Below are 57,671 nucleotides of genomic sequence, written 5' to 3'. Positions count from 1 at the left end.
CCAATTGGCTGTATCAGGTTGAGTATTAACTTGTATTGCATTAATAAAGCCTGCTTTCTCAAAAGCTATGTTCCATGATTCCACGCCCTTTTTAATTATATCTCTAAATTCTATAGGAGTTGTGTTTTCAATCCACCAGGTAATTGGAGTAATAGGTGCTGATAAATTTTTATCTGGATGCTTTTTTTTCAAATCCCACCTATGAATCATATCACGGTAATTAATTTGATCAATACTCGTCATATTATTTGTTTGGGTATGAAAATAACCTACGCGTGGATCATCATATCTAGGTTCAAAACCACTCTCGGGCAGCTCTATTAAGCTATGTTGGATTCTAATAGAAACAATACGAGAATCAGTAACAGCACGACTACCATATTTTGAAGGGTATTTGGTTTCATATACATAATCTACAATCACATCAGTATTACTTGGATAATTATTGAACTTATGATATCTTGTTTTTGATTTACTAAGACTCCCTAGTTTAAAACCCTTATAACCAGGTGAATATGAAGATTTTACCTGTTGAAAAGCTTCAGTTAAAAAAATATTATCTGCATTAATTAAGACACTTGAACTATCAGTATTTAAAGCAATAATTTCTTCACTTATTATAATCGGCTCATTGATATTTGCATCTGATGCTCTACTTAATGGACTTTCTGGATCAAAATAATAAGAATAATTTTCTATTATAAAATCAATTTTATTAAAATACTTTTTTATCGTAATAATTTTTGAGCCCCTAAATCTGCCTCTAACATTACGAGAATCACCAACACCATCCTCTATATAGCTAAAGTATATGAATTCTTTATTAAATTGCAATGTGTCTATTTCAATGAATGATTTTGCATTATCCTTATCTTGATATATTTTAAATAAACCATCATACTCAATGCAGTTCTTTGTTGTTTCAAGAATAGTTTTTTTTGAAGTACTTTTTGGTGGTTTTTGCTGGTCTTTATTTTTTGATTTAGTGGATGAAAATTGAGCAAAGAGAGGGTTAAATAATAGAAAGATGAATGAGAAAATAATAATTTTAACTTTGTACATATTAGATGCTTTACATATTAGTTAATTTCGAATTTAACTAATTAAATTATAAATAAATATTATTAAAATGGATTTCTTACCAAACAGACTATTAGAATACTGTCAAAACATGACTTCTAACGACGAATTACTAGACGAATTAGAGAGAGAAACAAATTATAAGATTTTAATGCCTAGAATGTTGAGTGGCAAATTAATAGGTCAAACACTAAGGTTAATTAGTGGTTTAAAAAAACCTAAATACATACTTGAAATTGGAACATATACAGGTTATTCTGCCATATGCTTAGCAAGTGGTTTAACTCATGATGGTGAGCTACATACAATTGAAATAAATCAAGAATTGGAAAATTTTTCCAGAAAATATTTTAAAAAATCGGGGCTAGAAAACAAAATAAAGCTACACACAGGCAATGCATTGGAAATAATTCCAAATTTGCAATTTAAATATGATTTAGTATTTATTGATGCAGACAAAAAAAATTATTGTAAATACTTCGATTTAGCAATGAAAAAATTAACAAGCGGGGGGTGTATTATCATTGACAATGTTCTTTGGAGTGGGAAAGTTATAAACAAGTCAAATGAAAAAGATATTGAAACAAACGAAATAAAAAAATTGAACCTTATGATACAAAATGATTCTAGAGTACGAAATACTCTCCTTCCAATTCGAGATGGAATTATGATTTGTGAACTACTGTAATTTTTTAATAAATAAATACAAAACACCACAGCACATTGAAATACTAAATACAATATTTAGAAATGCGTAAGCAATATGTCCATCTCTTAATAAATTTAAGGTTTCATAACTAAAAGTAGAAAAAGTACTTAATCCACCACAAAATCCGACAAATAAAAATAAACTCCATTCCTTATTAAGATCTAAATAACTAATAAAAAAAATAGCGATTCCATAAATTATACAACTAATTAAATTAACTAGAAATGTTGCTAAAGGGAAAGTAAATTGTAGAAAATTTAAGGAGATTAAATATCTTAATACACAGCCTAATCCACCCCCTAAGAAAATATAAAACAATTTCATTTGTTAATTTTGATATAATGAAAAAAATTGGAAATAAAATGAGCGATAATTAAACCTAAAATAGCACCAAAAAATACATCCAGTGGGAAATGCTTACCTAAATAAATCCTACTATAACATACTAACAGTAGCCAAATTATTAATCCATATTTCAAAAACTTATTTTTTTGATTTAACTGAAGTAAAAAAAATGAAACAATTGCCGTAGAATTTGCAGCATGTCCAGATACAAAACTATACATGCCACCTTTTTCAACAACAATCCTACTTAGATGAGAAATTTCAGGATCCCAACATGGCCTTAAGCGCATAAATATATTTTTAAAACAATGAAGATGAATTAAATCAGTAATACCAAAACACACTAAAAGAAAAAAAATAGTATATATAAATTTATTGCTGTCTTGACGGTAAAGATAAAATAAAATTATAGGAGCAATTATAAGGAACATCCATGTTTTATTTGAAATAAACACCCAGAAAGAATCCCACTTTTCAGATCCTAAATTATTTAAAAAAATAAATAACTGCTTATCCAATGAAATTATATTTTCAATCATTGTTTTTAATTAAAATTTTCCAAACATCATCTTTTAAATGACTAATACCTTGGTTATTTAAAGAAGATATAAAGAGATGTTTAATACTAATAGAATCTGAAATATTTTCTTTGATATTATCATTAATTAAGTCTGACTTTGTTATTATCAATAATCTCTTTTTATCTAATAAATCTGGGTTATATTTTTTTAATTCTTGAATTAAAATATTATATGCTGCCATAATATTTTCACTATTAGCGGGAATCATAAATAACAAGCATGTATTCCTTTCAATATGTCTTAAAAAACGATGACCTAACCCCTTGCCTTCACTAGCGCCCTTAATGATTCCAGGTATATCGGCCATTACAAATGATTTCATATCATGATATTTAACAATACCAAGGTTTGGAGTTAATGTAGTGAATTCATAGTCAGCAATTTTAGGTTTTGCTGCGCTAATGACAGACAATAAAGTGGATTTTCCTGCATTGGGAAAGCCAACTAATCCCACATCGGCTAAAACTTTTAACTCCAAAATTGTTGATGCCTCTAATCCAATTTTTCCAGGTTGTGCATAACGAGGGCTTTGTCTTACAGAATTTTTAAAATGCACGTTACCTCTTCCGCCTAAACCACCTTTTAACAAAACATATTCTTCTTTATCTTCAGTAATCTCAAATATGTACTTATTTGTTTCAGCATCTTTAACAATTGTTCCTATTGGTACATCAATATAAACATCTTTTCCACTAGAACCCGTACTAGTATTCTTACTTCCGTCACCACCATGACCCGCTTTTATATGTTTTGTAAACTTTAAATGCAACAAAGTCCATAAATTTCTATTCCCTCTAATAATTACATGACCACCCCGTCCACCATCACCTCCATCAGGACCTCCTTTTGGCTGAATCCTAGATCTAAAAAAATGAGCAGACCCTTTACCTCCGCTACCTGATTTGCAGTAAATCTTTACATAGTCAACAAAATTATTTTTTAAATTTCTCACTTGGAAAAAACTAATAATTTGATATTATTGAATTGATATCATCTAATATAAGATTAACTTCTCTTTCACCATTAATTGCATAAAATGAATGATTTAATTTCTTTATGTAATAATCCTTTAGAATAGATGTTTGTTTGTTATAAACTTGAATACGATTTAAAATTATGTCTTTATTTTGATCGTCTTTTCTACCACTATTAACACCCCTTTTTAGAAGTCTTTTAACAAGTTCACCTTCCGATACTTCAAGAGATAAGACAATATCTAAATTCATATTTTTACGTTCAAACAATTTATCAAGCTCTTGAGCCTGGGGGACTGTTCTAGGAAAACCATCAAAAATAAATCCTTTTGAATTTGGAAACCTTTCTAACTCACTAGAAAGTAAATCAACAGTAACCTTATCAGGAACTAATTGACCATTGTCCATATATTCAGATGCCAATTTGCCAAGATCTGTAGAGTTCTTAATATTTCTTCGAAATACATCTCCTGTAGAAATATGATCTAATGAGTTTTTACTCATCAAGAGATCTGCTTGAGTACCTTTACCAGAACCTGGAGGTCCAAATAAAATTATATTTTTCATTGTATTTTTTTTAATTAATCTTTTTATAAATGTTTTTTAATTTTCTACCAGCCTGATTATAATCCATTCCATGTCCAACAACAAATTCTTCTCCAACTTTAAAACCAATGTGTTTAGGTTTAGTTTTATATTGATACTTTGATTCTTTAAATAATAAAGTTACACATTCTATACTTAGTGCACCATGATTAAGGAATTCATTACTTAAGAAGTTTAGTGTTAATCCAGTATCTACAATATCTTCAATAATAAGGACATTCCTATTTTGAATCTTAGTATACGAAATATGATCTATGGAAACTTTGCCCTTGCTTTTTAAACCATCGTATGAATTTACCTTGACTGAAACAATATCAATATTAGGGTCTAAATAACTTAGTAATTCTTTAGCAAAAATCATTGCACCTTTTAATACAATAATAAAAACAGGCCAATCACCATGATATTGATTTTTTATTCTTTGCGAAAGTTCAAAAGTTTTTTTTTGTATAGACTTTTTTGGAATAAAAATTTCAAAATCTAATCCGCCTAGCTGAATTTTTTTCATTGATGATTTAAAATTATAAATAAATGAATTAAACTCACTATTTTTTTTACACAAAAAGATTAAATTTGATTTAAAATAAATTATTTTAATATAAATAAATATGAAACCACTAGTAAGCATAATAATGGGAAGCACATCTGATTGGCCAGTAATGAAAAAGGCAGCAGTATTTTTTAACGAAATGGAAATCCCATTTGAAGTAAATGCACTATCAGCGCATAGAACTCCAGAAGAGGTTGAAAAGTTTGCAAAAAATGCATCAAAAAACGGAATAAAAGTAATTATAGCTGGAGCTGGAATGGCTGCACATTTGCCAGGTGTAGTTGCAGCAATGACTCCAATCCCAGTAATTGGAGTGCCTATAAAAGCTTCATTAGATGGCTTAGATTCATTATTAGCAATTGTACAAATGCCTCCCGGAATACCAGTGGCTACAGTAGCTATAAATGGCTCCTTAAATGCTGGAATATTGTGCGCACAAATGCTTGCCACAGGCAATTCAGAACTTTTTGCAAAAACTGAAGAATATAAAGAAGATCTAAAAAAGAAGATTGTAAAAGCAAATCAAGAGCTTAAACAAGAAAAATTTAAATTTAAAACAAATTAACTCAGTCCTGCTTTAAAAAGCTTGATAGCAATTGCTAGTAAAATTATTCCAAATACACGTCTTAAAATATTAATACCTGAAGTTCCTAAGACTTTTTCAATTTTATTAGTAGTTTTTAAAACCAAAAAAACGAACAATAAATTTAAGATAATTCCTGTGGTGATTTCACTATATGAAAAACTTTCGATTGCTCTTAAAGATAAAATTGTTGTAAGAGTACCTGCACCAGCTATTAAGGGGAATGCAACTGGCACTATTGTGCCAGAATTATCATTTTCATTAGACTTGAACAATTCAATATTCAGAATCATTTCAAGAGCTAATAAGAAGATCACAATTGCGCCTGCCATTGAAAATGACTGCACATCAATTCCAATTAAGTGAAGTAAATTTTCTCCAATAAACAAAAAAGCCATCATTATAAAAAAAGAAACTACTGTTGCCTTAAAAGAATTAATATGACCTGTTTTCTGTCTAAGACTGATTATAAGAGGTAACGCCCCTAAAATATCAACAACTGCAAATAAAGTTAATGTTATAGTTAAAATTTCACTTAAATTCATTTGTATACATATTTATTAATTAATAATTACTCCAAATTTAGATAAATCATTGTAAAAATCAGGATAAGATTTATTTATAACATCAGGATTATTAATTCTTAACCTATATCCTAGTAAAGCTAATGGGGAAAAACAAAGTGCGATTCGATGATCATTATGAGTATCTATATCAATTACATTTTTTGTAATACATAGCTTTTTAGGTTTCATAATTATTTTGTTATTATTTTCAACCTCTACAGAACATTGAAACTTAGATAACTCTAAACATAATGAATTAATTCTATCACTTTCTTTGTAGGGAAGTGTATCTAATCCTAAGGCATTTAATTTTATATTGAGGCCGAGACAAGCTATAAAAGCTGTTAATGCAAAATCAGGATTATTTATAAAATTCCATTCGAGCTTTTCAGGTAAAATAGAACTTTTTGACTTACTAAGAACAACTGAATTGTTAAAAAATTTAGAATTAACACCAAGAAATTTAAAAAAGGAAATTAAATTACTATCTGGCTGCATACTATTTTTATATAAAATAGAAATAGATACTGTATTTAAATTAGAAAATAAAAAAGCTAAATATAAATAAGATGCAGAAGTCCAATCTGACTCAATAAAACCATATGGCTTTGAGTATTTAGATTGCGGAACAATTATAGTGTTATTATTTTGTTCAATTTTTATACCACATTTTATCATCATTGTAAGCGTCATATTTATATATGACTGAGAAAGCATGCTTTTTTTTATATAAAATTTAACTCCACCTTTTAAATATGGCGAAATGAGTAATAGTGATGAAAAAAATTGACTAGTATACGCAAACTTGATGTTTATTTCTCCACCTTTAATTTCTGCAGAATTTATTAAAATCTTATTACGGTTTTTAATAATTTTTGCTCCTAAAGAATTTAAATAACTAATTAACATATTAATTGGTCTATTAAATAAATACTCATCACCCGTAATTATTACTGATTTTTTACTCAAAGCATAAAATGAGATTAAAAACCTCAATGATGTGCCTGAATTGATTACATTTTTAATTTCATCCTTTGAGTTGAGACAGTTCTTTAAAATATTTGTGTCATCGGATTTAGATAAATTTTGCTCGTTATTAATACTACTAATCAAATTATTAATAATCAATGATCGTTGACTTATACTTTTGGAGCCTGAAAGCTTAAAGTTAATATCACTATCAATAACTCGTGAAAAAATTAAAACTATACTGGACATAAATATCTATAATAATTTAAGGATGAAAAGATCAAATCATCAGACACTGAACAATTTACAACAGATTTGCCAATATCTTGAATTAATGTAAAATTATAGTTATTATCGACATTCTTTTTGTCTTTTTTAATGAATTCTAATAAAAGATTATTATCAATTAATTTTATGTCTCGATATTTAAAATATTTAAATATTACTTTCACAATACCATCTAAAATATTTGGTGAAAATGAAAAAATCTTATGGGATATATACGACTCACAAATTAAACCAATAAATAAAGCATGACCATGAGTGATATCTATATTTTTGACTAGAAAAATACTTTCTATAGCATGCGAAATCGAGTGTCCAAAATTTAATTTCCTTCTTTCATTATTGTCAAAATAATCTCTCTTCACAATATCAACTTTTATCCTTATGCATTTTGATATAATTGCAGGTAAATTAACTTTATTAATATTCTTCAACTGAATATTTTCCCACAATAGTTTATCATAAATTAATCCATATTTTAATATTTCAGCGTATGCAGATATTAATTCAAAATCAGAAAGTGAATTAGTAAAAGGAAAATGTATAAAAATTGCATTGGGAATACTAAAGAGGCCTATCTGATTCTTGTAATGATCAAAATTTACAGCTACTTTTCCACCTATTGCAGCATCTACCTGAGACATTAAAGTAGTAGGTATATTAATAAAATTAATTCCCCTCTTAATTATAGAAGCAACAAACCCCCCTAAATCAGAAACAACGCCACCACCTAAATTAATCATCAAACTTTTCCTATCGACGTTTTTACTTAACAATAAATTACATACCGACTTTACACTATTAATTGTTTTAGCAGATTCACCATTTTCTAACTCAAGAATATGAGCACTATTTAATACTGAAACATGTGTTAACAAAATTGGCAAACAATACTTCTTAGAATTTTTATCTAATAAAATAAATACCTTCGTAGGATTAATCTTCTTAATTACATCTAATAAGCATGATATAGATTTATTATTTATAATAATTGTACACTGATCAAGTTTAATTTTATTAATCATTTAATTATAAAGAATAAGGTGTTTTTAAAATAAAAAATACTAAATTAAATTTCGGATATGGTATTTAGCAATAAATATATAGATTACAAGACAAAATCAAAAAGAGAACTGTATGAAACTTTAATTCTTTTTGAATTATTATCTAGACCTTATCTCGTTTATTTTGGGAAATACATGCTCAAATTTGCTCTTCAAATTAAATTACCAATTTTAGGTATTATTAAAAAAACTATTTTTAAACACTTTTGTGGGGGGGAAGATATTATCGAGTCTAAAAAAAAAATCAAAGAGCTAGGTAAGAGTAATATAAAAACCATCCTTGATTATTCTGTAGAGGGTCAACAGAATTCTAAAAATCTTGAAAAAGTATATCATGAAATAATTAATAATCTTAATCTATCTAAAAACAATAATTTAATCCCGTTTTGTGTATTTAAAGTCACCGGAATAACACGATTCAAATTATTAAAAAAATTAAGCAAAAACACCCCGTTAAATGAGCTTGAAAATAAAGAATTGCAAACTCTTAAAAATAGACTCCATAAAATTTGTTCCAAAGCTCAAACCGTAAATAAACCTGTATTAATTGATGCAGAAGAAAGTTGGATTCAAAAAGCAATTGACGAACTAGTTGAGCAATTAATGATGCAATTCAATCAAAAAAGTGTACTTGTTTACAACACTCTTCAATTTTACAGATGGGATAGAATCAAATATATGAAAGAGCTACATAAAAGAGCTAAAAATCAAAATTTTAAAATAGGAATTAAGATTGTTAGAGGAGCATATATGGAAAAAGAAAGATTTAGATCCAACAAAAAAAAATACAAATCGCCTATTCATAAAAATAAGTTAGCTTGTGACAATGACTTTGATAATGCAAGTAAATACTGCCTGCAAAATATCAAGGACATATCAATATGTTTTGGCACTCATAATGAACAAAGCACGCAAAATATAATTGAATTAATGAAAGAATATAATATTGAAAACAATGATAACAGAATCTTCTTTTCACAACTATTAGGAATGAGTGATAACATTAGCTTTTACTTAGCTCACTTTAATTATAATGTGGCAAAATATGTACCGTACGGACCTGTTAAATATGTGATACCTTATCTTATTAGAAGAGCTGAAGAAAATTCATCTATTGGCAGTCAAACACATGATGAAATCAAAAGACTAAAGGAAGCAATTAACAATATCTAATTACAATTTTTACAAATAGAATCTTCAATAATCAAATTGACAACACTAATAGAGTCATGACAATTTATAATCTCAAAATTTATTAAATTATTCTCTAGAAAATAATTCTTACAAACTTTATTTCTAATTTGACTTTTTTTAAAATCCACTTTAGAATGACTAATATATTGACGTAATAATAATGAATCAATTTTATAGCAAACCATTTTACATTTTACATATTCAGAAATGTGAAGATTATTTTTAAGAATATGACTAACCACTCTAGCATTAGGTAGATAATTAAAACTAATTGGCTTTTCACGAAAGCTTAATGAAAACCAGAGAATAAATACACCTAATAATACTCCTGACACATAAAAAATTAATCTATAATAAAAACCCACAATTATAATGCTTGATATGGCAAGTTAAACCAGTCAGATATACCTTTATTAACTAACTGACCATTAATAATATAGGCTCCCTGACCAATATTTGGATTATTATAAATGATTTGATTAACTCCACCATGATCACCAATTTGTAGTAATAATGATGCAAAAATATTACTTAATGAAAAAGAGGCCGTTCTTGCTACTCTAGATGGAATATTTGGCACACAATAATGAATTACACCATGCTTAATAAAAGTAGGTGATTTATGTGATGTAACTTCAGATGTTTCTATACAACCTCCCCTATCAATACTTACATCAATAACTACTGATCCTGGTTTCATTAACTTAACCATATCTTCAGAAATTACGCAGGGTGTACGACCACTTTTTGTGCGAATAGCACCAATCACTACATCAGCACGTCTAACTGCTTTTTCCAATGCTTTTGGATTTATCATGTTAGTATCAACTCGAGTATTTAATTTATCTTGAATTCTTCTTAATTTATATAAAGAATTATCAAAAATCTTAACAGAAGCCCCTAAACCAATTGTAGATCTTGCAGCAAATTCACCGACAGTACCGGCACCTAAAATAACAATATCTGTAGTACTAACTCCAGCAACACCGCCCATTAATAGACCTTTACCATTATTTAAATTACTTAAACATTCTGCTGCAATTAAAACAGACGCATTACCTGCAATTTCACTCATGGAACGAACAACAGGGAAAATCCCATCTTCATCCTGAATATAATCATAAGCAATTGCTGTAATTTTTTTCTCCATTAATTGAATGAAAAAATCTGGTTTTTGAATTTTTAATTGCAATGCCGAAATTAAAGTTTGATTTTGTTTCATCAACTTAATTTCATCATTTGTAGGTGGGGATACCTTTAAAATAATATCAGCTTGATAAACTTCCTTAGCTGTATTCACAATCCTTGCTCCACAATCGCTATAATCTTTATCTGTAAAATTAATTATTTGACCGACTCCACTCTGAACAATAACACTATGATTATTAAGTGTTAGTAAATTAACTGCATCAGGTACCAAACCAATTCTCTTTTCTTGTAATAATACTTCTTTGGGTATACCAATAGTTAATTTTTTATTTTTAGATTTTAATTCAATCACTTCTTCTTGAGGAAGGGTAAAACCAGCTTCGGAGAATGATAAGAAATTATTTCCCATAATATGTTATTTTATATATAATAATTCGCGAGTATTATTTGTTGATGTTAATCTAATTTGATGATATTTAGAAGGCAATATGGATTTAACTAAATCGGGCCATTCAATAAAGCAATAAAAACCTGAATTAAAATAAGAATCTACTCCAAGCATTATAGCTTCTTTTAAAGTGTTCAATCTGTAAAAATCAAAATGAAAACATTTGTCACCATTTACAAGCCAGTACTCATTAACAATTGAAAACGTAGGACTTGAAACAGAATCGACAATTTTTAATTGATTACACATATGTTTAACTAATGTTGTTTTTCCAGCACCTAACTCACCTTCAATCACAAAGATACGATTATCTGACAAGGTTAACAATTCTAATGCAACAGACGATAACTTGTCTAAATTAGATATGTCATAACACCTTTGCATTATCGTTTAGGTTTTAAAGAGACAATGGGTATGATCATTTCCTCCATTGAGACACCACCATGTTGATATGTATTAATATAGTGATGTGCATAATGATTATAATTATTAGGGTAAACAAAGTATTTATTTGGTGCAGCAAAAATATATGAAGCGCTAACATTAGATTTAGGCAACATAACAGATTCAGGATCATCCACATGGAACACATCCTTCTTTTCAAATTTAATTTTTCTACCTGTTTTATAACGTAGATTACTAGATATACTTTTCTCTCCAACAACCTTACTAGGTTCCATCACATTCATTGTCCCATGATCAGATGTAATTATAATATTCACGTCATGATTAGAAAGCTTTTTTAACATTTCAAAAAGAGGAGAGTTTTTAAACCATGTCAAAGTTAAATCGCGATATGCTTTTTCATTATTAGCTAGTTCTTTAATCATTTTCATATCTGTTTTTGCATGTGATAAAATATCTACAAAGTTATATATAATAACATTTAACGATTTGGTAAGGAACTCATTTAGTCTATTAACCATTTTTTGACCATGCTCAAGGTTAAAAACTTTATTAAATGATATATTTTGAGAACATGATAATTGCTTTAATTGTTCCATTAATAGATCTTTTTCATATAAATTTTTTCCACCTTCATCATTATCATCTAACCACATATTAGGATATTTTTGTTTAATTTCAGCAGGCATTAAACCAGAAAAAATTGCATTTCGAGCATACTGAGTTGCAGTAGGTAAAATACTACAATATGTATCTTCATTAATGGAAAAATAAGAAGATAATAAAGGCTCTATTAACCTCCACTGATCTAATCTAAGATTATCTATAAGTAAAAAAAATGTACAAGTCTTATCTGTAGTTAAAGATGAAATATATTTTTTAAAAATATTATTTGACATAACTACATTATGCGAATTATTATCTTTAACAAATTCATGGTAATTATTTTTGATATATTTAAAAAAAGAATTATTTGCTTCTTTTTTTTGGTTCAATAAAATATCAAGCATATTGTTGTCATCTAATGAATCAAGTTGCAACTCCCAATAAATTATTTTTTTATAAATCTTCACCCAATCATCAAATGAATGAATACTACTAATCATATCACCAATAGATAAAAACTCTTTACGATAATCGGAATTAGTTTTATTAGTGACAAGTTCAGAAAATTTTAGATGCTTTTTAATTGACAAAAGTATTTGATGAGGGTTTACAGGCTTAATTAAGTAATCTGATATCTTAGAACCTATTGCATCTTCCATAATATGCTCTTGTTCACTTTTTGTAATCATAATGACAGGCGAATTAGTAATTTCCTTTAATTTAGAAAGCGTATCTAAACCACTTAATCCAGGCATATTTTCATCTAAAAAAATTAAATCATAGTGATTTTCAACAACCATCTGTATTGCATCATAGCCATTAGAAATTGTATTGACGGAAAAACCCTTATCTTTGAGAAATAATAAGTGTGATTTTAATGAATCTACTTCATCATCAATCCATAAAATAGTACAAGAATCCATATTTGTATGTTTTTGTTTTTTAAATTTATATTATAAAAATCAAATAAATGTCATATCCTAAAAATAAAATCATTAATGATCCAATTTATGGATTTATTAATATTCCTTTTGATTTAATTTGGCAGCTCATAGAACATCCATTTTTTCAAAGACTAAGAAGAATTTCGCAACTTGGTTTATCATCATTAGTTTACCCTGGAGCAAATCACAGCCGTTTTCATCATGCTATTGGTGCAATGCACCTCATGAATCAAGCTATAAATACATTAAAAACCAAAGGACATTCTATTACTAAACAAGAACATGAGGCAAGTTTAGTCGCTATATTATTACACGATATTGGTCATGGACCATTTTCTCATGCATTAGAAAAGTCTATAGTAAACAATTTGTCCCATGAAACAATTTCTTTACTATTCATGCAAAGACTAAACGAGATCTTTGATCAAAAATTATCAATGGCAATTGATATTTTTCAAAAAAAACATAAAAAAACATATCTAAATCAGTTAATATCAAGTCAACTTGATGTTGATAGACTAGACTACTTAAACAGAGATAGTTTTTATTCTGGTGTTAATGAAGGAATAATAAATTCTGATAGAATAATTAGTACATTAAATGTTTATAATCAAGAACTAGTTGTTGATTATAAAGGTTTATATTCAATTGAAAAATTTATTATAGCTAGAAAATTAATGTACTGGCAAGTTTACTTACATAAAACTGTATTATCTGCTGAATATACATTAATGCAAGTATTAAAAAGAGCAAAAGAATTAACACAAAATGGTTTTAACATTTATTCTACCCCTAATTTTAAAGTATTTCTTAATGAGAAGAATGCTATCAATCTAATTTTTTTTAATAAACATAAATTACTTGACAAGTTTGCATTAATTGATGACTCAGACCTTCTAACATGTCTAAAAAGCTGGACTCATTCCGAAGACCAAGTATTGAAAATCTTATCTAATTCAATTATTAATAGAAAGCTATTAAAAATTAAAACTTTTGAGAAAAAAAATATTAAAAAGGAGATTCGAAGACTACAAAGTATAGCTATGAAAAAATTTAAATTAACACTCAACGATACTAGCTATTTAATTTTTCCAATAAGCATTAATAATCAAACATATAATTTTGTAAATAATGAAATCAAATTTTTAAAAAAGAATAACGTTATTGTTAATCTATCGGAGATTAAAAATGAAATTAATATGAATTCTAAGAATTCCAGAATTACTAAACATTATATTTGTTATCCAAAAGAACTTTAGTTTTTTGAAAAAAATTAAATAAATAATGAAAATAACTGCATCAGAAATATGTAAAATTATCAAAGGAGAGCTTATTGGAGATCCTGAAATTATTATATCATCTTTTTCAAATATAGAAAGTTCAAAAAAAGGCGATGTTACATTCTTATCTGACATTAAATACAAAAAACACTTACAATCTAATAAAGCATCTTTAATAATTGTTCCAAAGATAGAAATCTCAACTGCTAATACTATTATAAAAACTGATAATCCTGCACAAAAATTTGCAGAAATCATAAATAAATTTTCACCAAAAAAACAATACTATGATAAAATTGCATCTTCTGCGATTATACACTCAAAATCTAAGATTGGTTCAAAAGTAATAATTGGAGATAATGTTATAATTATGGAAAATGTTTCTATAGAAGATCATTGTACTATTCATCCAAATACTATTATATATCCAAATTGTCATATTGGTAAAGACACAGAAATTGGTCCAAATGTTACTATATATGATAGTTCAGAAATTGGCGACCATTGTACAATTCATGCAGGTGCAATAATAGGTGCAGATGGATTTGGATTCATTCCAAATAAAAAAAATAGGTTTTCTAAAATGCCCCAAATTGGGCAAGTTATCATAAAAAATTTCGTAGAAATTGGAGCTAATACAACCATTGATAGAGGCTCACTTGACAATACTATCATACAAGATGGCGTTAAATTAGATAACCTTATACAGGTTGGTCATAATGTAACAATTGGATCCAACACTGTTATCGCAGCACAAACTGGTATTGCAGGGTCAACAAAAATTGGCAACAATTGTATGATTGGAGGTCAAGTTGCTATAGCTGATCATTTACAAATTGGCAAAAATGTGAAGATAGCAGGTAAATCAGGTGTTATAAAAAACATACCTGATGGAAAAACAATACAGGGACCACTTGCTTTTGATATAAAAGATTTTCAAAAAGCATATGTATGCTTTAAAAAATTGCCCAAAATAATTAATCAACTTAAAAAATAATATTGCAAAAAACAATAAAAAATAGTATCTCAATTTCAGGGGAAGGACTTCACACAGGACGATTTACTAATGTATGTTTTATGCCCGCTCACGAAAATACAGGAATTATATTTCAAAGAGTAGATCTAAAAGGTAAACCACAAATATCTGCATCAATTAAAAATATTCATAAAACAAAAAGACGAACTGTTTTAAAAGAAAATAATGCTACTATTGAAACTGTAGAACATTTGTTAGCAACATTATTTGCATTATCAATAACTAATTTGTTGATTAAAGTGGATGGCCCTGAGATTCCTATTTTAGACGGCAGTGCAAAATTAATAATTAAAAAAATTGAACAAGCAGGAATTATAGATCAAAATGTAAAAAGAAAAATTATTAAGCCAAGTAATTATTTTAAGATTGAGGATGGAGATTCTAAAATTGAATTTTTTCCACAAAACACACTTGAAATAAATGTCAAAATTGACTACAACTCAAAAATATTAAAACCTCAACAAGCAAGTTTAAGAAATTTAAAAGATTTTAAACTAGAAATAGCACCAGCAAGAACATTTTGTTTTTTACATGAAATATCGCAATTAGTAAATTTAAATCTAATTAAAGGTGGTAATATTGATAATGCAATTGTTTTTGTTGAACAAGATACATCTATAGACCAGTTAGGTGAATTTTCTAAACTATTGCCTCAAAAAACAAAGAAAATAAATCAAGGCATTTTAAATGAAAAAAAACTCCTTTATGAAAATGAACAAGCAAAACATAAATTACTAGACTTAATTGGTGACATGGCACTCGCAGGATATGAAATAAAAGGTAAGATAATTGCCAATAAACCTGGCCATAAAATTAATGTACTTTTTACACAAAAATTATTTTCTCAAATTCATAACAATATGAATCAAAACAATATACGGCCATTAATGAAAATTAATGATATAAAAAAAATTCTTCCACATAGAGAGCCCTTTTTATTTATTGATGAAATCATAGAACTTTCAGACAATTCGGTTACTGGAATCAAATATGTTAAATCTAACGAATATTATTTTAAAGGACATTTTCCTGGTGCACCAGTTATGCCGGGAGTCTTACAAATTGAAGCTATGGCTCAAACTGGTGGTATTTTAGCATTGAATAGTGTAGAAGACCCCGAAAACTATCTTACATATTTTATGAAAATTGATAAAGTTAAATTTAAACAAAAAGTAGAACCAAATTGTATATTAATGTTTAAATTAAACCTATTATCTCCAATAAGGAGAGGAATTTGCCATATGGAAGCAAAAGCATATGTTAACGACCAAGTAGTTACAGAAGCGGAATTAATGGCAAAAATTGTAAAAGAAAAAGATGACTAAACTTACAGACATTAGTACAAAAGCAAAAATTGGAAAGAACCTTTCTATAGATTCTTTTTCTACTATACATGATAATGTAACTATTGGTGATAACTGTTGGATTGGATCTAATGTTACAATATTTCCAGGGGCACAAATAGGATCCAATGTTAAAATATTTCCAGGGGCAGTAATCTCAGCTATTCCACAAGACCTAAAATTTAAAGGGGAAAAAACAACTACTGTAATAGGAAATAATACTACTATAAGAGAATGTGTAACAATTAACAGAGGAACAAATTATAATAATTCTACTATAGTTGGTGATAACTGTTTTTTAATGGCTTATTCCCATGTTGCTCATGATTGCATAATCAAAAACAATGTCATTATTGCAAATGGGGTAGCGATTGCTGGTCATGTTGAAATTGATGAACATGCTATCATTGGTGGATTATCGGCAATTCAACAATTTAGTAAAATAGGAAAATTCAGTATGGTTTCAGGGGGTTCATTAGTCAGAAAAAATGTTCCTCCATATATTAAAGTAGCAAAAGAACCACTCAGATATATAGGTGTAAATAAAATTGGGTTAACTAGAAATAAATTTAACCAAGAATCTATTAAAATTATCAATAAATGTTATAGGGTGATTTTTCAAGAAGGAAATAATATTTCACAAGCAATTGAATTAATAGAAAAAAATAAAGAAAATTCAAAAGAGAAAGAAGAAATTGTTAAATTCATTAAAAATTCCAAAACCGGAATAGTTAAAGGCTTTTATTAATATGGCAACAACAGCAGATTTTAAAAACGGATTATGTATCAAACATAATGGAGATTTATGGAAAATTGAATCCTTTCAACATGTCAAACCTGGTAAGGGACCAGCATTTGTGAGAACAAAAATTAGGAACCTTAATACATCTAGAGTTCTTGAAAATACATTTACTGCTGGTGTAAAAATAGAAATAGTAAGAATCGAAAATAGATCCTATCAATTTCTTTATCAAGAAGGTGCTGAAACATTCCACTTTATGAATCAAAAAGACTTTGAGCAAATTGCAATTCAAAAAGATTTAATAAATGCTCCACAATACTTAAAAGAAGGAAGTACTGTTGAAATCATGTTTCATGCAGAACAAGAAAAACCACTTTCTTGTACACTACCATTAAATGTAAATTTAAAAATAGAATTTACTGAGCCTGGCGAAAAGGGGAATACAGCTACTAATGCTCTAAAACCTGCAACAACAGAAACAGGAGCAGAAGTAAGAGTCCCTCTATTTATTAATCAAGGAGATATTGTTAAAATCGACACAAACTCTGGAAATTATTTAGAAAGAGTTAAACAATAAGCTATTGTATAACTAAAAAATCTCTTGCAAATTTATTACCCTGATTTATTTCAAGTACATAGAATCCAGATGCAAGATTTGACTTAAAAATCTTATCAAAACTTTCATCAGTTGAATTATAATATATTAACCTTCCAGAAGGTTCAAAAATCTTAATTACAGTTTTGAAAAAATTAGAAGTTTCAAAAGAAATAATAGAATGGTCAGAAAAAGGATTTGGATAAATTGAGTAACTAAATAGGTCTTCTTCATCCAAACCTATACCATCACATGCATCACCAGTACCTCCAGGATTATCAAAATCTTCTTGAGCAGGATTTGCGTCCTCAGGGCAGTTATCAAACATATTGCAAACTCCATCACCGTCTAAATCTCCAATTATAAGTTGACCAAAAGAAGGATTATAACTTCCGTCATCTAAGAATTCTACCTCATCAATATAATCAGCACAATAACCTAAACAATCATATGCCCCCCCCAAAGAAATACTCGGGTAATTACCACAATCATTTAAATAACAATACTCACAAGAACCATCATCAATATCAGCCCAAAAATCATAATTACATGCAGCATATCCTGGATAAAGAGAGTTATATGGGTCTCCATTAATTTCTGATAAATATCCATTATCCGTACAACCCTCTTGACCTCCATCTCCTCCAGATGAATTGTTATCACAATTATTACCAATGCCATCTCCGTCAGAGTCAGTTTGCAAGGGATTAGAGAAAAGTGAATAATCAAAATCATCTATGCAATCTTGAATACCATCCGACCCTAAATCACCTGTTAAATTATTATAATTATCTTCAATAAGGTAGTTAGGAGAAGTTAAATTAGGAAAACAATTATCAAGGGAAGAAAAACTAATTTCTGGACAATCCTGGCTTATTAAATTATAATTTAAATCGTAGCAATGAACAGGTGCCCAATCACATGCTCCATCATCATCACAGTCATATAAGCATTGACCCTGACAATCTAAATAAGATTGACCGAAAATATCTTCCGGGTATTCACATGGATTTTGAAATTCTTCCATTGAAAATTGATTTACATTTGCAAATGGCATATAATTACATGCAGCTAAACCTGGTATTCTTGACCACTGATGATTCCCATCATCTAAACAACCATAATAAATACATAAACCATCATCTATTTCTGCCTCGGAGTCGTAGTTGTCAGCTGGAAACCCAGGATTAGGTGACCAATCCTGAAACCCATCATCCATACATCCTTCAGCTGGTGTACAAGCATCACAATCATTGTTAATATTATCTAGACAAGTTGCCGCATAACTTGAGTCATTGGCCTCTTGTTCACAAGGTTGCTGAGCAACTGCCCAAGAATATGATAAATTAGCAAAATATGCTTCAGATCCAGTTTGCCAATCCCAATATGCTTGGTTGTTTAAATTTAATGAATCAAAACTCCAGTATCCCTCAATTTTTCCTGAATTATTATTATTAATTAATTCATCTAGTATGTTCAAAGTATTATTATTTAATCCTAGTACACCATTAGGTGTGTCATCATCATCATTTAAGATATTATCATTATCAATATCATCATCATTATCATTGCAGTTAGAAACACATTGTAAACCTTGATACTCACCGTCACCATCAATATCATCATCTTCACTATTTATTATACCATCGCCATCAATATCATTGTATAATCTTGCTTTAATTTCATAATTAGATAAAGCTCTACTCCAAATTCGAACTTCGTCAATTTTACCAGGCCAAGAAGTACCAATTTGATTGTCATTACTAGCTCCAATCTTATTAAAAGAAGAATTATTTATTAAGTTAAAAATTGGTGCCGGAGAATATAAGCCAGTACTAGATTGTTGTACCATAAAACCATCAATATAGATTTTTGTAGAATTTGAGCAAAAAACAACAGTGACATGTTTTCTTGCAGTACAAGAATTATCTGCATACCAATCATATGTGTCCAGATTTAGAAGAGTACCTTCAGGAGGCACCATATAAATTGCATTGGTTGAATTTTGATCATAACAATCTCCTTCTGAACAATTTAATGGAAAATCTGCTCCTTCGTAATAAGCTTGTAAACCTTTAACTCCATTTCTCCATCTTATTACATATCGGGAATTATTTGAAGAGCCTAAATCTACTAAGTATGACCACTCAGATGATGATCCATTTTCTAATTGATCTGTGCTCATCCAAAAAGAAATAGTTACTCCCGTAGCATCTTCAAAACCTAAATCATCTAAATATAAACCATCATTCATATTTGAAAAATCAACACTTGAATAATAATTACAAGAACCATCATCCTCTGTTGCAGAATTGGAAAAATTATGCGCTAAATTATCTGTGCACCCTTCAACTTCATCTATATCTAAAACACCATCACCATCATCGTCAGGGTCGCAATCCTCAATTTCATATCCATCAATATTTCCTATTCCGTCATTATCAAAATCTAGTTGATCAGGATTAAAGAATTCAGAACAATTATCAATTACATCACACACATCATCACCATCGATGTCAATACATGTTCCATCACAAAAATATCCAATAGGTGCATATTCACATGCTTCTGGATTAGAAACATTCGCTTCAGAATTAAAATTACATGCCAGCTCATCAATACAATCAATAACTACTGGTATACATGAGCCATCATCAGTGTTAGCTAAAATATCAAAATTAAAAGCAGTATCATCGGTACATCCTAATACTACTGGATTTATACAAGAACCATCATCCTCAGTTGCAAACTGATCAAACTCTAAGTATGATGCATCTGTACAGCCATATATCTCCATTAAATCACAAACTCCATCACTATCCAAATCAACACAGGAACCATCACAATTAAAACCAAATACTGGATATTCACAGGAATATATAACATCAATGATTATTTCACTAGAAATTAATACTGAAATTTGATTGGTATTATATGAGTTGGGTAAAGAAACTGCATAATCAATTGCATCAGCAAGATTTGCTGAAAGAGTATAAAGACTAATTGAAGCATCATTAGTTCTTTTAACAAAAAAATAAATTGTCTCATCTGGTATAAAACCATCAATTTCTAAGGTGAGAGGATCATCGCCAAAAACATCAATTACAGTATTAACACCTTGATATGTTGTAAGTCCTGCGCAGTAATAGCCGCCATCATCTAACAAGACAAAAGCACCAATTTGATCATTAATTTCAAAATTATTTGGCAAATTACTAATGATTCCAATATTCATACTAAGACCTGTATTTACAGGCTCTTCGAAAATAGGAGGTTGAAAAGAAGGATTATAATTACACGAATTAACATCTGGGCATCCAGAATTTTGAGCATAAAAAGAAATATAAATCAAACTAAAAACAAGAGATAAAAAATTTTTCATACCAAATTAATTTTGAACTAATGTTAAAAGTAAGAAAAATTGTTATCAAAATTATTAGTAAAGTGCTTTTTTGTTGTAAGCTAAATCAATAGAAACAACTATTGCAATAACAGCCCATATAGCTACAGAGGCCTTATCAGTATCTAAAAAGTTATTAAAAAAACCATGAATAAAATAACTCATTAGTGAAGTGAATATTGCTAATAACCAACGTTGAATATCAGGATCATTAATTTTATTAAAGAGTACAATTGTTCTAACCAGTATAACTCCAATAAGAGATAAAAACAATATCAGACCAATTACACCTGATTCACTCAAAGCACTTAAGTATTCACTATGTGCATTACCAGCATCTCCATAATTAGAACTAATAATTGTTTTATCACGAGAAAACTGAAAAGGAGCATAATGGAATTGATATGTACCTGGGCCCCATCCAAAAAGAGGTTTTTCCTTAAACATTTCTATAGCACATTTCCAACGATTTATTCTTTCCATATTAGATGCGTCAGTTGATATATTAGAAAGAGAAGTAAAATGTTCAATTAAATTATCTGAACTATCTTGTCTGTTATTTGATAAATGACCCAAAATAGTACTTTGAAAAAAAAATATAAAAGAAAATAAAACTAAAACTAAAGAAGCTAATGATTTTATTGAAAGTTTCAATTTCACAAGAATCGCCATAAAAGAAGCACATAGTAAACTAATCCATGCTGCTCTTGAAAATGATAAAATTAATCCTACGAAAAATATAAACAATAATATAAAAAGAAAACTTTGAACTAGTTTATTTTTATTATTTGATAAAAAAACTGCAATTAATAGAGGAATAAAAAAAGCAATCATTGCGCCATATGAAGTATGGTCGTTAAAAAACGGAGACATCATGTAGTGTGCTGACTGCTTGTCAAAAAAATACAAGTAATGTTTGAAAGTAGTGTATAAAATTACTATACTAAATGGTATCACATAAAGAAGAGTGAATTTAGAAAAATTTTTTTTTTCTTTTAAAAAAAACAACCCCAAAAGGAAAATAGGCAATATATACCATAATCTAGTTATAAATAATTTAAATGAAGTTGCAGGGATTGATGACGTAATACATGTTATAAGCATCCAAATCAAATAAAGTACTAATACAACGACAGTAGGATTATTAAAAATCTTTTTATATAAACTAAAACGATATATTAAATGCAGCATTACTAATAACATCAAGCCTAATAGTAAAGGTTCCGTAGGAAATGCCATTTCAAGCCCATTAAAATCAATACCCATATCTTTTAAGGACATGGAGAATGGAGTAAAAAAAATGACCGAATAAAATAAGAATCTAATGTGCCAAATAGCTAAGTAAAATAAAATTAAAATAAAAGGAGAAATCCATAAAATATAGTTTTCAATTGACAGAAAATATGTTAAACACAATAAAAATATTGATGAAACAAAAAAAGTTATTTTTTTATTAATATTATGACTTAACATCCTTCGGAGCAGTTACAATGTCTAAGACAGCAATTGATATAATAAATAATGTGATAACTGAAATTAAAGAACAAAAAACTATTAACCATCTTACAGGACTAGCCTTTTTATCTGCTGGATAAGCTCTATTTATGATAAACTTATTTTCAAGACTGTAATAAGTATCAACTTCTACCCTCTCTGATTCAAACTCTATCAAAGATAATTCATTTTCAATATTACGACTTTTTCTAAGTAGCATATCATGTAAACCTGCGTATTTAGCTAATTGGTTAAGTTCTTTCTTAATCCTACTCGCTCCTGACAAATTATTAGTAGACAATGCAATAGCATATTGTTCCGTTAAACGTTCGACTTGAGGAGTAGTACCAATAACACCATTTGATCTACAATATTGTAAGGAGTCCTGAATTAAATTCCTTTTTGTGTAGAGCAAAGCCTTTCTTTTATCTAAAACCGCTAGTGCTTGAAGTGCCCTATTTTTACGAATATTATTAACTACAACATCAATTAGAATTAAAAATTCATTCGCAATATTTGCAGCTATTTCAGGATCTTTGTCAAATACTATAATTTCTATAGAATTAAACTTTGTTTTTTTAAAACTAATTAGATCTTGATACATTTTAAATATATTTGTAATTGGATAATCTGAATCCATGTCTATATCATAGTGTTGAAACAAATCAAAACGATGAATGATAGAATCTCTTATTGGGTCTGAATTAAGAATTTGCAATAAATGCTCAGCTTCTTCTTCTTCGCCAAATTCTAAAACATCTTTTCTGTAAGGATTATGTTCAACCAATAATGCTTGTGAAATAGAATTTGTTGTAGTTGGGTAAATTACTACAGATGATTTAAATTTAGGTTCGATATGATATAGAGAAACATATGCACTTAAAAAAAAAGTTAAGACTAAAACAATAAAAAAAGATTTAACATTTTTATTTAATAAAAAAAATAACCATAAGAAATTAAAATCTTGATCTTTCATAAAAAATATTTTACGCCAAATATAAGCATAACTTAAATTATCTCATTTTTTTATCCATTAATAAATTAAAATCTGAAAAACTTAACATTTTAGTGACAAATCCCCAGATTAAACAAACAAAAGAATAAGAAATAATAATTAGTAATGGAGAGTCAATGAAAAATTGACTATAATAACCAAAAATTAATACACCTAAAGAAAATATAAGAGTCCTAAATAAAGTTAAACGTAAATTCAAATTAAAAACATAACAACATAAAACAAATTGTGCACATCCAGTTAAAGATTGAGTAACTAAACTTGCAATTGCGGATCCCCAAGCCATATATTTAGGAATTAAAATAATATTTAATACAACATTAATAATAAGACCTAAAGAAGCAATAATATTTAATTGTAATAAATTGCCATTAGCGGTTAAAAGTGTCCCAAATATATATGTAGATGAAACAAACAAAAAACAAGTCATTAAAATTATAAATATGTCAGAGGATTCGCTTAAATACTGATTATATCTAAAACTCATTATTTCATAACTATAGATGTATGAAAAAATGCTTATTGAGCAGGCACAAAACATTAGCATTTTAAAAGAACATTTAATAATCTCAGTTATAGAATCATTCATTTTGAGCATTCTAGATAAAATAGGTAACAATAAAGCAGCGAATAAATATGCAATCATATTAGATGCTTCAAAAAACCGATAAGCTTGTGCATAAATACCAGCTTGAATAGATTGATCATCTAACATTCTTTCAAGCATAACACTATCAATACGATAATATATAGACATTAATAAAATTAGAACTGCATAAGGAAAACTTCTTTTAAGAATTACTAATGCAAACGGCAAACTCCATTTAATGTTAAATGTTTTTGTTTTATTAATTAAAAGAGCAGCACAAAAAATAAGTGTAATTATATAGGCAATAGTTTGTGTGTAAACAAACCATTCAATTTGAAATGGTCTTGAAGTAACTCCGCCCCAAAGTAATAACGAACAAATAATAATTAACAAAACTCTATCAAGTACTGACACAAAACTATCCTGAATAAATAAGTGTAACCCGGCTAAGTTTGAACGCATATATAATATGAAAGCTACCAATGCTTGATTAATTGATAAGATGAACAATAATTTTAGTTGCATCATATTATAGCCAATAAAAACCGCGATAAATAAAGTAAGCAACAGATATATAAATACTAAAATAAAACGAAGAGTAATAATTCCAGAAAAATGTTTTTCAACTAAATGATGATGTTGAGCTATATTTTTAACATTATAGTTCGTAATACCTAAGTCAAGGATAATATTTAATAAAAAAGAAAAATTAATTAACGCGAAATAATTACCATAAACACTTGCCCCTACTCTATTTATAACTTCAGCATCAACTCCAAGAATGTAAAATGGTTTAATTAATAAATTTAATAATACGACCAAAAGTAAATTCCAAACAAATTTTTGTTTCACAAGTTTATATATTTATGATAACTTTTTTAAGTTAACGCAAAATATCTAATTATCATATCTATAATTATTAATAATTAATTAAATTGAGAAAGTGAGAATAGCTGTAAATACAAGATTACTTATAAAAAATAAATTAGATGGTATTGGAAGATATAGTTTTGAAGTACTAAAAAGGATCGTTGAATCACATCCTGATATTGAATTTCATTTTATATTTGACCGTCCATACTCAACTGACTTTATATTTTCAAAGAACATTAAACCACATGTTCTGCGTCCCTCAACTAGACATCCTTTCTTATGGTATTTTTGGTTTGAGGTTCAACTACCTAGACTGATAAATAAAATAAAACCAAATATATTTTTCTCTCCTGATGGATTTATGTCAACAAAGTTGAAACATATTCCAACAATTATCACAATACATGATATTAATTTTGAACACAGACCAAAAGATTTAAATTGGCTTCATAGTATATATTATAGAAAATACTTTCGACAGTACGCAAAAGAATCAAAACATATTATAACTGTGTCAAAATTTTCAAAAAAAGATATCATAAAAAATTATCATGTTTCTTCTGATAAAATTACAGTAGCATATAATGGAGTAGGAAGTAATTTTATTCCTTTGGAAAGGACTAAGCAAAAGATAATAAAAAAGAAATACAGTGACAATAAGGATTTTTTTCTTTTTATTGGCAGCCTTCATAAAAGAAAAAATATCAAAAACCTTCTTTCGGCTTTTGATATATATCAATCAAAAAATGGTAAAAATAAATTATTAATAATCGGTAAAAAAAAATGGTGGGATAGACAAACTGAAAACATCTATCAAAATATGCGATTTAAAGAAAAAGTAATTTTTTTAGGACAAATTAATGACGAGTTAATGGTTGATATTTTAGGATCCTCAAAAGCCTTGTGTTTTGTTTCATTATTTGAAGGATTTGGACTTCCTATTATTGAAGCTATGAAATGTAATGTGCCTGTTATCACATCAAATACAAGTGCTATGCCTGAGATTGCTGGAAATGCAGCACTAATAGTCAACCCAAATGATGTAAATGAAATATCTGATGCAATGTCTCAAATTGATAATGATTCAAAGTTGTCTAAAAAATTAATTTTAAAAGGCCAAAAAAAAATTCATAAATTCAAATGGGATATTACAGCGAATGTCATATATCAGGTACTATTAAAATATGCAAACTAAAATCAAACAATATCAATCTAAAGAACTAATATGTGGATGTGATGAAGCAGGTCGGGGGGCACTTGCAGGTCCAGTTGTAGCAGCAGCTGTTATTTTACCAAATAATTTTAAAAATTTCGGAATCAATGATTCAAAAAAATTATCGCAGAAAAATAGAATAAAATTAAGTGCCATAATAAAAAAAGAAAGTTGTGCATGGAGTGTTGGAATAGTAGACAATTCTGAAATTGATAAAATCAACATCCTAAATGCTTCAATAAAAGCTATGCACTTGGCAGTAACGAGGATAATAAAAAAAATTAAAACACCAAAAAAAATAAAATTACTTGTTGATGGAAATAGATTTCATAAATACAAAAATATCAATCACATATGTGTAATCAAAGGTGATCAAAAGTATTTATCTATTGCAGCTGCATCAATAATAGCTAAAACATATCGTGATGAATTTATGTGTAAATTAGATGGACAATATCCGAACTATATGTGGAAAAAAAATAAAGGATACCCAACGAAATCACACAAAGCAGCCATCATAAATAATGGTTCTAACAAGTATCATAGAACTAGTTTTAAATTATTTAACCAACAATACTCTTTAGATTTATGAAATATAAAAAATTCTTTCTTATTATCTTTGTATTGATATTTTACTCATGTCATTTCAATAAACAAAACAACATAATAAACATTAAAAATGCAATTCCTGTAAACTCAGACGTGATTTTTAAAGTTCATAATTGGAAAAAAATTGAAACAAAAGTTGAATCATTTGAATGGTGGAAGGAACTTAAAAACACAAAGCAATTTAAAGAAAATATTAATCTATTAAAAAATTTAAATCATCAATATCAAATCTCCACACTTTTTAATAGTCGGGAAATTTATTTAAGCGCAATTTTAGACATCAACAAGCAAGCTGAAATAATATTAATAACATCTATTTCCGACATTGAACAAAACAGAAATACTAATTTAGTAAGAGTTTTAAAAAGTAACCAAAACAAATCATACCTTTATGAAGGAGTTGAGATTAACATTATTGAAATTGATACTGATGAGGAAACAAAAAAAGATATTTTTATATCGTCATATAATAATGTTTTTTTGCTCAGTTTTTCTAAAATAATAATTGAAGAAAGTATTAGGCAATTAATACACAATAATAATATTTTTCAACACAACTCAATATATAAACTTGATCAAAATCTGCCAAAATATAGTGATGTAAATATTTTAGTCAAAACACAATTTCTTGAAAAACTAATTGACGAAAAAAATATTCTCCTAAATTCTAATAGTTGGTCATGGTTTGATGTAGAATTAGAAAATAATCATATACTTCTTAATGGTGTTACTAATAGAGGAGATAATAAATACCTTGAAAATAGTAAATACAGTGATGCAAAAAGATCTAAAGTTCAAGATTTGATTCCTCGTCATATCGGTCGATTCTACAATTATCAAATTAAAAATAATTATGACTTAAATAATATTCTTTCCATTATTAATAAGAATACAACTATAAACAACTACCAACTATTACATAATAGTTGGCAAGCAGAAGAAATTTGTGTTGCCTATAATAAATCAGAACCTACAAAAAAAGATTACATAATAATTAAAGTAAATAAAATAAAAGAAAGTTTAGAGTTTTTAACATCTCATCATGAAGATAATTTCACCACAATTAAATATTTTGATTACAACATAAATAAAATAAACTCTGATGAATTAAGTACGGAAAATTGGCTTAAAAAATTAATTAATCCATGGTCAGAAAAATACTATATCAATTTTCAGAATTATATTATTATTTGCAACAACTCTAAAGAATTAAAGTCTATGATTAATAATATCATTGCAAAGCAAACAATTGGCCAAAGCAAAGCAATACAAATAATTGACAAAAAATTAGGCACAAAATCACATACATCCACTTATATTAATTTTAACAATCTAGAGAAAAATTGGAAGCAAATATTTAATTCTGTGGTAGTTAAAAATATTGCATCTCAAGATTACTTCTTTAATTCATTATTTTTTTTATATGACTACTCGAAAATCAGCAATCCTACTATATGGAATTTTAATTTAAAAAATGAAACAAATTATACCCCCCAAATAGTAACTAACCACTATACCCAAAAATTTGAAATTTTTACTCAAGATATAGAAAATAATATCTATTTGATTGATAGTAAAGGAAAACAAATATGGATTAAACAAATTGGCAATTCTATTATTGGTGAAATACATCAAATTGATATTTTTAACAATAACAAACTTCAATATCTTTTCAACACAAAAGATTCAATTTATGCAATTGACAGAAATGGCAATTATGTTAAACCATTTCCTATTAAAAGTAAGAATCCAATGTCTGTTCCATTAGCACTTTTTGATTATGATAATAATAAAAATTATAGAATACTCGTACCAATGCAAAATGAACTTGTAATGTATGATAAAAAAGGTAATGTCGTTTCTGGATGGGAATTTAATAGTAGCAAGTCAAATATTTCTACTTCACCTGAACATTTTCAAATATTTAATAAAGATTACATTGTCATCAATGAAGAAAATGGAAAAATTCACCTACTTAATAGAAAAGGTCAAAAAAGAACAGATGTCAAACAAAAAATTTATAAATCTAAACTACGACCAAGCCTAATCAAGGGAAATAGTATTAACGATAGTAAATTAATCATTAAAGAAAAAAATGGTAAAATGACATACCTGTATTTTAATGGACTTACAGATAGTTTAAAAATTCAAAATATGAAGGAAGGTGATTTCTATGAAAAAAATGAAAATTACACAATTGTCATTAATAATTCTAAAGTTGTATATGAATCAAAAGAAAATCAATTTGAATATAATTTTAAAAACTCAAAACTTAGTGCTCCTAAGATATTTTTTCAAAATGACTCATTGTTGCTTGCAATTCAAAATCAATCTGAAAACCTAATTTATTTATTAAATCAAAATGGAGATTTACAAACAAAGCCTTTTTATGGTACTACTGACTTTAATATAGTTAAGGTAAATTCCAATATTAACATGATAGTGGGAAGTTACGAAGGTGTATTATATAATTATAAAATTAATTAAATTTTATTTTTTTTCTTAGATTTAACTTTTGACCTACATAAGGTTCAGATCCTAAAGACATCCTATTCAATTTATATAGATTTTTTAATTTTATTCCATATAATTGTGAAATAGTATACATTGAATCACCTCTAATAACTACATGATAATTCTGGGCGCCCTTTTTTCTTTTAGGTTGTAAATAAATTTTCTCACCTGAACTTAAAATACGATCACTATTACACTCATTATATTTTAAAATCTCCCACAACCAGACGTCATATTTTTCAGCGATATCATTCAATGACTGACCATCTTGCACAACAACATATTTGATGAAATTTTGCTCAGATATATTTAAGGAAGGTTTAAAAGTATAATTGCCTTTTTTAAATTTGGTTTTTTTCTTTGGTTTTTTTGTGTCGTACTGGTCTAAGCTATAATTTTTTACTAATTCAATTAGTTTTTTAGAATATGTTTTACTAGTTGCATAGCCTGCCTGCTGCAATCCTTTTGCCCAACCTTTATAATCTGTTTTTCTTAGTTCAAATAAAAATGAATATCTTTTCCTTTCTGCTAAAAAAAGAGAATGATCTCTAAAGGACTCAATTGGGCTATTGTATTTTCTAAAACACTCTTGTTTTTCATCATCATCATGATATGTTTTTAAGCCATTCCATTTAACATGACATTTTATACCAAAGTGATTATTAGACTCAACTGCCAAGGCACTTGTTCCACTACCAGATTCTAAAATACCTTGTGCTAAAGTTATACTTGCAGGAATTTGATAAAGATGCATCTCTTGAATTGCGATATCTTTGAATTTTTTTATGTAATCTTTAGGGGTTTGAGAAGAACACAAGGCAAAAAAAGCAATCAATATATATAAGAATTTTATTTTCATTTAGATAAATTAAAACCATTAATTCCTTGTAAACCACCACTATGCAAAACAACAATGCGTGATTTTTTTTTAAAATAATCCTTTTGAATGAGATTAAAGAGATTAAAAAAAAGCTTGCCCATATAAATAAAATCTAATTGTATGCTATGGGCAAATTTAAATTGCCCAATAAATTTAATTAAATTACTATTAATCTTACTATAGCCTCCAAAATATTTATCTGGTAAAATTTTCCAATTATTATATGATGCGGGTGAACAATATTTTAAAATATTATTTTTTTGTTCTGTGACTTTGGGAAATGGCGCAAAACCAATAAATTGACACTTATTATTTAATGACTTAATAATGCCTGAAGAAGTACATCCTGTACCTACTGAACAACAAAAGTAATCAAAGTCAAAAGAAATCTCTTCAACAATTTCTTGACATCCTCTAACACCATAAATATTATTACCACCTTCAGGTATTAAATAAAAATCTCCATTTTTTTTTCTAAAATCATTTAATAATTGATTATGGTATTTTTGTTTACGATATGTCAATCTATCTAAGAAGATGAGTTTCATTTTGTTTTTTTTACAATCAGACAAGGTTGAATTTAAAATATTTGGCTCGTCACCTCTAACAACCCCCACTGAGTCAAATCCCATTTTATTACAAGCATAACTAAGGGCATGTAAATGGTTAGAATATGCACCCCCAAAACTCAAAATAGTACTTAATCCCTTGTTCGATGCTTCTTTGAAATTATACTTCAGTTTTCTCCACTTATTTCCTGAAATAATTTCATGAATTAAATCATCTCTTTTAATAAATAATTCTATTTCTTTTTCGTGTAAAAGATGACTATTTATTTTAGTGATAGTGCTGGGAATACTTAAATTCAATATATTTATTATTATATTAATAATTATTTTTATTAAAAAATAAACTATGTTATTTGAAAGACTAATTTACTCATTATTATTACTTTCTTTAGCTATAACTTTAAATAGTTGTTCAAAAGGAATATGTTATAATTGTGCAACTTACGACATGTTAACATTTAACGGGAATCTCCAAAATGTAAAAGACTCCGTATTTTGTTGTCAAAATGATGATACTTGGGAGGAAATTTCTTGGGGAAAACTCATCACCTCTGGTGAAGATTTAGATCAAAATGGTATTCCTGACAGTTATGTTGAAGCAAATGAGTTAAATGGAGCAAATCTATCTACAATTGATTTAAGTATTTACACAACTGGAGTTCGAATAGTAGAAAACACTGACCTTGATGGAGATGGAGTCCTAAATCAAAATGATTCTGATATTGATGGTGATTCAGTTCCTAACTATAATGACACTAGTCCATATGGCACATTTGATAATTATATTATTGAGTATATTGTTTGTACTGAGCTTTAGTAATAATTTGAAATGAAAAAACCAAAAGGTGTGGAAAATTTAACTACTGAAGACTATTATCTCAGTAAAGAAGGCTATATAGTCTTTACAGAAAAATATCACTTAAAAAGAGGTTATTGTTGTAAGTCTAATTGTATGCATTGTCCATATTCAATAAAAAATATATGAAAAAAAACATTTTTTTTAACACAATAAAAAGCGGTATTCCAAATAAACTACCCAAAAAACAAAAACTTAACAACAAGGTAAATCATGCACCTGCAAAACAGCACAATTTAAATTCGGCTGAGATAAAATTAGCATTACAAAATGCGCTAAGATATTTTCCTCAAACAAAACATCGAATACTAATCAAAGAATTTAAAAAAGAGTTAAATGATTTTGGAAAAATATATATGTATCGTTTTAAACCTAAATATAATATTATAGCTCGGGACATAAATAATTTTCCTCATAAATCAAAACAAGCTGCTGCAATTATGCTCATGATTTGTAATAATCTTGACAAAAAAATAGCTCAACACCCCGATGAACTAATTACATATGGTGGTAATGGTTCCGTTTTTCAAAACTGGGCTCAATATTTATTAACCATGCAATACCTATCTGAAATGACCGACGAACAAACATTAGTGTTGTATTCGGGGCATCCATTAGGCTTATTTCCCTCCCATCAAAATGCACCACGCGTTGTAGTAACAAATGGCATGATGATACCTAATTATTCGAATCCAAAAGATTATAATAAATATAATGCTTTAGGAGTTACGCAATATGGACAAATGACAGCAGGCTCCTTTATGTATATCGGACCTCAAGGCATTGTTCATGGTACCACAATTACTATTCTCAATGCTAGTCGTATGTTAAAAACTAAATCAACTAAAACAAAATTATTTCTTTCCTCTGGTTTAGGGGGTATGAGTGGAGCACAACCAAAAGCAGCTAAAATTGCAGGTTTAATAAGTCTAACTGTTGAAGTTAACAAGAAAGCTATTGAAAAAAGATTGGAACAAGGGTGGATTGATGAAATGATTCTTGACTTAGACAAATTAATTAAAAGAATCAGGCATGTTCAACAAGAAAGGCAAATTATTGCTATAGGATTTTTAGGTAACATTATAGATGTTTGGGAAAAACTATATAATGAGGAAATATTTATTGATATTGCTAGCGACCAAACCTCCTTACACAACCCTTTTCAGGGAGGATATTATCCTAATGGCATTTCTTTTGCTCAAGCTAATAAAATGATTAAAACAGATCCATCTAAATTTAAAAAACTTGTACAAAAGTCACTTATAAAACATGTGAATATCATCAATAAACATGTAAAAAGAGGCACATATTTCTTTGATTATGGAAATGCTTTTTTACTAGAAGCAAAACGGGCTGGTGCAAATATCATTAATTCTAAAGGCAACTTTATTTATCCATCCTATGTTCAAGATATTATGGGTCCATTGTGTTTTGATTACGGTTTTGGTCCATTCAGATGGATCTGCGCGTCTAACAAAATAACTGATTTAGAAAAAACAGATCTAATTGCAGAAAAAGTTTTAGAAAAATTAATAAAAGTCGCAGAAAAAGATATCCGTGTCCAAATGCAAGACAATATTGACTGGATAAAAGCTGCAAAAAAAAATCGACTAGTTGTTGGATCAAAAGCAAGAATTTTATACGCAAATAGTGATGGTCGAATTGCAATAGCCTTGGCATTTAATAAAGCTATAAAAAACGGCGAGATTGGACCAATTATCATAGGACGAGACCATCATGGTGTTTCAGGAACTGACTCACCATATAGAGAAACATCTAATATATATGATGGTTCTCAATATACATCTGATATGGCTATTCATAATGTAATTGGAGATAGTTTCAGAGGAGCATCATGGGTTTCTATTCATAATGGGGGTGGTGTTGGATGGGGAGAAGTAATTAATGGGGGTTTTGGCTTATTACTTGACGGAAGTAAACAAGCTGAAAAAAATTTAAAAAGCATGTTACATTGGGATGTAAATAACGGTATCGCAAGACGTTCCTGGGCCAGAAATGAAGGTGCAATTAAAGCAATTAAAACTGCTATGAAAAAAGAAAAACTCCTTAAAATTACACTGCCAAATATTGTAGCAGAAGACTTAATTAAAAAGATTTAAGCAGTTCCTTCAAAGCAACAATCATCTTGTTTATTCCAGACTCTTTATTTCCAGAAGCAACTGCAAAAAATGGCTGACCACCACCTTTTGCATTAATATGATGTCCAATATCATTGATGATATTAGAAGCATTAATTTTTTTTGACGCAACTAATTTTTTACTAATAGCAATATTTATAATAATTTTATTATTCCATTTTGTAATAATAGCTGCAAAGATGTTGTCAAACTTTTCAATTAGTTGAAAACAAATATTTTTCATAACACCAGGCTCAACTTCTAATTCAGAAACTAAAAGCTTGTAACCATAAAAATCAACTATTTCATCAAACATGCTTTGAGTTAATTCTGCCAAATTTGACTTTTTAACTTTTTCTGACAAATTATTTAACTCTTTGTTTTCATGAATTATTTTTTTTAGAGAATTAATTAAATTATCTGAGTTGTTGAATAACATCTTGATTTCTGAAAGAGTATTTAGCTGAGAATTAATAAAATTAATTGCCCCACTACTTGTAACTGCCTCAATTCTTCTAACTCCAGCAGCCACGGAAGACTCATTAGTAATTTTAAACAGTCCTATTTCGGCGGTATTATTTACATGAGTACCTCCACAAAGCTCTATTGAGTTTCCAAATTTAATAACCCGAACATTATTACCATATTTTTCCCCAAATAAAGCAATTGCACCCATATCTTTAGCCTTCTGAATTTCTAATCTTCTAAATTCATTTAAATCTAAACCAGAAATGACTAATTTATTTACTTTTTCTTCAATTTGGAATATTTGATCCGCACTTAACTTATCAAAGTGGGAAAAATCAAATCGTAAATAATCTGAATCAATATACGAACCCTTTTGCTCAACGTGATCGCCTAATAATTGTCTTAATTCATGGTGCAATAAATGCGTAGAAGAATGGTTTCGAGATATTAAACTTCTTTTTTCATAATCTGGAATTAGTGTATATTCGTTCTCTTTTAGGTTATTAGGAATGGAATCAACAATATGAATAATAATATTATTTTCTTTTTTTGTATCTGTTACAATTATTTCTTGCTTCTCAATATCTGTTTCACATGACTTAATCACTCCAGAGTCTCCAACTTGACCACCTCCCTCAGGATAAAATGGTGTTTTATCAAATACAATATGATATTTCTCTTGATCATTAAATATCACTTTTCTGTACTTAACAATTTTAGCAATATGAAGCTGACACTCATAACCTACAAACCCCACAATTGGAACTGAATGCACATCAACCCAATCCCCAAAATTTATTTCTGATGCAGATCTAGAACGAGATTTTTGTTTTTGCATTTCAGTATCAAATTCGGATTGATTAAATGACAAACCCTTTTCTTTTAATATTAAAGCAGTTAAGTCAGGAGGAAAACCATATGTATCATATAGTACAAAGGCATCTTTACCTGACATTATATTATTGTCATTTAATTTATTTATCGAAACTTTAATTAATTCTAAACCCTTACCTAAGGTATTTAAAAATAATTTTTCTTCTTGTTTGATAATAGTTTTAATTAGTGTCTTTTGATTAGATATTTCTGGAAAAAAATTATTGAATTGTTTAGCCAAAAAATCAACTAAATTATGTAAAAAGGGTGTTTTAAAACCTAAATAGTTATAACCATATCTTACAGCTCTTCTTAAAATTCTTCTTATTACATAACCCGCACCTGTGTTGCCAGGTAATTGTCCATCTGCAATGGAAAAAACAATTGCTCTGATATGATCTACAATTACACGAATTGCTATATCAGTATTTGTACGTTCCCCATATTTTACACTTGCAGTATTTGCAACATAATTTATTAAATCTTGAAAAAGATCTGTGTCATAAGTAGATTGTTTGTTTTGCATCACCATACATAATCTTTCAAAACCCATACCCGTATCTACATGTTTTTTAGGCAATAGTTCTAATTGTCCGTTTTTTTTCCTATTGAACTCAATAAAAACAATATTCCAAATTTCAATAACTTTAGGATGATCTTGATTTACAAGATCTCTAGCATTTATTCCTTTTTTTTCAGACTCATGTCTAAGATCAATATGTATCTCAGTAGAGGGACCACAAGGACCAACCTGTCCCATCTCCCAAAAATTATCTTCTTTATTTCCTGCAATAATTCTATCTTCGTTTAAAATACTTTTCCAATTTTTTTTTGTTTCAGTATCTGAGTCTAAATTCTGTTTTTCATCACCCTTGAAATATGTTACATATAATTGATCTGGAGGTATAGCCAATTCTTGTGTTAAAAAAGACCAGGCTAACCTTATAGCTTCATATTTAAAATAATCACCAAAAGACCAATTTCCCAACATTTCGAACATTGTGTGATGATATGTATCGTGCCCTACCTCTTCTAAGTCATTATGTTTGCCAGAAACACGTAGGCATTTTTGACTATTAACTACCTTAGACTCTTTAATAATTTGATTGCCTAAAAAAAAATCTTTAAACTGATTCATTCCAGCATTAACAAATAAAAGAGTGGGGTCATTTTTAAGCACTATAGGAGAAGATGGTTGAAATACATGATTTTTTGATTTAAAAAACTCTATAAATTTTTTCCTAACTTCTGAAGATTTCATGTTTAAACAAATTGAAGAACAAATTTAAACTTATTTAGTAATAAATTCATTAAAAATAATTCCATAAATTTACAAACTATTTATGTTTCAACTAAACTAATTTTTGATAATAAAAATGATTAATAAAAAATCAACATATTATTACGATGAAAAAAGCTTAAGCTTTAAAGAAATTAAATCACAAGAAATTTGGGGCTTTGCATCTTTTAAATATCTAATAAGTTCATTAGTTATTGCGTCTATTATTTCATTTCTGTTTGTTTCAATTGTTGATTCCCCAAAGGAAAAAAAACTTAAACGTGAAATTTCTAATTTAGAGCTGCAATATAAATCTATGCAGAAGCAACTAAATAATGCAGAATTAGTTCTAGATAATATTCAACAGCGTGATGACAATATTTATCGTATGATATTTGGTATTGAACCCATTGACAGTTCAATAAGAAAAGCTGGTTTTGGTGGAACAAATAGATATAAACAATTTGAAGGTTATAATTATTCAGACTTAGTCATTGAGACTAAAAAGAGTATTGATAAACTAAAAAAACAAATATTTATTCAATCTAAATCATTTGACGAAGTAATTGATTTAGCAAAAAATAAAGCAAAGATGCTAGCAAGTATTCCTGCTATTCAACCAGTATCAAATGAAAATCTAAAAAGAATGGCTTCTGGATATGGACTAAGAATAGACCCTATATATAAAACAAAGAAATTCCACTATGGCATGGACTTTTCTGCACCAATAGGAACACCAATATATGCTACTGGCGACGGTACTATTGAAAAAATAAAAAGATCAAGAAGTAAAAAAGATTATGGGAATTACATATTAATTAATCATGGTTATGATTACCAAAGTTTCTATGCTCACCTAGACAAAGTATTGGTAAGTAAAGGTCAAAAAGTTAAAAGAGGGGACTTAATTGGACATGTTGGCAATACAGGTAAATCGACTGCTCCTCATCTGCATTATGAAATACGCTATAAAAAACAAAAAATAAATCCTGTAAATTTTTATCATAGTGACTTGAGTCCAGAAGAATACGAACAAATGTTAAATATTGCATCTCAAGAAAATCAATCTTTTGACTAAATGAATTTAGAAGAGCGAAAATTATATTACTCAATAGGTGAAGTAGCCAAAAAGCTAAATGTAAACAACTCACTAATTAGGTTTTGGGAGAAAGAATTTGATATTATAAAACCAAAAAAAAATTCAAGAGGAAATCGAATTTTTACCAAAAATGATTTAGATAATATTTTTCTAATTCACCATTTATTGAAAGAAAAAAAATTTACAATTGCAGGCGCAAAAAAGAAAATTCGTGAAAATAAACATGGAATTAAAAAAAATTATGAAATAATTCAAAATTTAAAAAAAATAAGACATCAATTAGTTGATATTAGAGAAGAATTAAAATAAAAATTATGTATATAACAAGAAGAGAGCGGTTTTCTGCATCTCATAGACTATTTAACCAAAATTTATCTCAAGAAGAAAATCAAAATTTATTTGGAAAATGTTACAATTTACATGGTCATAATTATGAAATTTTTGTAACTGTATCGGGATCAATAAAACCACACTCAGGATTTATAGTTGACTTAAAGGATTTAAAAAAAATAATCAGAGAAAAAGTCATAAATAAAGTTGATCATGCCTACATTAATGAAGTAGATTTTATGCAAAATCAAATTACAACTACAGAAAATTTATGCATACAAATTTGGAAAGAACTAACGCATCCAATTGAATTACTAGGTGCAAAACTTTACAAAATAAAAATTAGTGAAACTGAAAATAATTTTTTTGAATACTATGGTCAAAACTAATGAATATAAAAAATGAATACTAGAGATAGAACATACGACTCAAATTACAAGCCAACTAAAAAAGAAATAAATAGTTTTCCCGATATTCAAAATGGGCCAGAGTCTCTAATTCGTGGATCCGCAGTAGAGATTCAACAAGTTGGAACTCACAATTTTAAATTGCCACTGAAGTACAAAAAAAGAAATGGTGATGTTATTGAACTTGAAACAAAAATCACAGGGACAGTTTCTCTAGAAGCGCATAAAAAAGGTATTAATATGTCACGAATTATAAGATCTTTTTATGATTTTAAAGATGATTTTATCTTTGAAAAGATTGAAGATATTTTATTAAAATATAAAAATGATTTAGACTCATTTAATGCGAAAATTGGGTTAAACTTTTCATATCCAATCATGATACCCTCTCTTAGGTCAAATAATCAAGGATATCAATACTATAATGTTTCTTTAGAAGGTAGTATGACTAATAATGGTATTTTTAAAAAAATTCTTCACTTTGATTTTGTATACTCCTCTGCCTGTCCGTGCTCCTATGAATTAGCTGAATACGCCAGAATGCAGAGAAATAAAGCAACCGTAACTCACTCTCAAAGGTCAGTTGCTAGAATTTCAATAGAATTTGACCAAATAATTTGGATTGAAGACTTACATCAAATTTGCACAAATGCTCTTCACACGGAAACACAAGTAATAGTAAAACGAGAAGATGAAATGGCATTTGCTGAACTCAATGGCGCTTATCTTAAATTTGTTGAGGACGCAGCCAGACTTTTATATGAACAATTAATTAAGGACAAAAGAGTAAAAGATTTTAGAGTAATTTGCTCCCACCAAGAGTCTCTACATTCTCATGATGCAATCTCTGTTATTTTAGCTCCAAAGAGTAAGTTCAGTAGTGAAATTTCACATGAATTCTGGTCTAGTTTAATTCATAAATCATAAAAATTAAGGAAGAAATTAACTATCAAAAATTAAATTAATAATGAACGCATATATATTTCCAGGTCAAGGATCTCAATTTCCAGGAATGGGAAAAGACTTATATGAATCTAATAAAAATGCTAGGCACTTATTTCAAAAAGCAAACAAAATTGTAAATTTTGATATTTGCAAATTAATGTTTGAAGGAACTGAAAATGATTTAAAACAAACTAATGTCACTCAACCTGCAATATTTATTCATTCTACAATTTTAGCTAATTGCCTTGACAGTTTCAAGCCAGAAATGGTTGCGGGTCACTCTTTAGGTGAATTTTCTGCACTTGTGGCAGCACGATCAATTTCTTTCGAAGATGGATTAAATCTTGTTATGCTACGTGCAAACGCAATGCAAATTGCTTGTCAACAAGAAGATTCTACTATGGCTGCTATTATTGGACTAGAATCTGAGACAATTCATGAGGTCTGTCATGATCAAAGTGGTGTTGTTGTCATAGCAAATTATAATTCTCCAAGTCAAATTGTTATTTCTGGAGAAACTAAAGCAGTCGAAAGTTCGTGTGAAAAACTAACAAAACTAGGAGCTAAAAGAGCTATTATATTATCTGTAGGAGGTGCCTTTCACTCTCCAATTATGAATTCAGCTAAAGATTCGTTACAATCAGCAATCAATAATACTTGTTTTGAAAAACCAATTTGTCCTATTTATCAAAATGTTTGTGCAAGAGCTACATCCGATAAGAAAGATTTAAAGATGAACTTAATAGAACAACTAACAAAACCTGTAAAATGGTACCAAACAATTGAAAATATGATAAGTGATGGAGCTAGTCAATTTTATGAAGTTGGTCCAGGGAATGTGCTTTTAGGATTAAACAGAAGAATTAATAGAGCAATACCATCACTAAAGGTTACCATTAACAATTAGCTAAATACCACTCAACTGTATATAATAAAGATTTTTTAAAATCAAACCTTGGTGTCCATGACAACTGATCTTGAAGTTTTGAAAAATTAATTGCATAACGCATATCATGACCCAACCTATCAGAAACAAAAGAAATTAACTCTTTAGGGCTCGGATGTATTTTTTTCTCAAAACATATATCGCATATATGATGAACTAAATCCAAGTTGGTAATTTCATTATTTGCCCCTATGTTATATGTTTCTCCACTTGGACCATTATGAAATATAATATCAATTGCCTCAACATGATCCTGAACATACAACCAATCTCTTATATTATTACCTGTACCGTAAATTGGAATGCTTTTATTATTCAAAATTGACATTAGTATTGTAGGAATAAACTTTTCTTTGTGTTGATGAGGACCGTAATTATTAGAGCAATTTGTGATAACTGAATCAATCTCATAAGTTCTATGATACGCTCTAATAAAATGATCAGATGATGCTTTTGACGCTGCATATGGTGAATTGGGTGCATATGGGAAACTTTCATCAAAAGGCACGTCATTTACATTTAAATCACCATAAACTTCATCAGTAGAAACATGATGAAATCTACCTAAAGAGACTTGCTTAAAAGCATCTAATAAGTTTATGGTTCCTAAAATATTTGTTTCAGCAAAAACTAAGGGATTAACAATAGAATTATCTACATGAGATTCTGCAGCTAAATGAATTACATCAGATATTTGATTATTAATAAAAAAATCTATTAAATCATTTCGATTTCTTATATCTATTTGATGAAAAAAATAATTAGGATGCGAGACTAAATCCTTAGTAAAGTCTTTATTAGCAGCATATGTTAAACTATCAAGTCCATGAATTATATAATTTGGATATTTACAAACAAAATGTTTTATCAGATGAGAGCCAATAAAGCCAGATTCTCCTGTTATTAATATTTTTTTTAATTTATTCATTATTATTAATAATAAATATATTACTAAATATAAATTAAAATACATTGATACGAACTTTTTAATTAATTTTGATTTATGTATCGACACCTGATTTTCACTATTTTATTTACCAGTATAATTTTTTGTCAAGAAAATAATGACAAAATAAAAAATGAAAATCTGATATTTTTCTCCTTAAATCATTCTATTCAATTTCCTAGAGGTGATCTTGCAAAAAGATTTGGTAGCAATTCTGATGTAAGTGGAACTTTCATGTACAAAACACAAAAAAACATAATATTTAATGTAGAATCTGGATTCTTATTTGGCAATAATGTAAAGAATAATGCTTTATTTAATGCTATTGATGGAGATAATGGATCTTTGATTAGTCAAAATGGTGAAATTCCAACAATTAGATTGTTTCAAAGAGGAGGTCACATAGATTTTAATATTGGCAAGTATATTAAACTAAAAAAGAAAAACAGTGATTCAGGTATTCTCATTTCAGTTGGTATGGGCTATCTATACCATAAAATATTTATTGAAACATTAACAGTACAACTTCCACAGTTAAGTGAAGAATTATTAAAGGGATATGACAGATTATCAGCAGGTATTGCAACTAAACAGTTTATTGGATATCTACATTTTAGCAAAAAAAATAATATCAGATATTTAATAGGTCTAGAATCAATACAAGGTTTTACTCAGAGTTTAAGAGGCTATAATTACAATACTCAAAGTATCGACAACTTGAAAAGAAAAGATTATTTATTTGGTCTAAAAACTGGCTTTATAATTCCAATTAATCAAAGAAAAGTAGAAAGATACTATATTTATTAATTTGAATTAAGATGTATAATACTTTTGTAAAAAGCATTTATTTTTTATCAAAAATACCCTGGGTTTTTCCGCTCAGGTTCAAACTTTGGTTCAAAGAACAAAATAAAATATTTACAAATATTAAAAAAAATCAACACAAAACCATCTGGATACATTGTTCTTCTCTAGGGGAATATGAGTTTATCAAATCCTTAATTCCTGAACTAAAAAAAATTAACTCAAAAATACATTTGACCTTTTTTTCTTCATCAGGCTACGATAACTTTAATGATTTTAATTTAGTTGAAAGTATGTCATATTTACCTTTTGATATAAAATCAAAGATGAGTTCTTTTATTAACCATATAAACCCATCATTAGTACTCATTTCTCAAAATGATGTTTGGCCTAACATGATTAAAGTACTTAGAAACAAAAAAATCCCAATAATTTTAATTGGATGCAAATTACATCCTTTAAAAGTAAATAATTGGATAAGACAAATCTATTATAAAAAATATTATAAATTAATTACATCTATATTTTGTTTAGATAAGTTTACGATGAATAAATTAAATAATCTAAATATTAATAACACCTTACTAATTAACAATATAAGAATCAATCAAATTGTAAAGGATTCATGTCAAAAATTTGATGATGAAAAAATTACTAATTTCATTAAAAATGATAAAGTTATAATATATGGAAGTACAGAAGAAGATGACTACCCTGTAATAATTAATTTCATTAAAGAAAACAAAGATCTAAAACACATCATAATTCCTCACGAAATCAACGATTTTACTATTAAAAAATTAATGCAACTTTTTTTACCCTCAATGAGTCTTTATTCGAAAATAAATAGAAAAAAAACTAATCCTAATATTCTAGTAGTCGATACTTTTGGTATTCTTAAACATCTATATAAATATACTAACATATCATATGTAGGCGGAGGATTTAATAAAGGGATTCATAATATACTAGAACCAGCAATACATGGTAACACTATATTATTTGGACCCAAACATATACAATTTAAAGAAGCTAATTACTTTATAAAACATAAAATAGCTGTAAGCATAAAAAATTCATCTGAATTTAATAAGTTCTTAAAACTCCATCTTAATAGTAAGCAAAATAGTAAGCAAACAAAAAAATATCGACGAAAGGTGGTATCTAATTATATTATAAAAAATCAACAAAATCCTATTGAAATTATAACTAAAATAAAAGCTGTGATAAATAAATCAATTCCTGATTTCAGAATGATTGTTCTTTTTTGTATCTTTATTTAAGATAACATATATAATTTTATAACAGATGGCAAGAGTTTTATTTTTTTCAATTTTTATAGTTTATTTCAACAATATATACGCTCAAACAGACATTGTTGGCGGAGTGGATGCTAATATCCAGGAATATCCATACCAAGTGGCTCTAGGTGGAGCTGGCTGGGGTGGTGGTTTTAGTGCATACTGCGGTGCATCAATAATTAATGAATACTGGATTCTTACTGCAGCACATTGTGTTCAAGGCGAGTCAGCTAACAGTACATCTATTAGGTGCGGAAGTGATTCATATTACGCACAAGGAGGAACAGTGTACGATGCTGCTGAAATAATTTCACATCCAAATTATAACTCTAACAGCATGAATAACGATATTGCTCTTATTCGTTTAGAAAATCCTATAACATTCAATAATAATACTCAACCTGTTGTACTAATGTGTGACCAACAAGTTGCATTGGGAGTTGAAGACCCTGGACAAATGTCGTGGATTTCGGGATGGGGAAATACTGAAGGAACTACAAACTCATCACAATTACAAGTTGTGGATGTTCCAATTACAACACAATCTAATTACGGTGGAAATCAAATTGATGCAGATATGATAATGGCTGGATATCCTGATGGAGGCTATGATTCATGCCAAGGCGATAGTGGAGGTCCAATGGTCGTATTAGCTGCGGATGGCGAAACATTTCTACAATCTGGAGTAGTAAGCTGGGGATATGGTTGTGCTGAGGCTGGGTATCCTGGAGTATATGCTCGAGTTTCGTATTTTATTGATTGGATATGTGAAAATACTGACGGTGCAGTATGTCCTAATCAAAGTGCATTTTGCGACTCTGATGCTGTATTTGGATGTACAGATACAACTGCTATAAATTTTAACTCAAATGCAACTGTAAATGATGGATCCTGCGAGTATCAATGTGATAATAATGTTGAATTATCATTACAACTAGATTGTTATGGTGAAGAGATAAGCTGGGAAATAACAAATGAAAATGGAACAACTGTAGCTTCAGTAAGTGCAGGCACATATCCAGGTGGAAGCTCATCTGCATCAATGGAAGAAGGAGGTAGCCTTCAAGAAGAAGAAATATGCTTAAGTGCAGGATGCTATACGTTTACAATAACAGATAGTTATGGAGATGGACTCGCTGGATCACAATGGTCATGTACAGTAGATGGAGCTCCATTTTCAATGATCGATCAAGATGGAGGTATTCTCTTTCAAGAAAATGATGCATTATTTGGTGGATGTGAATCGCTTGGAGATGAATCACTATATGACGGAACACCATGTTCTGAGTCTTATAACTTCTGTGTAAGTATTGGAGACCCAGTCTATGGATGTACAGACGCTGAAGCAGATAATTATAATCCAGATGCTAATACAAGTGATGATTCTTGTGAATATCTTGGATGCACCGATGAAAACTATATAGAATTTGATGCAAACGCAAATGTTGATGATGGTTCATGTATTAACCTGATAGTTGAAGGATGTACAGATACAAATGCGGACAATTATAATCCAAATGCTAATACTGACGATGGTTCGTGTACTTATGCATACGAATGGGCTCCATGTAGCAACCAAATATGGTTTGAAGGTTTTGAAAATTACAGTACTGGAAATATAGACACGCAAACATCTGAATGGTTTGGATGGGATAACACAAACTCTGGTGCAGATATAAGTAGTCCTGGATTTTATTCTGGATCACAATCCATTCTTATTGAACAAGATGACGATGTGATACATGAATTTGGAGAGTTAAACAGTGGTTCTGGTGAACTAATATTTTATATAAATATACCTTCTAATAATAATGCTGGGGGGTATTTTAACATTCTTCATGACTATAACGCCGCTGAATCAAATTGGGCTTTTGAAGTATTCTTTGCATCTAATGAATCGGGTGAAGCTTCGTATGTCTCAGCGGATACTGATGTTCAATTTGACACACAATACGATAAGTGGGTAGAAATTAGACATGTTATAAATCTTGATACTGATAACATAGATTTTTACTACGATGGAAATCTAATCCACTCTTGGACCTTTAGTGATGGTTCATCTGAATCTTCAAATATATTAGGAGCATTAAACCTTTATGGCGCATGTGCAGGTAATGGTTGCGTTGCAACTATGCAAATAGATAATATTGAACTATGTGGAAACTTTAGTAATAATAATTTTGACCTTAGTGAAAATATTGCACCAAATTGGTTAGTACATCCAAATCCAAATAATGGAAATTTCGAGATTCTAATAAATAAAAATTTCAATAATATACATTTTGAATGCCATAATATATTAGGTGAAAAAATTTATGATAAAAAACTTGAAAATTACATCATGAATGACAAGCATGGTATATCACTAAATCAACCTCCTGGCACATATATTCTAAGTATTAGTGCTGATGAATACAAAGATGAAAAGATTATTATAATAAAATAATTTTAGACAAAAAATGATAGAGGGAGTATAGTGATACTCCCTCCTACTTATAAATTAGTGCATTCTATCTCCCCTTAATTTTATTCTCTCAAAAATCTCTAATTCAAAACTTAAATACTCATCCCATCTATTGCTGACATATGAATTTGGCTTATATAACTTAGCTAAATCCATAAATAGTCTATAATGTCCCGCTTCTGATATCATGAAGCTATGGTAAAATTTTTTCAAATAATCATCTTTTAGTTCTAAAGAAAGTAATCGGAAACGCTCACAACTCCTAGCTTCAATTAAAGCATTAGTTAATAATTTTTCAACAAGTACCTCTTCCCTATTGCCTTGTTTTTTTTGATATTTTAATAAAGCATTTACATATTCATCTTTTCGAGGGTATCCTAGTTGTAATCCTCTGTTATAAATTTCTTTTACAACCATAGAAAAATGACTCCACTCTTCAGCCACAATTGGAGTCAAAGCCTCCACTATAGGTTTTAAATCAGGATAAACAATTATTAAAGAAATACAAGAATTAGCTGCCTTTTGCTCACAATAGGCATGATCAGTTAGTATTTCACCTATATTTTTTTCTGCCAAATTTACCCATCTTGGATCAGTGGCCATTTTTAGATTTAACATGATTAAAATATTTATAATTTAAAGTAACTATATTTGTGATTAAACTACGTATATAATTGAAAAAATCACTAAATAATTAAAAACAACAGTTTTAATGATAAGGATTATATTAAAAAATAAATTACTAATTGGACTATATTCAATATTAATTCTATTTATAATTCAAGGGTGCCAAGAAACTATATATGGATGTACATATGAAGCTGCATGTAATTATAATCCAGACGCAACAATTGATGATGCTTCGTGTGACTACGCAATATGTTTTGGTTGTACAAATTTATGGGCATGTAATTATAATCCTGATGCAACCATTGATGATGCTTCATGTGAATTTGCGTTTGAGAATTTAGAACTATGGGAATTAGCATGGTGGGATTGTGATGGCAACTTCATAGACCATAGAGCACAATATATTGGTCAATGGGAATTTCACGTAGAACGTTATACTTCATATAACAGTGGTGAACCTGAATATGATTATTATCAATTCTATGTCGATAGTATTAAAAATGCAGATATGGAAGGTCTTGGTGGACTGACTAATAAAATAGAAGTTCCTTATAACTGGAGTAATGATTCATGGACTTTTTATATTAATGAATTCGGCGAGTTACAACCGGAAGAATGGGGTATGACAAATTATGATAATACTGCACTATTTAGCTTTTTTAGTGTTGAAAATAATTTTAATAACTTTTTAGAAATGGATATATCAAACTATTATGAAAGTCCAATAATAACAAATGATAGTTTATTATACATGAATATATCTCAAAGTTTCTACTCATGGTTGCCAGGGCAAAATAATTACCACACATATCAAGTATATGCTAAAAAGTTAAACTAAAAAAATGAAAAAAATAATCTTAATTTTAGGTGTATTAATTGGATGTGAAAATATTGAGGTGGGATGTATTTATCCTGATGCATGTAACTATAATATGAACGCAGAACAAGATGATGGGAGCTGCGAATATGAAAGCTGTGTAGATTGTATGGACGAAAATGCATGTAACTATAATGCTGAAGCTTTAATCGAAGACAATACCACCTGTATTTATCCTGAACCTTGGTTTGATTGCGAAGGAGAGAGTATTTTAAATCAATATGTTGGCGACTGGTTATTTACTCGTACTTCAGGTTATTCTAATCCCTATGAATCTGGATCTAATGAAACAACTTACATAGGCATTATTAGTCCAGGTACTAATTTTAATAAACTTTTTATTAGTACAGGTCAATATACGAACGGCGAATTCTTAATGGAAGAGTTCTTGGTAAGTGAAACAGGAGAAATTGAAGACTTTCAAAATGTATATTATTATAATTTTGATGGATATTTTACCGGTGACTCCCTAGTTTATTTAACTGGTGCAAATGGTTCTCCATTTCAGTCATCATCGTTTACCTGCTATGGACAAAAAATAAACTAAATCATGAAAAAAATTTTAAAAATTATTATCATTTTTTTAATAATTGTACCTGTATTTTTTTTCTCAATAATACTTTTTGATGATGGGGTCATTGAATACGAGGAAACAATAACTATTGAAGCACCTACACAAACTATAGATTCTTTTATTGGAAATATATATAATATGAAACAATATATGACTGGTGACTTTGATATTGTTTTAATCAAAGGAGAGCATCAAAAATCAAATGCAATATATAATATCATATGGAAAATAGATACAGATTCCATGACCATGCAAGCTACATTATTAAATAATAATCTACCCGACAGCATCTCATACTTATACGAGACAAAGGGTTTAAAAAACACGATGACACAAAAACACAATCTAACATCTAATAATCATACGCAAATTATTAATAAACAAAAATTTGAATTCTATGGAGTAATGAAAATATTAAAATTTCTTAATATAAAGGGTTTTAAAAAAAGTGATTTTCAAAATCAAAGTAAAATTTATCTAAATGAATTTAAATTATTTATTGAAAATGAAGCAATACCTAACAAAATTATTAAATCCTAAATAACTAATATGAAGAAATTTATACTCATTATTTTCTGCTTGCCCTTATTCACTTTTTCACAATCTAATCAAATATATATTGATGGTTATTTTGAGGATTGGGTCAATATAAATAACTATACAGATTCCAATGACGACATTCAATCTGGTGCTGACTTCATCAATGTCTCTGTAACAAATGACAATAAATACTTATATGTTAAATTTGAAACTGCTGAAGAAATTGATTTATCTGATGGAAACTATGACATAGAACTATTAATTGACACTGATAATAATAATAAAACTGGGTGGAGCCCTGGATTTAATGATAATATTGGAGCTGAATTAGGTATTATGTTTAACCAAAGATTTTTCTGGTATAATATACCTGAAAAAGATTTACAATTATCACTTTATGATATGGATATTTACCCTGCTCCGACCGTAACTTCTAATAAATTTGAAATTGCTATCGCATTAGATTCCAAGTACAATAAACAAATTTTATTACCTAATTCTGAAATCCGAATTCAATTAACAGACTGGATCTCCAATGACCATATTCCAAATAATAACTCTGAGATTATTTACACGATACAGCTAAATAATCAAAATTATTCACAAATACCAATTCTAAAAGAAAATGAGAGTTCTATTAGACTAACTGCATATAATGTTCTTAATAATGGATTTAATAATGAAGAACGAGTAGATGGATTAAAAAACATCATAAAAGCTCTAAATTCTGATATTTTCGCATTTTCCGAATGTGGAAATACAACTACAAATTCTATAAAAAATATATTAGACGAAACTCTCAACCTAAATACCAACGAAGGTTGGTTTGTTATAAAAAAAAAATTGGGATGATTTAATTCTTGCATCAAGATTTCCCATTTTAGACCATTGGCCAAACGAAGATAATGGTATCCAAACAATGCATCCTTGTTTAATTGACCTACCGAATGATCAATATGCCAAAGACTTATTAGTTATAAATGCCCATATGAGTTGCTGTGGAAGTGATTCACTAAGACAAATACAAGCAGATGATTTTGTAAATTTCATTATAGATGCAAAATCTGAAGGAGGTATAATAGATTTAGAAGAAAACACACCCTTTGTTTTATGTGGAGATTTAAACTTAGTTGGTTATTCTCAACAGCTTACTACACTAAAAAGTGGTGAAATTGTAAATACTCAGCTATTTGGTCAAGGAGGTGGTATGAATTGGTCTAATAATAATCTAAAAGATCAAGTGTGCTGGAATACAGAACAACCTCTTTCATACACATGGAGAGACCTATATCCAAATGATGATATACCTGGAAGCTATCCCCATGGAAGATTAGATTTTATTATATTTTCGGATGATGTCATGTACGCAGAAAAATCTTTTTCTATTGATACAGAATTAATGAATCAACAAACATTAAATACACATAATCTATTTATAGATGATTCAAGATCTTCCGATCATCTAGCAATTACAACTGATTTTTCTATCGAAACATTATTATTAAATCAAATCAATAAACTTGAAAAAAAAAAAATAAGTCATTTTGATATTTTAGGAAGAGATAATAATGATAAAAAATTTATAATAGAAATCTATAACAATGGAGAAGTGGAGAAAAAATATTTAGTAAAATAAATATGTTGTTTGATGTAACATATAAAGAAATTAAAACCGAAACTAGTAGTGTCTACGTTGAAAGAGGAAGTAAATTCATCGCATATACCTTTCGTGTATATGATGAAAAAGAAGCCAAAACAAAAATAAATGAAATTAAAAAATCTGAGCCATCAGCAAATCATTATTGTTATGCCTATGTATTAAACCCTGACAAATCGAACTATAGGATTAATGATGATGGTGAACCAAAATCAACTGCAGGAAGACAAATTTATAAACAAATTCAAAAATTTCAATTAACAAATATTTTAATTGTTGTAGTACGTTATTTTGGTGGAATAAAACTAGGGATTCCTGGTCTAATTAGATGTTACAGCACTTCTGCTTTATTAGCAATTGAAAAAACCAAAATTTTAACAAAAGATATTGAAGAAAAATATTATTTACATTTTAGATATAATGAAATTAATGAAGTAATGAAATTAATGAAGGAATATAATTTAAGAATTATAGAAAAAAAATTTGATTCCAATTGTAAATTAACTTTTATGGTACCAAAAATAAAATCTAAAATCATAATAAAAAGAATTAAAGAAAATCATAAATTATCACTCTTATGACCTTTGCACAATTAAAATACTTGTTTAGGTGTTTAGCTTTTTTAGAGGGATTCTCTTTTATAGTTTTAGTTTTCATTGCTATGCCATTAAAGTATATTGGGCAAAATGAAATATTAGTTAAACTATTTGGTATGCCGCATGGAATATTATTTATTTTGTATGTAATTGCAGTGATACTATTAAAATCAAAAATGAAGTGGAATAAAATAACTACCGTTATATTACTAATTGCTTCTGTTATTCCATTTGGAACTTTCTACGTTGATTATAAATATTTAAAATAGTTTGAAAACTATATATTTGCATTGTATGTAATGCTAAAATTTAATAATGAGAACAATTTTAATTTTTTCCATCCTTTTAAATCAAATAATACTTTTAGGGCAATGTAAAGAGGGAGAATATCCTATTTCTATATCAACTACATCTGGAAATTGGGCTTATGAAATGTCATGGGGATTATGGGATTACAATACATGGATGAATGAAACAGTTGACCCAAATAATTCAATTGCTTATTTTCAAGGACAAAATAATTATGAAACAGTAATCTTTGAAGGGTGTATAGCAAATGAAGGATGTTATATTATACAGGGATATGACTCATATGGTGATGGTTGGAATGATGGTTATATTAGTGTAAATATAAATAATAACAAGTCTCCCGAGATGTATTCGATGGATGATGGAACATGGGAATACTGGGATTTTACAATAAATTCAAAATCATGTCAATGGGAAATTCCAGGCTGTACAGATCCCAATGCAACTAATTATAATAATCAAGCTACAATAGATAATGACTCTTGTATTGTTCCCAATTTTTTCGAATGGGACAATGAACAAAGAGAATATTTTCTATATATACCTGAAAATTTGCCCGCTAACGCTCCATTAGTTTTTGCATTACATGGTTATTGGGGTGAAGGAGCTGATATGTTAGGTCTTTTTGAAGAACAAGCGAATGAACATGGATTTATTGTTTGTTATCCCACTGGTCTACAGGATAATTATGGAAGTAATCACTGGAACGCTAATTTTAATGAAATCATGACCACTGTTGATGATGTAGGATTCTTAACCAATCTAGCTTATTATTTGCATGAAGAATATAGTCTAGATCCAAATAAAACATTTTCTTGCGGTATGTCCAATGGTGGATTTATGAGTTGGTCATTAGCTTGTCATGCCCCTGAAACATTTAAAGCCATTGCATCTGTAACTGGCACAATGAGTGGTCTTGATTGGGAAACATGTAATCCAAGTACCTTTATCCCTGTCATGCAGATTAGTGGCACTAATGATGATGTAGTTCCAATGGATGGTTCCATGGGCTATGTGTCTGACGGATGGGGAGGAGCCCCAGATATATATTCTATTATGAATCATTGGAGTAATTTGCATGGGTGCACAAATGAAGAAACAATTAATTTTGGATTTGACTATTCCACTGATGTTACTCAGTACTTTAGTTGTACTAGTAACACAACTACTGAATTAAGATTATACATTGCAAATGGCATGGGACATACATGGCCTAATTTTGCGGATGAACAAATATGGGATTTTTTTATGCAAATTGCAGCATGGCCTCTAGATTTAAACGAAGAATTTTCCAATAAAAAACTGATAAAAACAATTGACCTTCTAGGTAGGGAAACAAAAAATAATAATTTAAATATCGAGATCTACAACAATGGTATTATAAAAAAGAAATATAAATTATGATAAGAATTTTTAACATATTATTAATTATTCCTTTATTTTGTTTTACTCAAAATTATAATGGACCTGAAAGTATAGAATACAATTCTAATAATGGAAGTTACTACATTTCAAACTCTTACAATGGTCAAATTTTAGAGTTTGACAGTAATAACAATTTATCGGTTTTTGCCTCAAATTTAGTAAATGGACCACACGGCTTAGAAATTGTAGATAATATTTTATATGCATGTAGTGGGAGCCGATTAAAAGGATACGATTTAGAAAATGGCAATCAAGTTTTAAATTTTAATATTGGAGGAACTTTCCTTAATGGGATTACTCAATACTCCGATGGGTCAGGTTCTTATTTATTTTTAACCGACTTTACAGCAAGAAAATTATATAGATATAGAATTGAAGATGAGTGGATTTCATCTATATGTGATTTTCCTAGAAGTCCAAATGGTATTTTTCTTGACCCTATGTATAATAGCTTATATGTAGTAACTTGGGGAAATAATGCCGCAATTTATGAAGTTGATTTTACTACAGAGGAATTTTATACTGTCATAACAACTGATTTAAATAACTTAGATGGTATATCAATGGATGAATGTGGAAATTTCTTGATTTCTGCATGGAGTACAAATGCAATTCATAGATTTAACAATGATTTTTCTGAAAGTGAAATTATTATTAGTGGATTAAATAATCCAGCCGATATAATCTATAATCAATTAAATAATGTGATTGCTATTCCAAACTCAGGGAATAATACGGTTGATTTTGTTTCATATTCTCCTTTTGATGACCCTACTGCACTTTCTTGGTGGTGCAGTGACAATACTGATATAATAGAAAATCAAGAAAACATAAAGATTATTAAAACAATTGATTTATTAGGTAGAGAAACTAAATCAAAAGGTTTTAATATTGAAATCTATGAAGACGGCAGCGTTTTTAAAAAAAAAATATTTTAAAATAAAATCATACTGAAATATATAATTGTTATAATAGAACAGATAAAATATAAAAAATATGTTTTATAATTGTTATCAGCGGTTGCATGCCAATATGCTGTAATTATTAATAGAGGTTGAAATAACATACGAATAAATGCTTGTTGTTGAGTAATAGAACCGTATGCATCACGAGCTATGCTTGATGTAAATAAATAAACATTTGCAGGAAAAACAGCAATTAATAATAAAACTAAACCATAACCAGCGAATAAACGATATTTTTTAAATAATAATAAAAAGCCTAATAATACTTCAAAAAAACCACTCAGATATACTAATTCCAAATGATATGGAAAGTAAGGAGGCATAATATTTAAAAAAGGTTCAGGAGATATAAAATGCGCAAAACCAACACCAATATAAAATAAAGAAAATACTACAATAGTAATTTCTTTAAAAAAAATAAGCAATCTTCTCATAAACCTTACATCTAAATTTAGATGTGTAAAAATAATATAAAAGAAATTATATTTATAATATGAACAAAAGCGAATTAGAAAAAATTAAACATAAAATATCTCTAGAATTGCAAAACACTATTCAGTCGATTCGAAAATATAAAAAATTAACTCAACCAATAAGCCCTGAAAATGCTATAGGAAGAGTTTCTAGAATGGATGCAATAAATAATAAAAGTGTAGTAGAAGCAGCACTAAGAAAATCAGAAGAAAAATTAAAAAAACTTAAAATGGTGAAAAAAAATATTTCTAATAAAGATTTTGGAATTTGTATTAGATGCAAAACTCAGATTCCTATTGGAAGGCTGATGATTATACCAGAAAGCACTAAGTGTGTTAATTGTGCATAATTAACTAAAAACCAAGTATTTGCTTATTTGAATTCCAAAATTTAAAAAATGAGGAATAATAATTTTCATCTTGAAAAATCCAATCTCTATGATCCATATTCCCTCTATAGTGACTATTCAAAGGATGCTCTTTATAATAAATATTATCTACTGTAAAATCTTTCACTAAATTGTTAAAAGAACCAAAATAAAAATTAATTCCAGAAATATTTTTTGCCAACTCAATTGTGAAATTCATTGCCTTTTCACCAATAGGATAATCAATTAATATACCTGGCTCTATTAAAAAAACTCTGTTTGCATCTAAATCACATTTCCATTTAGGATCTACATTATAATAATTATATATCAAAAGTGGTTTTTCAAAGTCTAAATCAAATTGTTTAAAATTAATACTAGTTGTTTCTAAAATAGGTTGTTCAACTTCCTTTAATACAACAGGTGTATCAATTTTAGTTAATTGATCATAATCTATATCTAAAAATGTATTTTTTTGATTAGTATGGCAAAATAAATTAATATTAGATTGGTTAGCATAGTATTTTTTTGAGCTATTTGTTCCTGAAACCCATTGCCAACTCAACGCATTACTTCCCCAATCTCCNTCTAATAAATGATAATAAAACCATTGAGCAGGAATTTTCCAATGACATTTAGCAATATTACATATAATACTAGAAATATACATTCTAGCATGATTATGCACATAACCAGTTTCATATAAAGAGTTTACAGATTTATCAACTGCCTCGATTCCTGTTGAGGCGTTTAAAATCGATGTTGGTATTCCAAATTGTCGTACATCTAATTGTTTTCTTTTTATATCATTATTGATATTCTTGTATTTCCAAACAATTTGCCAGTAATCACGCCATGCAAGTTCTTGAATAAATTTCTCAAATTTAGTCAAGCTAGAATACTTAGATGATAAATGATCAACAATGATTTTTGTTGACAATAAGCCCCTGGATATATATGGGGACAACATTGATACGCTTCCATTAATAAAGTTTCTAGATTTAGCATAATTTGATAAATCTAGGTTATTAACTAATTGAAGAATTTGATGATAATCTGTTTTCATAAAATAATTTTATTATTTATCAAGTCCTTAAAAGTCAAAATATTTTCCTCAGAAAAAACTTTGTATTTATCAATGTTAAATATAAAAAGGTCATGATCCGTATCAGTTTTAATTATCTGTTTTTTTTTTAGAATAATGAAGGAATTGATATATTTTAAGACTTCCAATTTACCTATGTTATTTAAAAAATTATTTTTCTTCAAATAGCTAATTTTATCATATGTATAAGCGCTTTTTTTTCCTAATATTTTAACTAATTGCATATTTTTTTTATTTAGTAGTTGTAATACTACTAAACTAGTATAATTTAAATTAGAGTATGTTTTAGTGGTTTTATCAACAGCAATACAATATGTTTTTGGTGACAAACTAACAACAGAAACATAGGTGCATATATTCATATTAATATTACCACATTGATCTTCTGTAATCATGCTGTAAACTGGAACATCTATTAGATTCCAAGGTCTACGCATCACTTAAATGATAAATTAAGACTATACTGTGCTTTAAAATTTAGAAGGTTTTTAATAAATTTCAAATTCATAGTGTATTTGGAGTCCCTTCGAAATTTTAAAAAACTTCCATCGGAATGTATACTAAAATGTTTAGAATTAAAAATAGATAATTTATAATATGGAATTAACCATGATATGGTTTCATAATTTTTTATTGCAATTCTTATAAAAATCCCCTTTTCTCTCATTTCAATATTACCATAAAGCAAATTACTAGTTGGTTTTAAAAATTTGATAAAAACGTCACTATATTCATCAAGTATCATTCTATGAGAGCCACGCCCAATTGTTATGCTTTGCCAAAAGGAAAGCTTAGATCCTACAAGTTCATCTATTATCCTTTCCTTTTCTTTATCAAGGTATGTAGTATTTAAAATCAATTGAAAAAAATATTAATATCTATTTAATAAGTTTTGTAATATCACTGCTTAATGGCTTAATTCTACTTGGGAAATGACTAATCAATTCGCCTTTTTTGTTGACAAGAAACTTGTTAAAATTCCATTTTACTGAGAAGTCTCCAACTTTGTTAAGTTTTTTTTGTGTTAACCATTGATATACTGGATGTATATTATAGCCCCTTACCTTGACTTTTCTTGTCATTGGAAAGCTTACACCATAATTATTAATACAAAACTGCTTTATTTCTAATTCGTTTTTAGGTTCCTGATTAGCAAATTGATTGCAAGGAACTCCTAAAATAACAAGATTATCAAAATCTTCGCTTAATTGTTGTAAGTCTTCATACTGAGATGTGTAACCGCATTTAGATGCAACATTCACAATTAATACATTTTTACCTTTAAATTCCGAAAAAGAAATCAAATCGCCGTCAATACCTTCAATTGATAGATCGTAAAAGGATTGTGAAAAAACAATGCTACTACATAAAAAAATAAGATGTGATAATAATTTTGTCATGAGTTAAAAATTTGATTTAAAGTTTTATATCTATAATTGAAAATACTCTCGAGTTTTTTTCGTATAAATAAAGAATTAGCGATTACACCTAGTGGACCAAACGGGGCTTTATAAGTTATAATATCATTCATAAGTACTCCATTCTTATGTTCTTTAAAAAAATGTTGGTGATGCCACATTGTGTATGGACCTACTCTTTGTTCATCAATGAAAAATTTTTTTTCAGAGACATGAGTTATTTCTGTAACCCATGTTGTGGGTATAGATAGAATCGGAGAAACCTTATATGTTATTATCATACCTGCATACATTTTCTCTGGCAAATCAATAGAGGTTATATTAAAACCCATGTAAGGAGGAGTAATAAGCTTAAGGTTTCTTGGTGAAGAAACAAAACTCCATACCTTTTCAAGGTCGGCTTTTAAAAATTGTTCAGTTTTTAGTTGATGTATCATTTTTATTTACTCTAAAATATTCTAAGTCCTTTACTTTACTACTCGTATAATATGAATTTAAACCAACAACTCCAACTCCATCCTTAAAGTTATCTTGAAGAGATTCGTCCTTGCAATGAATAAGTTCTATTTCACCAATAACAAGGCATGTATTATTATATTTAATGGGTATTGAATCAATAAATTTCATGCCAATTTGAACACCGCAGTTATTTGACCATCATTATTAAT

At 28.4% G+C, this 57,671-nt stretch carries 59 protein-coding genes and 1 pseudogene (1 of these 60 running past the window's edge); 31 read left to right on the top strand and 29 right to left on the bottom strand.

Annotated elements, in window-relative coordinates; all coding sequences use genetic code 11:
* Positions 1-1,062, bottom strand: part of the annotated coding region (locus CBD51_005245) for a DUF5117 domain-containing protein (GenBank protein RPG58496.1) (this coding region is incomplete at its 3' end). Its footprint begins 113 nt before the window's first position; 1,062 of its 1,175 annotated nt are in view.
* A gap of 67 nt (positions 1,063-1,129) precedes the next feature.
* On the opposite strand from CBD51_005245, the gene CBD51_005240 reads away from it, so the two are divergent.
* Positions 1,130-1,768 carry an O-methyltransferase gene (locus CBD51_005240; protein RPG58495.1) on the top strand — a complete coding sequence of 213 codons (639 nt, stop codon included), beginning with the start codon at positions 1,130-1,132 and terminating at the stop codon, positions 1,766-1,768.
* Here the strand turns inward: CBD51_005240 and crcB are convergent.
* From crcB to CBD51_005215, 5 genes are read right to left on the bottom strand one after another with little or no spacing between them, the layout of a single operon-like run.
* The gene (crcB, locus tag CBD51_005235; protein RPG58494.1) at positions 1,760-2,113 is read right to left on the bottom strand and encodes a fluoride efflux transporter CrcB; all 354 of its coding nucleotides are present in this window, start codon (positions 2,111-2,113) and stop codon (positions 1,760-1,762) included. The two genes, CBD51_005240 and crcB, sit on opposite strands and share 9 nt — an antisense overlap.
* A complete protein-coding gene (locus tag CBD51_005230) occupies positions 2,110-2,673 on the bottom strand; it encodes a phosphatase PAP2 family protein (protein ID RPG58493.1) in 564 nt (187 codons plus the stop codon). Before CBD51_005230 ends, crcB begins: the two co-directional genes overlap by 4 nt.
* Positions 2,666-3,667: a GTPase ObgE gene (gene obgE / locus CBD51_005225; protein RPG58492.1), complete on the bottom strand. Its 1,002-nt coding sequence runs from the start codon at positions 3,665-3,667 to the stop codon at positions 2,666-2,668. Before obgE ends, CBD51_005230 begins: the two co-directional genes overlap by 8 nt.
* A 10-nt stretch (positions 3,668-3,677) precedes the next feature.
* The gene (locus tag CBD51_005220) at positions 3,678-4,256 is read right to left on the bottom strand and encodes an adenylate kinase (protein ID RPG58491.1); all 579 of its coding nucleotides are present in this window, start codon (positions 4,254-4,256) and stop codon (positions 3,678-3,680) included.
* Positions 4,257-4,266: 10 nt separating this feature from the next.
* Positions 4,267-4,923, bottom strand: coding sequence for a hypoxanthine phosphoribosyltransferase (locus CBD51_005215; GenBank protein ID RPG58490.1), 657 nt, complete (start codon positions 4,921-4,923; stop codon positions 4,267-4,269).
* Here CBD51_005215 and purE point away from each other — a divergent pair.
* On the top strand, positions 4,904-5,410 hold the full coding sequence (purE, locus tag CBD51_005210; protein ID RPG58489.1) for a 5-(carboxyamino)imidazole ribonucleotide mutase: 507 nt from the start codon (positions 4,904-4,906) through the stop codon (positions 5,408-5,410). The genes CBD51_005215 and purE overlap by 20 nt on opposite strands.
* Here purE and CBD51_005205 read toward each other — a convergent pair.
* From CBD51_005205 to CBD51_005195, 3 genes are read right to left on the bottom strand one after another with little or no spacing between them, the layout of a single operon-like run.
* Positions 5,407-5,973 (bottom strand): MarC family protein, encoded by a 567-nt coding sequence (locus CBD51_005205; GenBank protein RPG58488.1) that lies wholly within the window; start codon positions 5,971-5,973, stop codon positions 5,407-5,409. The two genes, purE and CBD51_005205, sit on opposite strands and share 4 nt — an antisense overlap.
* Before the next feature lie 15 nt (positions 5,974-5,988).
* On the bottom strand, positions 5,989-7,212 hold the full coding sequence (locus CBD51_005200; GenBank protein ID RPG58487.1) for a hypothetical protein: 1,224 nt from the start codon (positions 7,210-7,212) through the stop codon (positions 5,989-5,991).
* Entirely contained in the window at positions 7,200-8,273 is a 1,074-nt protein-coding gene (locus CBD51_005195) for a 3-dehydroquinate synthase (GenBank protein RPG58486.1), read from the bottom strand. The genes CBD51_005200 and CBD51_005195 overlap by 13 nt, the downstream gene beginning before the upstream one ends.
* Positions 8,274-8,330: 57 nt before the next feature.
* Here CBD51_005195 and CBD51_005190 point away from each other — a divergent pair, with 57 nt between their 5' ends.
* Positions 8,331-9,485, top strand: a complete 1,155-nt coding sequence (locus CBD51_005190) for a proline dehydrogenase (GenBank protein RPG58485.1) — start codon at positions 8,331-8,333, stop codon at positions 9,483-9,485.
* Here CBD51_005190 and CBD51_005185 read toward each other — a convergent pair.
* From CBD51_005185 to CBD51_005170, 4 genes are read right to left on the bottom strand one after another with little or no spacing between them, the layout of a single operon-like run.
* Entirely contained in the window at positions 9,482-9,841 is a 360-nt protein-coding gene (locus tag CBD51_005185; GenBank protein RPG58484.1) for a hypothetical protein, read from the bottom strand. The two genes, CBD51_005190 and CBD51_005185, sit on opposite strands and share 4 nt — an antisense overlap.
* 32 nt (positions 9,842-9,873) lie before the next feature.
* Positions 9,874-11,064, bottom strand: a complete 1,191-nt coding sequence (locus tag CBD51_005180) for an alanine dehydrogenase (protein RPG58483.1) — start codon at positions 11,062-11,064, stop codon at positions 9,874-9,876.
* Positions 11,065-11,070: 6 nt separating this feature from the next.
* Positions 11,071-11,487, bottom strand: coding sequence for a tRNA (adenosine(37)-N6)-threonylcarbamoyltransferase complex ATPase subunit type 1 TsaE (gene tsaE / locus CBD51_005175; GenBank protein ID RPG58482.1), 417 nt, complete (start codon positions 11,485-11,487; stop codon positions 11,071-11,073).
* Positions 11,487-13,037, bottom strand: coding sequence for a PglZ domain-containing protein (locus CBD51_005170; GenBank protein RPG58481.1), 1,551 nt, complete (start codon positions 13,035-13,037; stop codon positions 11,487-11,489). Before CBD51_005170 ends, tsaE begins: the two co-directional genes overlap by 1 nt.
* Positions 13,038-13,084: 47 nt before the next feature.
* On the opposite strand from CBD51_005170, the gene CBD51_005165 reads away from it, so the two are divergent.
* From CBD51_005165 to efp, 5 genes are read left to right on the top strand one after another with little or no spacing between them, the layout of a single operon-like run.
* Positions 13,085-14,317: an HD domain-containing protein gene (locus CBD51_005165; protein RPG58480.1), complete on the top strand. Its 1,233-nt coding sequence runs from the start codon at positions 13,085-13,087 to the stop codon at positions 14,315-14,317.
* Between the two features lie 25 nt (positions 14,318-14,342).
* Positions 14,343-15,335, top strand: a complete 993-nt coding sequence (gene lpxD, locus CBD51_005160; protein ID RPG58479.1) for a UDP-3-O-(3-hydroxymyristoyl)glucosamine N-acyltransferase — start codon at positions 14,343-14,345, stop codon at positions 15,333-15,335.
* A complete protein-coding gene (locus CBD51_005155; protein RPG58478.1) occupies positions 15,332-16,699 on the top strand; it encodes a bifunctional UDP-3-O-[3-hydroxymyristoyl] N-acetylglucosamine deacetylase/3-hydroxyacyl-ACP dehydratase in 1,368 nt (455 codons plus the stop codon). Before lpxD ends, CBD51_005155 begins: the two co-directional genes overlap by 4 nt.
* Positions 16,692-17,465, top strand: a complete 774-nt coding sequence (locus CBD51_005150; protein RPG58477.1) for an acyl-ACP--UDP-N-acetylglucosamine O-acyltransferase — start codon at positions 16,692-16,694, stop codon at positions 17,463-17,465. The genes CBD51_005155 and CBD51_005150 overlap by 8 nt, the downstream gene beginning before the upstream one ends.
* A gap of 1 nt (position 17,466) precedes the next feature.
* A complete protein-coding gene (efp, locus tag CBD51_005145; GenBank protein RPG58476.1) occupies positions 17,467-18,036 on the top strand; it encodes an elongation factor P in 570 nt (189 codons plus the stop codon).
* 1 nt (position 18,037) lies between these two features.
* Here efp and CBD51_005140 read toward each other — a convergent pair whose 3' ends face one another.
* Genes CBD51_005140 through CBD51_005125 form a run of 4 tightly spaced genes read right to left on the bottom strand, consistent with a single transcriptional unit; the run spans position 18,038 to position 25,416 of the window.
* The gene (locus CBD51_005140; protein ID RPG58475.1) at positions 18,038-21,436 is read right to left on the bottom strand and encodes a T9SS C-terminal target domain-containing protein; all 3,399 of its coding nucleotides are present in this window, start codon (positions 21,434-21,436) and stop codon (positions 18,038-18,040) included.
* Positions 21,437-21,490: 54 nt separating this feature from the next.
* The gene (locus tag CBD51_005135) at positions 21,491-22,927 is read right to left on the bottom strand and encodes an O-antigen ligase family protein (GenBank protein RPG58474.1); all 1,437 of its coding nucleotides are present in this window, start codon (positions 22,925-22,927) and stop codon (positions 21,491-21,493) included.
* On the bottom strand, positions 22,914-23,924 hold the full coding sequence (locus CBD51_005130; protein RPG58473.1) for a hypothetical protein: 1,011 nt from the start codon (positions 23,922-23,924) through the stop codon (positions 22,914-22,916). Before CBD51_005130 ends, CBD51_005135 begins: the two co-directional genes overlap by 14 nt.
* 37 nt (positions 23,925-23,961) lie before the next feature.
* Complete coding sequence (locus tag CBD51_005125) at positions 23,962-25,416, bottom strand: hypothetical protein (GenBank protein RPG58472.1); 1,455 nt, start codon at positions 25,414-25,416, stop codon at positions 23,962-23,964.
* A 79-nt stretch (positions 25,417-25,495) separates the two neighbouring features.
* Here CBD51_005125 and CBD51_005120 point away from each other — a divergent pair, with 79 nt between their 5' ends.
* Genes CBD51_005120 through CBD51_005110 form a run of 3 tightly spaced genes read left to right on the top strand, consistent with a single transcriptional unit; the run spans position 25,496 to position 29,734 of the window.
* Entirely contained in the window at positions 25,496-26,620 is a 1,125-nt protein-coding gene (locus CBD51_005120) for a glycosyltransferase family 1 protein (protein RPG58471.1), read from the top strand.
* Complete coding sequence (locus tag CBD51_005115) at positions 26,610-27,230, top strand: ribonuclease HII (protein RPG58470.1); 621 nt, start codon at positions 26,610-26,612, stop codon at positions 27,228-27,230. Before CBD51_005120 ends, CBD51_005115 begins: the two co-directional genes overlap by 11 nt.
* Positions 27,227-29,734: a hypothetical protein gene (locus CBD51_005110; protein RPG58469.1), complete on the top strand. Its 2,508-nt coding sequence runs from the start codon at positions 27,227-27,229 to the stop codon at positions 29,732-29,734. The genes CBD51_005115 and CBD51_005110 overlap by 4 nt, the downstream gene beginning before the upstream one ends.
* Here CBD51_005110 and CBD51_005105 read toward each other — a convergent pair.
* Together CBD51_005105 and CBD51_005100 are read right to left on the bottom strand one after the other, a co-directional pair.
* Entirely contained in the window at positions 29,727-30,620 is an 894-nt protein-coding gene (locus tag CBD51_005105) for a LysM peptidoglycan-binding domain-containing protein (GenBank protein ID RPG58468.1), read from the bottom strand. The genes CBD51_005110 and CBD51_005105 overlap by 8 nt on opposite strands.
* Positions 30,617-31,576, bottom strand: coding sequence for a pyridoxal-phosphate dependent enzyme (locus CBD51_005100; protein RPG58467.1), 960 nt, complete (start codon positions 31,574-31,576; stop codon positions 30,617-30,619). The genes CBD51_005105 and CBD51_005100 overlap by 4 nt, the downstream gene beginning before the upstream one ends.
* Here CBD51_005100 and CBD51_005095 point away from each other — a divergent pair.
* On the top strand, positions 31,557-32,027 hold the full coding sequence (locus tag CBD51_005095) for a hypothetical protein (protein RPG58466.1): 471 nt from the start codon (positions 31,557-31,559) through the stop codon (positions 32,025-32,027). The two genes, CBD51_005100 and CBD51_005095, sit on opposite strands and share 20 nt — an antisense overlap.
* A 164-nt stretch (positions 32,028-32,191) precedes the next feature.
* Positions 32,192-34,186: a urocanate hydratase gene (locus CBD51_005090; GenBank protein RPG58465.1), complete on the top strand. Its 1,995-nt coding sequence runs from the start codon at positions 32,192-32,194 to the stop codon at positions 34,184-34,186.
* Here CBD51_005090 and CBD51_005085 read toward each other — a convergent pair.
* The gene (locus CBD51_005085; GenBank protein ID RPG58464.1) at positions 34,173-36,806 is read right to left on the bottom strand and encodes an alanine--tRNA ligase; all 2,634 of its coding nucleotides are present in this window, start codon (positions 36,804-36,806) and stop codon (positions 34,173-34,175) included. The two genes, CBD51_005090 and CBD51_005085, sit on opposite strands and share 14 nt — an antisense overlap.
* A 115-nt stretch (positions 36,807-36,921) precedes the next feature.
* Here CBD51_005085 and CBD51_005080 point away from each other — a divergent pair, with 115 nt between their 5' ends.
* Genes CBD51_005080 through fabD form a run of 5 tightly spaced genes read left to right on the top strand, consistent with a single transcriptional unit; the run spans position 36,922 to position 40,512 of the window.
* Entirely contained in the window at positions 36,922-37,902 is a 981-nt protein-coding gene (locus tag CBD51_005080; GenBank protein RPG58463.1) for a M23 family metallopeptidase, read from the top strand.
* Positions 37,903-38,232, top strand: coding sequence for a MerR family transcriptional regulator (locus tag CBD51_005075; protein ID RPG58462.1), 330 nt, complete (start codon positions 37,903-37,905; stop codon positions 38,230-38,232). It abuts the gene before it with no gap.
* Between the two features lie 2 nt (positions 38,233-38,234).
* Positions 38,235-38,642, top strand: coding sequence for a 6-carboxytetrahydropterin synthase (locus tag CBD51_005070; protein RPG58461.1), 408 nt, complete (start codon positions 38,235-38,237; stop codon positions 38,640-38,642).
* Between the two features lie 12 nt (positions 38,643-38,654).
* The gene (locus CBD51_005065; protein RPG58460.1) at positions 38,655-39,587 is read left to right on the top strand and encodes a GTP cyclohydrolase I FolE2; all 933 of its coding nucleotides are present in this window, start codon (positions 38,655-38,657) and stop codon (positions 39,585-39,587) included.
* Between the two features lie 40 nt (positions 39,588-39,627).
* Positions 39,628-40,512: a [acyl-carrier-protein] S-malonyltransferase gene (gene fabD, locus CBD51_005060; protein ID RPG58459.1), complete on the top strand. Its 885-nt coding sequence runs from the start codon at positions 39,628-39,630 to the stop codon at positions 40,510-40,512.
* Here fabD and rfbB read toward each other — a convergent pair.
* Entirely contained in the window at positions 40,502-41,479 is a 978-nt protein-coding gene (rfbB, locus tag CBD51_005055) for a dTDP-glucose 4,6-dehydratase (GenBank protein ID RPG58458.1), read from the bottom strand. The two genes, fabD and rfbB, sit on opposite strands and share 11 nt — an antisense overlap.
* 75 nt (positions 41,480-41,554) lie before the next feature.
* Between rfbB and CBD51_005050 the strand changes: the two genes are divergently transcribed.
* From CBD51_005050 to CBD51_005040, 3 genes are read left to right on the top strand one after another with little or no spacing between them, the layout of a single operon-like run.
* Positions 41,555-42,304: a hypothetical protein gene (locus CBD51_005050; protein ID RPG58457.1), complete on the top strand. Its 750-nt coding sequence runs from the start codon at positions 41,555-41,557 to the stop codon at positions 42,302-42,304.
* 11 nt (positions 42,305-42,315) lie between these two features.
* A complete protein-coding gene (locus tag CBD51_005045; protein ID RPG58456.1) occupies positions 42,316-43,584 on the top strand; it encodes a hypothetical protein in 1,269 nt (422 codons plus the stop codon).
* Between the two features lie 25 nt (positions 43,585-43,609).
* Positions 43,610-46,048 (top strand): T9SS C-terminal target domain-containing protein, encoded by a 2,439-nt coding sequence (locus tag CBD51_005040; protein RPG58455.1) that lies wholly within the window; start codon positions 43,610-43,612, stop codon positions 46,046-46,048.
* A 54-nt stretch (positions 46,049-46,102) separates the two neighbouring features.
* Here CBD51_005040 and CBD51_005035 read toward each other — a convergent pair whose 3' ends face one another.
* The gene (locus tag CBD51_005035; GenBank protein RPG58454.1) at positions 46,103-46,684 is read right to left on the bottom strand and encodes a tRNA-(ms[2]io[6]A)-hydroxylase; all 582 of its coding nucleotides are present in this window, start codon (positions 46,682-46,684) and stop codon (positions 46,103-46,105) included.
* A 94-nt stretch (positions 46,685-46,778) separates the two neighbouring features.
* Between CBD51_005035 and CBD51_005030 the strand changes: the two genes are divergently transcribed.
* From CBD51_005030 to CBD51_004990, 9 genes are all read left to right on the top strand, one after another.
* The gene (locus CBD51_005030; protein RPG58453.1) at positions 46,779-47,534 is read left to right on the top strand and encodes a hypothetical protein; all 756 of its coding nucleotides are present in this window, start codon (positions 46,779-46,781) and stop codon (positions 47,532-47,534) included.
* A gap of 4 nt (positions 47,535-47,538) precedes the next feature.
* Positions 47,539-48,120 (top strand): hypothetical protein, encoded by a 582-nt coding sequence (locus CBD51_005025; GenBank protein ID RPG58452.1) that lies wholly within the window; start codon positions 47,539-47,541, stop codon positions 48,118-48,120.
* A 3-nt stretch (positions 48,121-48,123) separates the two neighbouring features.
* Positions 48,124-48,687 (top strand): hypothetical protein, encoded by a 564-nt coding sequence (locus CBD51_005020; GenBank protein RPG58451.1) that lies wholly within the window; start codon positions 48,124-48,126, stop codon positions 48,685-48,687.
* A gap of 9 nt (positions 48,688-48,696) precedes the next feature.
* Complete coding sequence (locus tag CBD51_005015) at positions 48,697-49,539, top strand: hypothetical protein (protein ID RPG58450.1); 843 nt, start codon at positions 48,697-48,699, stop codon at positions 49,537-49,539.
* A gap of 67 nt (positions 49,540-49,606) precedes the next feature.
* On the top strand, positions 49,607-50,323 hold the full coding sequence (locus CBD51_005010; protein RPG58449.1) for a hypothetical protein: 717 nt from the start codon (positions 49,607-49,609) through the stop codon (positions 50,321-50,323).
* A gap of 2 nt (positions 50,324-50,325) precedes the next feature.
* Entirely contained in the window at positions 50,326-50,925 is a 600-nt protein-coding gene (locus CBD51_005005) for a YigZ family protein (protein RPG58448.1), read from the top strand.
* Positions 50,922-51,209, top strand: a complete 288-nt coding sequence (locus tag CBD51_005000) for a DUF3817 domain-containing protein (protein ID RPG58447.1) — start codon at positions 50,922-50,924, stop codon at positions 51,207-51,209. Before CBD51_005005 ends, CBD51_005000 begins: the two co-directional genes overlap by 4 nt.
* 46 nt (positions 51,210-51,255) lie before the next feature.
* Positions 51,256-52,653: a hypothetical protein gene (locus CBD51_004995; GenBank protein RPG58446.1), complete on the top strand. Its 1,398-nt coding sequence runs from the start codon at positions 51,256-51,258 to the stop codon at positions 52,651-52,653.
* Positions 52,650-53,612, top strand: coding sequence for a hypothetical protein (locus CBD51_004990; GenBank protein ID RPG58445.1), 963 nt, complete (start codon positions 52,650-52,652; stop codon positions 53,610-53,612). Before CBD51_004995 ends, CBD51_004990 begins: the two co-directional genes overlap by 4 nt.
* 83 nt (positions 53,613-53,695) lie before the next feature.
* On the opposite strand, the pseudogene CBD51_004985 reads toward CBD51_004990, so the two are convergent.
* Positions 53,696-54,073, bottom strand: a pseudogene (locus CBD51_004985) (DoxX family protein).
* A 59-nt stretch (positions 54,074-54,132) separates the two neighbouring features.
* Between CBD51_004985 and CBD51_004980 the strand changes: the two are divergent.
* Positions 54,133-54,462, top strand: a complete 330-nt coding sequence (locus CBD51_004980; protein RPG58444.1) for a TraR/DksA family transcriptional regulator — start codon at positions 54,133-54,135, stop codon at positions 54,460-54,462.
* Between the two features lie 4 nt (positions 54,463-54,466).
* Here the strand turns inward: CBD51_004980 and CBD51_004975 are convergent, their stop codons facing one another.
* Genes CBD51_004975 through CBD51_004950 form a run of 6 tightly spaced genes read right to left on the bottom strand, consistent with a single transcriptional unit; the run spans position 54,467 to position 57,630 of the window.
* Entirely contained in the window at positions 54,467-55,546 is a 1,080-nt protein-coding gene (locus CBD51_004975) for a deoxyribodipyrimidine photolyase (protein ID RPG58443.1), read from the bottom strand.
* Positions 55,543-56,025 (bottom strand): hypothetical protein, encoded by a 483-nt coding sequence (locus CBD51_004970; GenBank protein RPG58442.1) that lies wholly within the window; start codon positions 56,023-56,025, stop codon positions 55,543-55,545. Before CBD51_004970 ends, CBD51_004975 begins: the two co-directional genes overlap by 4 nt.
* Complete coding sequence (locus CBD51_004965) at positions 56,022-56,444, bottom strand: hypothetical protein (GenBank protein RPG58441.1); 423 nt, start codon at positions 56,442-56,444, stop codon at positions 56,022-56,024. Before CBD51_004965 ends, CBD51_004970 begins: the two co-directional genes overlap by 4 nt.
* A gap of 19 nt (positions 56,445-56,463) precedes the next feature.
* Positions 56,464-56,985 (bottom strand): glutathione peroxidase, encoded by a 522-nt coding sequence (locus CBD51_004960; GenBank protein RPG58440.1) that lies wholly within the window; start codon positions 56,983-56,985, stop codon positions 56,464-56,466.
* Complete coding sequence (locus CBD51_004955) at positions 56,982-57,440, bottom strand: hypothetical protein (protein ID RPG58439.1); 459 nt, start codon at positions 57,438-57,440, stop codon at positions 56,982-56,984. Before CBD51_004955 ends, CBD51_004960 begins: the two co-directional genes overlap by 4 nt.
* Positions 57,418-57,630, bottom strand: coding sequence for a hypothetical protein (locus CBD51_004950; protein RPG58438.1), 213 nt, complete (start codon positions 57,628-57,630; stop codon positions 57,418-57,420). Before CBD51_004950 ends, CBD51_004955 begins: the two co-directional genes overlap by 23 nt.
* Between the last annotated feature and the right edge of the window lie 41 nt (positions 57,631-57,671).

Source organism: Flavobacteriales bacterium TMED191, from assembly GCA_002171975.2.
GTDB lineage: Bacteria > Bacteroidota > Bacteroidia > Flavobacteriales > TMED113.
The sequence above is the reverse complement of the archived record's forward strand: the minus strand, read 5'-3'. Positions and strand labels throughout refer to the sequence as shown.

Excerpts from the sequence above, each read along its gene's own strand:
- CBD51_004950 (RPG58438.1), bottom strand. The coding sequence starts at position 57,630 with ATGAAATTTATTGATTCAATACCCATTAAATATAATAATACATGCCTT.
- CBD51_005085 (RPG58464.1), bottom strand. The coding sequence starts at position 36,806 with ATGAAATCTTCAGAAGTTAGGAAAAAATTTATAGAGTTTTTTAAATCA.
- CBD51_005195 (RPG58486.1), bottom strand. The coding sequence starts at position 8,273 with ATGATTAATAAAATTAAACTTGATCAGTGTACAATTATTATAAATAAT.
- CBD51_005130 (RPG58473.1), bottom strand. The coding sequence starts at position 23,924 with ATGAAAGATCAAGATTTTAATTTCTTATGGTTATTTTTTTTATTAAAT.
- CBD51_005050 (RPG58457.1), top strand. The coding sequence starts at position 41,555 with ATGTATCGACACCTGATTTTCACTATTTTATTTACCAGTATAATTTTT.
- CBD51_005040 (RPG58455.1), top strand. The coding sequence starts at position 43,610 with ATGGCAAGAGTTTTATTTTTTTCAATTTTTATAGTTTATTTCAACAAT.
- efp (RPG58476.1), top strand. The coding sequence starts at position 17,467 with ATGGCAACAACAGCAGATTTTAAAAACGGATTATGTATCAAACATAAT.
- CBD51_004980 (RPG58444.1), top strand. The coding sequence starts at position 54,133 with ATGAACAAAAGCGAATTAGAAAAAATTAAACATAAAATATCTCTAGAA.
- crcB (RPG58494.1), bottom strand. The coding sequence starts at position 2,113 with ATGAAATTGTTTTATATTTTCTTAGGGGGTGGATTAGGCTGTGTATTA.
- fabD (RPG58459.1), top strand. The coding sequence starts at position 39,628 with ATGAACGCATATATATTTCCAGGTCAAGGATCTCAATTTCCAGGAATG.
- CBD51_004960 (RPG58440.1), bottom strand. The coding sequence starts at position 56,985 with ATGACAAAATTATTATCACATCTTATTTTTTTATGTAGTAGCATTGTT.
- CBD51_005230 (RPG58493.1), bottom strand. The coding sequence starts at position 2,673 with ATGATTGAAAATATAATTTCATTGGATAAGCAGTTATTTATTTTTTTA.
- CBD51_005205 (RPG58488.1), bottom strand. The coding sequence starts at position 5,973 with ATGAATTTAAGTGAAATTTTAACTATAACATTAACTTTATTTGCAGTT.
- CBD51_005190 (RPG58485.1), top strand. The coding sequence starts at position 8,331 with ATGGTATTTAGCAATAAATATATAGATTACAAGACAAAATCAAAAAGA.
- CBD51_005200 (RPG58487.1), bottom strand. The coding sequence starts at position 7,212 with ATGTCCAGTATAGTTTTAATTTTTTCACGAGTTATTGATAGTGATATT.
- CBD51_005010 (RPG58449.1), top strand. The coding sequence starts at position 49,607 with ATGCATCCTTGTTTAATTGACCTACCGAATGATCAATATGCCAAAGAC.
- CBD51_005105 (RPG58468.1), bottom strand. The coding sequence starts at position 30,620 with ATGAAAATAAAATTCTTATATATATTGATTGCTTTTTTTGCCTTGTGT.
- CBD51_005065 (RPG58460.1), top strand. The coding sequence starts at position 38,655 with ATGAATACTAGAGATAGAACATACGACTCAAATTACAAGCCAACTAAA.
- CBD51_005095 (RPG58466.1), top strand. The coding sequence starts at position 31,557 with ATGTTATTTGAAAGACTAATTTACTCATTATTATTACTTTCTTTAGCT.
- CBD51_005220 (RPG58491.1), bottom strand. The coding sequence starts at position 4,256 with ATGAAAAATATAATTTTATTTGGACCTCCAGGTTCTGGTAAAGGTACT.
- CBD51_005015 (RPG58450.1), top strand. The coding sequence starts at position 48,697 with ATGAAGAAATTTATACTCATTATTTTCTGCTTGCCCTTATTCACTTTT.
- CBD51_005110 (RPG58469.1), top strand. The coding sequence starts at position 27,227 with ATGAAATATAAAAAATTCTTTCTTATTATCTTTGTATTGATATTTTAC.
- CBD51_005080 (RPG58463.1), top strand. The coding sequence starts at position 36,922 with ATGATTAATAAAAAATCAACATATTATTACGATGAAAAAAGCTTAAGC.
- CBD51_004955 (RPG58439.1), bottom strand. The coding sequence starts at position 57,440 with ATGATACATCAACTAAAAACTGAACAATTTTTAAAAGCCGACCTTGAA.
- CBD51_005035 (RPG58454.1), bottom strand. The coding sequence starts at position 46,684 with ATGTTAAATCTAAAAATGGCCACTGATCCAAGATGGGTAAATTTGGCA.
- CBD51_005215 (RPG58490.1), bottom strand. The coding sequence starts at position 4,923 with ATGCTTACTAGTGGTTTCATATTTATTTATATTAAAATAATTTATTTT.
- CBD51_005170 (RPG58481.1), bottom strand. The coding sequence starts at position 13,037 with ATGGATTCTTGTACTATTTTATGGATTGATGATGAAGTAGATTCATTA.
- rfbB (RPG58458.1), bottom strand. The coding sequence starts at position 41,479 with ATGAATAAATTAAAAAAAATATTAATAACAGGAGAATCTGGCTTTATT.
- CBD51_005180 (RPG58483.1), bottom strand. The coding sequence starts at position 11,064 with ATGGGAAATAATTTCTTATCATTCTCCGAAGCTGGTTTTACCCTTCCT.
- CBD51_005030 (RPG58453.1), top strand. The coding sequence starts at position 46,779 with ATGATAAGGATTATATTAAAAAATAAATTACTAATTGGACTATATTCA.
- purE (RPG58489.1), top strand. The coding sequence starts at position 4,904 with ATGAAACCACTAGTAAGCATAATAATGGGAAGCACATCTGATTGGCCA.
- CBD51_005000 (RPG58447.1), top strand. The coding sequence starts at position 50,922 with ATGACCTTTGCACAATTAAAATACTTGTTTAGGTGTTTAGCTTTTTTA.
- tsaE (RPG58482.1), bottom strand. The coding sequence starts at position 11,487 with ATGCAAAGGTGTTATGACATATCTAATTTAGACAAGTTATCGTCTGTT.
- CBD51_005025 (RPG58452.1), top strand. The coding sequence starts at position 47,539 with ATGAAAAAAATAATCTTAATTTTAGGTGTATTAATTGGATGTGAAAAT.
- CBD51_005240 (RPG58495.1), top strand. The coding sequence starts at position 1,130 with ATGGATTTCTTACCAAACAGACTATTAGAATACTGTCAAAACATGACT.
- CBD51_004990 (RPG58445.1), top strand. The coding sequence starts at position 52,650 with ATGATAAGAATTTTTAACATATTATTAATTATTCCTTTATTTTGTTTT.
- CBD51_005020 (RPG58451.1), top strand. The coding sequence starts at position 48,124 with ATGAAAAAAATTTTAAAAATTATTATCATTTTTTTAATAATTGTACCT.
- CBD51_005090 (RPG58465.1), top strand. The coding sequence starts at position 32,192 with ATGAAAAAAAACATTTTTTTTAACACAATAAAAAGCGGTATTCCAAAT.
- lpxD (RPG58479.1), top strand. The coding sequence starts at position 14,343 with ATGAAAATAACTGCATCAGAAATATGTAAAATTATCAAAGGAGAGCTT.
- CBD51_005135 (RPG58474.1), bottom strand. The coding sequence starts at position 22,927 with ATGTTAAGTCATAATATTAATAAAAAAATAACTTTTTTTGTTTCATCA.
- CBD51_004995 (RPG58446.1), top strand. The coding sequence starts at position 51,256 with ATGAGAACAATTTTAATTTTTTCCATCCTTTTAAATCAAATAATACTT.
- CBD51_005165 (RPG58480.1), top strand. The coding sequence starts at position 13,085 with ATGTCATATCCTAAAAATAAAATCATTAATGATCCAATTTATGGATTT.
- CBD51_005045 (RPG58456.1), top strand. The coding sequence starts at position 42,316 with ATGTATAATACTTTTGTAAAAAGCATTTATTTTTTATCAAAAATACCC.
- CBD51_005140 (RPG58475.1), bottom strand. The coding sequence starts at position 21,436 with ATGAAAAATTTTTTATCTCTTGTTTTTAGTTTGATTTATATTTCTTTT.
- CBD51_005150 (RPG58477.1), top strand. The coding sequence starts at position 16,692 with ATGACTAAACTTACAGACATTAGTACAAAAGCAAAAATTGGAAAGAAC.
- CBD51_005115 (RPG58470.1), top strand. The coding sequence starts at position 26,610 with ATGCAAACTAAAATCAAACAATATCAATCTAAAGAACTAATATGTGGA.
- CBD51_005075 (RPG58462.1), top strand. The coding sequence starts at position 37,903 with ATGAATTTAGAAGAGCGAAAATTATATTACTCAATAGGTGAAGTAGCC.
- CBD51_005005 (RPG58448.1), top strand. The coding sequence starts at position 50,326 with ATGTTGTTTGATGTAACATATAAAGAAATTAAAACCGAAACTAGTAGT.